49 protein-coding genes (1 of these 49 running past the window's edge) are annotated in these 57,671 nt (G+C 72.3%); 19 read left to right on the top strand and 30 right to left on the bottom strand.

What is annotated here, in order from left to right; translation table 11 throughout:
* The 3 genes from htpX to ACZ7DE_RS05060 form a co-directional block, all read right to left on the bottom strand.
* On the bottom strand, positions 1-918 hold the 5' portion of the coding sequence (gene htpX / locus ACZ7DE_RS05070) for a zinc metalloprotease HtpX (protein ID WP_470758113.1). 3 nt of this gene lie to the left of the window's left edge; the window shows 918 of its 921 coding nt (coding positions 1-918); the start codon lies at positions 916-918; its stop codon lies off the left edge, out of view.
* 191 nt (positions 919-1,109) lie between these two features.
* The gene (locus ACZ7DE_RS05065) at positions 1,110-3,809 is read right to left on the bottom strand and encodes a phosphorylase family protein (protein ID WP_470758111.1); all 2,700 of its coding nucleotides are present in this window, start codon (positions 3,807-3,809) and stop codon (positions 1,110-1,112) included.
* A gap of 145 nt (positions 3,810-3,954) precedes the next feature.
* Positions 3,955-4,212, bottom strand: a complete 258-nt coding sequence (locus tag ACZ7DE_RS05060; protein WP_470758109.1) for an SCO2583/SCO2584 N-terminal domain-containing protein — start codon at positions 4,210-4,212, stop codon at positions 3,955-3,957.
* 537 nt (positions 4,213-4,749) lie between these two features.
* On the opposite strand from ACZ7DE_RS05060, the gene ACZ7DE_RS05055 reads away from it, so the two are divergent.
* Positions 4,750-7,347, top strand: coding sequence for a SpoIIE family protein phosphatase (locus ACZ7DE_RS05055; protein WP_470758107.1), 2,598 nt, complete (start codon positions 4,750-4,752; stop codon positions 7,345-7,347).
* A 138-nt stretch (positions 7,348-7,485) separates the two neighbouring features.
* Here ACZ7DE_RS05055 and glnA read toward each other — a convergent pair whose 3' ends face one another.
* Positions 7,486-8,895: a type I glutamate--ammonia ligase gene (gene glnA / locus ACZ7DE_RS05050; protein ID WP_470758105.1), complete on the bottom strand. Its 1,410-nt coding sequence runs from the start codon at positions 8,893-8,895 to the stop codon at positions 7,486-7,488.
* A 197-nt stretch (positions 8,896-9,092) separates the two neighbouring features.
* Between glnA and ACZ7DE_RS05045 the strand changes: the two genes are divergently transcribed.
* A complete protein-coding gene (locus tag ACZ7DE_RS05045) occupies positions 9,093-9,560 on the top strand; it encodes an RDD family protein (protein WP_470758103.1) in 468 nt (155 codons plus the stop codon).
* A gap of 156 nt (positions 9,561-9,716) precedes the next feature.
* On the opposite strand, the gene ACZ7DE_RS05040 is transcribed toward ACZ7DE_RS05045, so the two are convergent.
* The 4 genes from ACZ7DE_RS05040 to lipB form a co-directional block, all read right to left on the bottom strand.
* Positions 9,717-10,421: a DUF4191 domain-containing protein gene (locus ACZ7DE_RS05040; protein ID WP_470758101.1), complete on the bottom strand. Its 705-nt coding sequence runs from the start codon at positions 10,419-10,421 to the stop codon at positions 9,717-9,719.
* A 66-nt stretch (positions 10,422-10,487) separates the two neighbouring features.
* Positions 10,488-10,688 (bottom strand): SCO2195 family GlnR-regulated protein, encoded by a 201-nt coding sequence (locus ACZ7DE_RS05035; protein ID WP_470758099.1) that lies wholly within the window; start codon positions 10,686-10,688, stop codon positions 10,488-10,490.
* A 271-nt stretch (positions 10,689-10,959) separates the two neighbouring features.
* On the bottom strand, positions 10,960-11,925 hold the full coding sequence (gene lipA / locus ACZ7DE_RS05030; protein ID WP_470758097.1) for a lipoyl synthase: 966 nt from the start codon (positions 11,923-11,925) through the stop codon (positions 10,960-10,962).
* Between the two features lie 84 nt (positions 11,926-12,009).
* Positions 12,010-12,807: a lipoyl(octanoyl) transferase LipB gene (lipB, locus tag ACZ7DE_RS05025; protein WP_470758095.1), complete on the bottom strand. Its 798-nt coding sequence runs from the start codon at positions 12,805-12,807 to the stop codon at positions 12,010-12,012.
* Positions 12,808-13,052: 245 nt separating this feature from the next.
* Between lipB and ACZ7DE_RS05020 the strand changes: the two genes are divergently transcribed.
* Positions 13,053-14,573 carry a regulator gene (locus ACZ7DE_RS05020; RefSeq protein ID WP_470758093.1) on the top strand — a complete coding sequence of 507 codons (1,521 nt, stop codon included), beginning with the start codon at positions 13,053-13,055 and terminating at the stop codon, positions 14,571-14,573.
* A gap of 633 nt (positions 14,574-15,206) precedes the next feature.
* On the opposite strand, the gene ACZ7DE_RS05015 is transcribed toward ACZ7DE_RS05020, so the two are convergent.
* Together ACZ7DE_RS05015 and ACZ7DE_RS05010 are read right to left on the bottom strand one after the other, a co-directional pair.
* Complete coding sequence (locus tag ACZ7DE_RS05015) at positions 15,207-16,625, bottom strand: NAD(P)/FAD-dependent oxidoreductase (RefSeq protein WP_470758091.1); 1,419 nt, start codon at positions 16,623-16,625, stop codon at positions 15,207-15,209.
* A 161-nt stretch (positions 16,626-16,786) separates the two neighbouring features.
* Positions 16,787-17,680, bottom strand: coding sequence for a TIGR01777 family oxidoreductase (locus ACZ7DE_RS05010; protein ID WP_470758089.1), 894 nt, complete (start codon positions 17,678-17,680; stop codon positions 16,787-16,789).
* A 71-nt stretch (positions 17,681-17,751) separates the two neighbouring features.
* Between ACZ7DE_RS05010 and ACZ7DE_RS05005 the strand changes: the two genes are divergently transcribed.
* Positions 17,752-18,249 (top strand): GNAT family N-acetyltransferase, encoded by a 498-nt coding sequence (locus tag ACZ7DE_RS05005; protein ID WP_470758087.1) that lies wholly within the window; start codon positions 17,752-17,754, stop codon positions 18,247-18,249.
* Between the two features lie 10 nt (positions 18,250-18,259).
* Here the strand turns inward: ACZ7DE_RS05005 and ACZ7DE_RS05000 are convergent, their stop codons facing one another.
* Positions 18,260-19,444: a MarP family serine protease gene (locus tag ACZ7DE_RS05000; RefSeq protein ID WP_470758085.1), complete on the bottom strand. Its 1,185-nt coding sequence runs from the start codon at positions 19,442-19,444 to the stop codon at positions 18,260-18,262.
* 198 nt (positions 19,445-19,642) lie between these two features.
* On the opposite strand from ACZ7DE_RS05000, the gene ACZ7DE_RS04995 reads away from it, so the two are divergent.
* Both ACZ7DE_RS04995 and ACZ7DE_RS04990 read left to right on the top strand, forming a co-directional pair.
* Positions 19,643-20,518, top strand: coding sequence for a peptidoglycan recognition protein family protein (locus tag ACZ7DE_RS04995; protein WP_470758083.1), 876 nt, complete (start codon positions 19,643-19,645; stop codon positions 20,516-20,518).
* A 48-nt stretch (positions 20,519-20,566) separates the two neighbouring features.
* Positions 20,567-20,815: a hypothetical protein gene (locus ACZ7DE_RS04990; protein ID WP_470758081.1), complete on the top strand. Its 249-nt coding sequence runs from the start codon at positions 20,567-20,569 to the stop codon at positions 20,813-20,815.
* 70 nt (positions 20,816-20,885) lie between these two features.
* On the opposite strand, the gene ACZ7DE_RS04985 is transcribed toward ACZ7DE_RS04990, so the two are convergent.
* From ACZ7DE_RS04985 to ACZ7DE_RS04955, 7 genes are all read right to left on the bottom strand, one after another.
* Entirely contained in the window at positions 20,886-21,407 is a 522-nt protein-coding gene (locus ACZ7DE_RS04985) for a DUF4240 domain-containing protein (protein ID WP_470758973.1), read from the bottom strand.
* A 57-nt stretch (positions 21,408-21,464) separates the two neighbouring features.
* A complete protein-coding gene (locus tag ACZ7DE_RS04980; RefSeq protein ID WP_470758079.1) occupies positions 21,465-22,484 on the bottom strand; it encodes a helix-turn-helix transcriptional regulator in 1,020 nt (339 codons plus the stop codon).
* A gap of 88 nt (positions 22,485-22,572) precedes the next feature.
* Positions 22,573-25,278, bottom strand: a complete 2,706-nt coding sequence (aceE, locus tag ACZ7DE_RS04975; protein WP_470758077.1) for a pyruvate dehydrogenase (acetyl-transferring), homodimeric type — start codon at positions 25,276-25,278, stop codon at positions 22,573-22,575.
* A 285-nt stretch (positions 25,279-25,563) separates the two neighbouring features.
* Complete coding sequence (locus ACZ7DE_RS04970; RefSeq protein ID WP_470758075.1) at positions 25,564-26,187, bottom strand: GntR family transcriptional regulator; 624 nt, start codon at positions 26,185-26,187, stop codon at positions 25,564-25,566.
* Positions 26,188-26,451: 264 nt separating this feature from the next.
* The gene (gene sucB, locus ACZ7DE_RS04965) at positions 26,452-28,248 is read right to left on the bottom strand and encodes a 2-oxoglutarate dehydrogenase, E2 component, dihydrolipoamide succinyltransferase (protein WP_470758073.1); all 1,797 of its coding nucleotides are present in this window, start codon (positions 28,246-28,248) and stop codon (positions 26,452-26,454) included.
* 59 nt (positions 28,249-28,307) lie between these two features.
* Positions 28,308-29,696, bottom strand: coding sequence for a dihydrolipoyl dehydrogenase (gene lpdA / locus ACZ7DE_RS04960; RefSeq protein WP_470758071.1), 1,389 nt, complete (start codon positions 29,694-29,696; stop codon positions 28,308-28,310).
* A 308-nt stretch (positions 29,697-30,004) separates the two neighbouring features.
* On the bottom strand, positions 30,005-31,543 hold the full coding sequence (locus tag ACZ7DE_RS04955) for a leucyl aminopeptidase (protein ID WP_470758069.1): 1,539 nt from the start codon (positions 31,541-31,543) through the stop codon (positions 30,005-30,007).
* Between the two features lie 375 nt (positions 31,544-31,918).
* Here ACZ7DE_RS04955 and ACZ7DE_RS04950 point away from each other — a divergent pair, with 375 nt between their 5' ends.
* Positions 31,919-32,734, top strand: coding sequence for an endo alpha-1,4 polygalactosaminidase (locus ACZ7DE_RS04950; RefSeq protein WP_470758067.1), 816 nt, complete (start codon positions 31,919-31,921; stop codon positions 32,732-32,734).
* Between the two features lie 7 nt (positions 32,735-32,741).
* Here ACZ7DE_RS04950 and ACZ7DE_RS04945 read toward each other — a convergent pair whose 3' ends face one another.
* A complete protein-coding gene (locus ACZ7DE_RS04945) occupies positions 32,742-33,587 on the bottom strand; it encodes an adenosylcobinamide-GDP ribazoletransferase (protein ID WP_470758972.1) in 846 nt (281 codons plus the stop codon).
* Positions 33,588-33,660: 73 nt separating this feature from the next.
* Between ACZ7DE_RS04945 and ACZ7DE_RS04940 the strand changes: the two genes are divergently transcribed.
* A complete protein-coding gene (locus ACZ7DE_RS04940) occupies positions 33,661-34,425 on the top strand; it encodes a hypothetical protein (protein WP_470758065.1) in 765 nt (254 codons plus the stop codon).
* Here ACZ7DE_RS04940 and ACZ7DE_RS04935 read toward each other — a convergent pair.
* The 3 genes from ACZ7DE_RS04935 to cobT form a co-directional block, all read right to left on the bottom strand.
* Positions 34,329-35,069, bottom strand: coding sequence for a hypothetical protein (locus tag ACZ7DE_RS04935; protein WP_470758063.1), 741 nt, complete (start codon positions 35,067-35,069; stop codon positions 34,329-34,331). The two genes, ACZ7DE_RS04940 and ACZ7DE_RS04935, sit on opposite strands and share 97 nt — an antisense overlap.
* Complete coding sequence (locus ACZ7DE_RS04930; RefSeq protein WP_470758061.1) at positions 35,066-36,793, bottom strand: phosphatidylglycerol lysyltransferase domain-containing protein; 1,728 nt, start codon at positions 36,791-36,793, stop codon at positions 35,066-35,068. The genes ACZ7DE_RS04935 and ACZ7DE_RS04930 overlap by 4 nt, the downstream gene beginning before the upstream one ends.
* Positions 36,794-36,866: 73 nt before the next feature.
* Complete coding sequence (gene cobT, locus ACZ7DE_RS04925; protein ID WP_470758059.1) at positions 36,867-37,964, bottom strand: nicotinate-nucleotide--dimethylbenzimidazole phosphoribosyltransferase; 1,098 nt, start codon at positions 37,962-37,964, stop codon at positions 36,867-36,869.
* A gap of 150 nt (positions 37,965-38,114) precedes the next feature.
* Here cobT and ACZ7DE_RS04920 point away from each other — a divergent pair, with 150 nt between their 5' ends.
* A complete protein-coding gene (locus tag ACZ7DE_RS04920) occupies positions 38,115-39,014 on the top strand; it encodes a class I SAM-dependent methyltransferase (protein ID WP_470758057.1) in 900 nt (299 codons plus the stop codon).
* An 18-nt stretch (positions 39,015-39,032) separates the two neighbouring features.
* Here ACZ7DE_RS04920 and ACZ7DE_RS04915 read toward each other — a convergent pair whose 3' ends face one another.
* Complete coding sequence (locus ACZ7DE_RS04915) at positions 39,033-40,067, bottom strand: bifunctional adenosylcobinamide kinase/adenosylcobinamide-phosphate guanylyltransferase (protein WP_470758971.1); 1,035 nt, start codon at positions 40,065-40,067, stop codon at positions 39,033-39,035.
* Between the two features lie 142 nt (positions 40,068-40,209).
* A complete protein-coding gene (locus ACZ7DE_RS04910; protein WP_470758055.1) occupies positions 40,210-41,415 on the bottom strand; it encodes a bifunctional adenosylcobinamide kinase/adenosylcobinamide-phosphate guanylyltransferase in 1,206 nt (401 codons plus the stop codon).
* A 114-nt stretch (positions 41,416-41,529) separates the two neighbouring features.
* Here ACZ7DE_RS04910 and ACZ7DE_RS04905 point away from each other — a divergent pair, with 114 nt between their 5' ends.
* Positions 41,530-41,742 (top strand): hypothetical protein, encoded by a 213-nt coding sequence (locus ACZ7DE_RS04905; RefSeq protein ID WP_470758053.1) that lies wholly within the window; start codon positions 41,530-41,532, stop codon positions 41,740-41,742.
* 103 nt (positions 41,743-41,845) lie between these two features.
* Here the strand turns inward: ACZ7DE_RS04905 and ACZ7DE_RS04900 are convergent, their stop codons facing one another.
* Entirely contained in the window at positions 41,846-42,547 is a 702-nt protein-coding gene (locus ACZ7DE_RS04900) for a class I SAM-dependent methyltransferase (RefSeq protein WP_470758051.1), read from the bottom strand.
* Positions 42,548-42,630: 83 nt separating this feature from the next.
* On the bottom strand, positions 42,631-43,224 hold the full coding sequence (locus tag ACZ7DE_RS04895) for a DUF3043 domain-containing protein (RefSeq protein ID WP_470758050.1): 594 nt from the start codon (positions 43,222-43,224) through the stop codon (positions 42,631-42,633).
* 300 nt (positions 43,225-43,524) lie between these two features.
* Here ACZ7DE_RS04895 and ACZ7DE_RS04890 point away from each other — a divergent pair, with 300 nt between their 5' ends.
* The 5 genes from ACZ7DE_RS04890 to ACZ7DE_RS04870 all read left to right on the top strand — a co-directional run bounded on the left by ACZ7DE_RS04890 (position 43,525) and on the right by ACZ7DE_RS04870 (position 49,070).
* Positions 43,525-44,322: a PspA/IM30 family protein gene (locus tag ACZ7DE_RS04890; protein ID WP_470758048.1), complete on the top strand. Its 798-nt coding sequence runs from the start codon at positions 43,525-43,527 to the stop codon at positions 44,320-44,322.
* Positions 44,323-44,355: 33 nt separating this feature from the next.
* Positions 44,356-44,634 (top strand): PspA-associated protein PspAA, encoded by a 279-nt coding sequence (gene pspAA, locus ACZ7DE_RS04885; RefSeq protein WP_470758046.1) that lies wholly within the window; start codon positions 44,356-44,358, stop codon positions 44,632-44,634.
* A 111-nt stretch (positions 44,635-44,745) separates the two neighbouring features.
* Positions 44,746-45,984, top strand: coding sequence for a sensor histidine kinase (locus ACZ7DE_RS04880; protein ID WP_470758044.1), 1,239 nt, complete (start codon positions 44,746-44,748; stop codon positions 45,982-45,984).
* A complete protein-coding gene (locus ACZ7DE_RS04875; RefSeq protein ID WP_470758042.1) occupies positions 45,981-46,661 on the top strand; it encodes a response regulator in 681 nt (226 codons plus the stop codon). The genes ACZ7DE_RS04880 and ACZ7DE_RS04875 overlap by 4 nt, the downstream gene beginning before the upstream one ends.
* A gap of 177 nt (positions 46,662-46,838) precedes the next feature.
* Complete coding sequence (locus ACZ7DE_RS04870) at positions 46,839-49,070, top strand: serine/threonine-protein kinase (protein WP_470758040.1); 2,232 nt, start codon at positions 46,839-46,841, stop codon at positions 49,068-49,070.
* Between the two features lie 21 nt (positions 49,071-49,091).
* Here ACZ7DE_RS04870 and nadA read toward each other — a convergent pair whose 3' ends face one another.
* Positions 49,092-50,276 carry a quinolinate synthase NadA gene (nadA, locus tag ACZ7DE_RS04865; protein ID WP_470758039.1) on the bottom strand — a complete coding sequence of 395 codons (1,185 nt, stop codon included), beginning with the start codon at positions 50,274-50,276 and terminating at the stop codon, positions 49,092-49,094.
* A gap of 251 nt (positions 50,277-50,527) precedes the next feature.
* Here nadA and ACZ7DE_RS04860 point away from each other — a divergent pair, with 251 nt between their 5' ends.
* Positions 50,528-50,884, top strand: coding sequence for a HesB/IscA family protein (locus tag ACZ7DE_RS04860; RefSeq protein WP_030794551.1), 357 nt, complete (start codon positions 50,528-50,530; stop codon positions 50,882-50,884).
* A 126-nt stretch (positions 50,885-51,010) separates the two neighbouring features.
* Here ACZ7DE_RS04860 and ACZ7DE_RS04855 read toward each other — a convergent pair whose 3' ends face one another.
* Both ACZ7DE_RS04855 and ACZ7DE_RS04850 read right to left on the bottom strand, forming a co-directional pair.
* The gene (locus ACZ7DE_RS04855) at positions 51,011-52,993 is read right to left on the bottom strand and encodes a hypothetical protein (RefSeq protein WP_470758036.1); all 1,983 of its coding nucleotides are present in this window, start codon (positions 52,991-52,993) and stop codon (positions 51,011-51,013) included.
* Positions 52,994-53,134: 141 nt separating this feature from the next.
* Positions 53,135-53,344, bottom strand: a complete 210-nt coding sequence (locus ACZ7DE_RS04850) for a hypothetical protein (protein ID WP_470758034.1) — start codon at positions 53,342-53,344, stop codon at positions 53,135-53,137.
* 130 nt (positions 53,345-53,474) lie between these two features.
* Between ACZ7DE_RS04850 and ACZ7DE_RS04845 the strand changes: the two genes are divergently transcribed.
* Positions 53,475-54,449, top strand: coding sequence for a carbohydrate kinase family protein (locus tag ACZ7DE_RS04845; protein ID WP_470758032.1), 975 nt, complete (start codon positions 53,475-53,477; stop codon positions 54,447-54,449).
* A 1-nt stretch (position 54,450) separates the two neighbouring features.
* Here ACZ7DE_RS04845 and ACZ7DE_RS04840 read toward each other — a convergent pair whose 3' ends face one another.
* Positions 54,451-55,839 (bottom strand): aminotransferase class V-fold PLP-dependent enzyme, encoded by a 1,389-nt coding sequence (locus ACZ7DE_RS04840; RefSeq protein ID WP_470758030.1) that lies wholly within the window; start codon positions 55,837-55,839, stop codon positions 54,451-54,453.
* Between the two features lie 289 nt (positions 55,840-56,128).
* Between ACZ7DE_RS04840 and ctaC the strand changes: the two genes are divergently transcribed.
* Positions 56,129-57,088: an aa3-type cytochrome oxidase subunit II gene (gene ctaC, locus ACZ7DE_RS04835; protein WP_470758028.1), complete on the top strand. Its 960-nt coding sequence runs from the start codon at positions 56,129-56,131 to the stop codon at positions 57,086-57,088.
* On the top strand, positions 57,085-57,671 hold a 587-nt coding region (locus tag ACZ7DE_RS04830), incomplete at its 3' end, for a cbb3-type cytochrome c oxidase subunit I (protein ID WP_470758026.1). The genes ctaC and ACZ7DE_RS04830, both read left to right, overlap by 4 nt.

The raw sequence follows: 57,671 nt of genomic DNA, 5'->3' as shown, positions 1-57,671 counted from the left end.
GCCCGCCCTTCCGGGCGGGGCCGCCTCGCCCAGCTCGACGGAGATCCGCCCCAACTGGTCGAGCCGCTGCTGCAGGCTCGGGTGGGTCGAGAAGAATCGCTCGATGCCGGGCTCCCTGCCCGTGGCGGGGGTGAAGTAGAACGCGTTGAAGGCCTGCGCGGTGCGCAGGTCCCTGGTCGGGATCCGGGCGATGTCGCCGGACACCTTGGCCAGCGCGGACGCCAGCGCCGAAGGCCGCCCGGTGAGCTGCGCGGCGGCCCGGTCGGCGGCCAGCTCCCGGTACCGCGACAGGGCCCTGATCAGCAGGAAGCTGATCGCGTACACGGCGGCCGCCACCCCCATCACGGCGGCGAGCACCGCTGCGGTGTTCTGGTCCCGGCGCCCGCCGCCGAACACCTGCGAGTAGAACGCGAACCGCACGATCAGTCCCGCGATCACTCCCAGGAACGAGGCGACCGTGATCACGGCGACGTCCTTGTGCGCCACGTGCGACATCTCGTGCGCGAGGACGCCCTCGAGCTCGGCCGGTTCCAGCCGGCGCAGCAGCCCCGTCGTCACGCACACCACCGCCTTGTGGGGATTGCGCCCGGTGGCGAACGCGTTGGGCATGTCCAGGTCCGACACGGCGACGACCGGCTTGGGCATGTCCGACAGGGCGCACAGCCGGTCCACGACGGCGTGCAGCTCGGGATACTCCTCGCGCTCCACGACCCGGCCGCGCATCGCGAACAGGGCGATCCGGTCGGAGAACCAGAACTGCGCCACGAACATGGCCGCGATCAGCACCACGACCAGCACCCACGACTTCAGCAACACGATGAGCGCGACGACGAACGCCACGTACAGCAGTCCGAGCAGAAACAGCGTGACCGTCATCCGCACGGTCAGGCCCCGGTCACTCCGGAAACGGTTCCGCATCTGCACCACCCCGCAGTCAGGCACTCGTCCCACTGCCATTGTGCGCCCGCGCCTCCCATGGGCAGATCCGCACGGGCCCTGCGAAGGGCAAAGGAATCCAGCCGGGCTCAGCCGACGGAGACCGGCGGCCCGGGCTCAGCCGTCGGCGACCGGCGGCCCGGGCTCAGCCGTCGGAGTTCAGCCGTGGGAGATCAGAAGTTGGAGATCACGCTGGTGATGACCTCTCCGATCGTCTCGGCCTTCTTCGCGTCGTAGGCCTTCCCGCCGCCCGCCTTCGCGATGTCCTCCAGCGCGCTCCTGCCCTTCGCGTCGTTCGGGTCGGCCTCGCTGCCGTAGGCGATGGTGAAGACGCGGATCTGGTGCTGGGACGGGTCGCCGATCCGCTTCACCAGCTCCGTGTCGGACAGGCTCCCGCTGTCCGCGTTGTGCCCGTCGGTGAGCAGCACGATCGCGTTGATGGCATGGGGGTCGTAGTCGTCCCGCATGGCCTTGAGCGCGGCGTCGAGAGTGTCGTTCAGACCGGTCGCGCCCTCCGCCACCAGGGTTGCGAGGTTGCTGGTCAACAGGTCCGCACGGGTGCCTCCGGGCAGCTTCGCACGGTACGGGCCGAGCGGCACCAGTTCCTTGTAGTCGTTCTTGCCGCCGAGGGTGAGGGCGTCGGAGAACTTCCACAGACCGACCCGGTCGGTGCCGGTGAACTCCCCGAACAGCCTGGACTCGGCCTGCTTCAGACGCTCCAGCTTGGTGTCGCCGGTTCCGGGGATCACGTCGTTCATCGACTCCGACGTGTCGATGAGGATGCGGACGTTGGCCCGTCTGCGCAGCGTGGGCCAGATCTCCAGCAGATGGTCCAGGACGTCGCCCCTGGGCATCGGCATGCGGGTGAACTGCGCCTTGGGGATGCCGTTGGCCTCGACGAGCAGACCGGACCCCTTGGGGATCACGCCCGTGTGGGTGCGGAAGCCGTAGGGGGCGAACTGCTTGTCGTATACCTGGGGGCTCTGCAGGTATCGGAGGAAGTCGCGGGCGACCGACTTCTTGGCGGAGCTCATCCCGTTCAGCTCGATGTACGGGTGATCGGAGAACGGGACCCCGTCCTTCGGATAGAACGAGACCAGGGGCGTGTCCGGCGGGGCGGCCTTCTTGCAGTCGTCGTCCGCGCTGAGCGCGCCGCACGGGTAGCCCGCGTTGTAAGCGGCCACGCTGCTCTCCTCCAGCGTGACGGCGGTGATGTACGACATGGCCTTCTGGGGGCTGCTCCGGTCCGCCTCCCGGAGGTTCGCGAGGAAGGTCAGCGTCGTGTCGCCGTAGTGGACGGCGGCCTGCTCGATGCTCTTGGCGAACGCGCGGTTGCCGGCCTCGTCGATGTGCCGTACGCCCAGTTCACCGCTGGCGCCCGTCTTGGCGTAGAAGGCGGCGACGGTCGCGTTGAGCCCGGACGTCGAGTACTTCGGGTTGGTCTTGCCGAGCTTGAAGGCTCCCCATTCCGGCTTCCCGTGGCTTGCCCAGAATCCGTCGGCGTTCTTCGCCCACTCGGCCAGCTGGGCCCAGGTGAACCGGGTCTCGGGCCAGTTCAGAGCGTCGGCCATGGGCTTGGGCATGGCGACGGTCAGCGGGCTCTGCACGATCGACTCCGCCCGCGCGGGGAACTGCTTCGCGTTCTCACCGCGTGCGTCGGCCCTCGCCAGCGCGAGCCATGTGCTCCCGGCGGGCGCCCACACGTCGGGCTTCGTCCCGTCGGACTCGCTCCAGCCGTCGACCAGGGCGCGCATCGCGTCGCCCGAGTTCTTCTCCTGGACCTTGACCGCCAGGCACGCCCCGCCCGCGGCCCGGTTGCCGTAGGCCGCGGCCGCCCGGCGCAGCGGCTCCGACTTGTCGGCGGAGGCGGCGATGGCGAGAGGGGACGTGGTGTCCGCCTTCGCGCAGGCCGGCAGGGTGGGGAGGCCGGAACCGGACAACGGCTTGGCGTCCTCGGCGCCGGGGTCGCCCTTCCCGCACGACTGGAGGACGATGCCCAGGGTCACCGCCGCCGCCGTGATGGGCAGCCAGGCGAGCTTCGCCCTGCCCTTCCAGCGGCCGGTGCGCCACCCGGCCCCGGGCGGCCGGCGCCGGGGACGGCCGCCGGCCGATCGCCTGCGCCACACGGGAGGGGCCACCGGGACGGTGTGGGACGCCGATGTCTCGCCGTTGCCGTCGGGCTGGTGCTCCCTGAGCACGGCGACGGCCACCTCGGCCGCGTTCGCGGCCGCCCGCTGCTGGCCGCCGCGGTGGTCGGCGGCGCCCTTCTCACCGTCCGCACGGTCGCTGATCCCGCGGATGACGAGGGCCTCCGTACGGTGGCGCTGCGCCGCCTTGCAGAAGCCGAAGCCCTCCATTTCCACCGCGGCGGCGTCCTGATAGGTGGTGCTGAGCCGGTTGCGGATGTCACCGGACTTGGCGTCCAGCACGACGTCGCCGGAGGCGATCGGTTTGAAGTGGCACCTGCTGCGGACCTTCGCGTACAGCGCCGTCTGCCGTAAGGAGTGCGAGGTGTCCACGGCGTCGGGACGCGCGCCGCGGCCCTCGGCCGACACCTTGGCGCCGTGGATCTCGTACACCTTGGTGGCGACCACGACGTCCCCCGGCGGGATGTCGTCCTTGAGGCTGCCCGCGATCCCCACGAGCAGCGCGACGTCCGGCCGCAGCACGTCCAGGAGGCCGTGCGTCCCCAGCGCCGCGACCACGTTCGTCACACCCACCTGGGCCAGGTGAACCGTCCACGAGGCGTGGGCGCCGTCGAGCTCGAACGTCTGCACCACGGTGGCGTTGACTCTCCGCTGCCCCTTGGACCGGGCCTGCTCGGCCCTGAGACGGTCCTGCAGCGGGGAGAACTCCACGGGAAGCGCTGTCACGACGACGGCTGTACGCGAAGGGCGGGCTGTTGTCACCGGACCAACCGTTCTGGATGCCGACCTGGATACGGACGGTGAGCCAAGAGGCACAACGTAGCACCGCGCAGCCCAACAGCCCTGGCGGTAACGAGCATTGCCCGTTGTTCTAGTAAGGGGCCCGGAACCGCACGTATCCCAGCAGCAGGATCACCGCGACCACGCACCCCAGCACGAGCACCGTCGACAGCCATGACGACCGCTGTCGAGTCGGCGGGCCCGGGTCACCGCGGAACGGCACTGGTCGGGGCGGGTTCTCCTTCCAGCGCGCGGCCAGCATCCTGGCCCGCGCCGAGGGTTCCTTGTGCGTCGCGGAGTCCGCCCATCCGAGGTCGAACTCCCGCTCCGTGTCGTCCTGTTCGGGCATCCCCGTATCTCCCCGTCACCCGTTCTCGAACAGCAGTGCCAGAAACCATACGACGACGCCCCCGCCCCGAGAAACAGCGTCTCCGCACGGGCATTCCCGGCGCGCCTGGTGGAGATGGCCGCCGGTCGTGCGAACCGGTGACGACGTGGGCCCCGGCGGCCGAGTCCGGGCGAGCGAGGTTGGTGGCGGGCCAGTCAGGGGCGGGGGAGTCAGGCGTGGGCGAGGTCCGGGGTGGGCGAGGTCCGGGTGCGAGGTTGAGCCCGGTCCGAGTGGGCAGGCTCGTATCTCGCAGAGGGCCGCGGACGCGATGCCGGTGGGGCTGTTGGTGCTGCTGAGTCGTAGGGCGGCTTCAGTGGCTGCTGTGGCGGCAGAGGCGATCGATCGTCGGCGGGCGCGGGCGGTCTCGCAGGCAGGCCCGTGACTAAGCGGGGTGACCAGTGCTAGAAAGGCCGGATGGAAGACCGGTTTGCCCGAGTTCGGCACATATCGCGGCTGTGGTCACTGGTGCGGAAGAACACGCGAAGCGTCGCGGGGCAGATGTTCCTCATGCAGGTGACCCTGGTGGTGCTGCTCGTGGCATTCGCCGTCTTCGCCCTCGTCCTGCAGTCGCAGCGGCACACCGACGCCGAGGCCAAACGGAGATCCATAGCCGTCGCGCAGACTTTCGCGCATTCGCCGGGCGTGCTGTCCGCACTGCAGGCCCCCGATCCCTCGAAGATCCTGCAGCCGCAGACCGAGGCCGGACGCAAGTCCGCGGGCGTCGACTTCGTCGTGGTGATGGACACGAAGGGGATCCGCTACACCCATCCCCTGCCGGACCGGATCGGAAAGCGGTTCGTGGGAAAGATCGAGCCGTCGCTGGCGGGAAAGGTCTACACCGAGAGCGTGAACGGCCCCCTCGGCCAGGAGGTCCAGGCGACCGTTCCCATCCGGAACACCCGTGGGCAGGTGGTGGCCCTCGTCTCCGCCGGACTGAAGGTCAAGAACGTGACCAGTCTGGTGGAGCGGCAGATACCCATCATCCTGACCGCCGGAGCGGGCGCGCTCGGAGCGGCCACCGCCGCCACGGTGCTGGTGAGCAGGCGGCTGCGACGGCAGACGCACAGCCTGGCCCCGACCGAGATGACCCGCATGTACGAGCACCACGACGCAGTGCTGCACTCCGTGCGCGAAGGGGTGCTCATCGTCAGCGACGAGGGGCGGTTGCTGCTGGCGAACGACGAGGCCAAGCGGCTCCTGGAACTGCCCCCGGAGGCGGAGGGGCAGCATGTGTCCCGGATTCCGACCCTCGAACCCGAGATCATGTCGCTGCTCAGCTCCGGCCGCGAGGCCAATGACGAGGTGCACCTGGCCGGACCGCGGCTGCTGGTGGTCAACCAGAGGCTCACGGATCGCGGCGGAGGCCCCAAGGGCACCGTGGTGACGCTGCGCGACTCCACCGAGCTGCGGGCCGCGTCGGGCAGGGCCGAGATCACGGGTGAGCGGCTGAAGCTGCTCTACGACGCCGGACTGGGCATCGGCACCACCCTGGACGTCATCCAGACGGCCGACGAACTCGCCCGTATCGCCGTCCCCCGCTTCGCCGACTTCGTCACCGTGGACCTGGCCGACGCCGTGCTGCACGGCGAGGAACCGGCGGCCACGGCGAAGGGAATGAGACGGGTCGCCGTGTGCGGTGTCCGCGACGACCAGCCGCTCTACGAGAAGGGCCGGCTGATCGACTTCCTGCCCTCCACGCCCCAGGCGCGCGGCTACGGCAGCGGCCGCTCGGAACTGGTGGCCGACCTGTCCACCGCGACGGGCTGGCGTATGCAGGACCCGGAACGCACCGAACAGATCGTGGACTACGGCATCCGTTCGCTCATAGCGGCCCCGATCCAGGCCCGCGGCGTCGTGCTGGGCATGGTCAACTTCTGGCGCTCCGAGGAGCACGGCCCCTTCGACCAGGAGGAGCTCTCACTGGCGGAGGAACTGGTGGCCCGTGCCGCGGTCAGCATCGACAACGCCCGCCGGTACACGCGCGAGCACGCCCTGGCGGTCACCCTCCAGCGCAGCCTGCTGCCGCGCGGCCTGCCCGAGCAGAGCGCCCTCGACGTCGGCTACCGGTACCTGCCCGCCCAGTCGGGTGTGAGCGGGGACTGGTTCGATGTGATTCCCCTGCCGGGCAGCCGCGTGGCGCTGGTCGTCGGCGACGTGGTCGGCCACGGGCTGCACGCCGCTGCGACCATGGGGCGGCTGCGGACCGCGGTGCACAACTTCTCCACGCTCGATCTGCCGCCCGACGAACTGCTGAGCCATCTGGACGACCTGGTCGGGCGCATCGACCAGGACGAGGCGTGCACGGACAGCCCCGCGGCCGTGGTCGGCGCCACCTGCCTGTACGCGATCTACGACCCCACGACGCGCCGCTGCACCATGGCACGCGCCGGGCACCTGGCTCCCGCGCTGGTCGATCCCGACGGAGACGTCACCTTTCCCGACCTGCCGCCGGGTCCACCACTGGGTCTCGGCGGCATGCCCTTCCAGGCCGCCGAGCTGGACATCGCCGAAGGCTCCCAGCTCGTCCTCTACACCGACGGTCTCATCGAGGACCGGGCCCGCGACCTCGACGAAGGAATGGAACTCCTGCGCAAAGCGCTGGCGGGTCACCCCGAGCGCGCGCCGGAGGAGAGCTGCCGGGCCGTGCTGGGATCGCTGCTGCCCGAACGCCCCGCCGACGACGTGGCTCTGCTCATCGCCCGTACCCACACGCTGCCGCCGGATCGGATCGCCGAGTGGGACGTGCCCCCCGACCCGGCTGCCGTCGCCGGGGTACGCGCCGCGGCGACCGACCAGCTCGACGAGTGGGGGCTGTCCGAACTGGGCTTCAGCACGGAACTGGTGCTGAGCGAGCTCGTCACCAACGCCGTCCGCTACGGCGGCGGGTCGATCCATCTGAGGCTGATCCACGACCGCACGCTGACCTGCGAGGTGACTGACGGCAGCAGTACCTCGCCCCACTTGCGGTATGCCGCGACGACCGACGAAGGCGGCCGGGGCCTGTTCCTGGTGTCGCAGTTGACCGAGCGCTGGGGAACCCGGTACACGCCCCAGGGCAAGGTGATCTGGGCCGAGCAGGCGCTCCCGAAACACTGAGACGCCGTCCGCTCCGCGCGGCTCCGCGGGGCTCGCGCGGGAAAAGGCCGTCGGCCGTGCCCCTCTCAGGAGGAGCACGGCCGACGGCCCACACACGGCCCAGGGGGGAGCGGAATCCCGCTCCCCCCTGGGGTGCTGTCACACGTCGAAGTAGAGCTCGAACTCGTGCGGGTGCGGACGCAGCTGCAGCGGGGCGATCTCGTTCGTGCGCTTGTAGTCGATCCACGTCTCGATCAGGTCGGACGTGAAGACGTCGCCGGCGAGCAGGAACTCGTGGTCCGCCTCGAGGCGGTCGAGGACGGCCGGGAGCGAGGTCGGGACCTGCGCGACGCCCGCGTGCTCCTCGGGGGCCAGCTCGTAGAGGTCCTTGTCGATCGGCTCGGCCGGCTCGATCTTGTTCTTGATGCCGTCCAGGCCCGCGAGCAGCAGCGCCGAGAAGGCGAGGTACGGGTTGCCGGAGGAGTCGGGCGCGCGGAACTCGACGCGCTTGGCCTTCGGGTTCGACCCCGTGATCGGGATGCGCATGGCGGCGGAGCGGTTGCGCTGCGAGTAGACGAGGTTCACCGGGGCCTCGAAGCCCGGGACCAGACGGTGGTAGGAGTTCACCGTCGGGTTGGTGAAGGCCAGCAGCGACGGGGCGTGCTTGAGGATGCCGCCGATGTAGTAGCGGGCCATGTCCGACAGGCCCGCGTAACCGGCCTCGTCGTAGAAGAGCGGGGAGCCGCCCGACCACAGGGACTGGTGGACGTGCATGCCCGAGCCGTTGTCGCCGAAGATCGGCTTCGGCATGAAGGTCGCGGTCTTGCCGTTGCGCCAGGCGACGTTCTTCACGATGTACTTGAAGAGCTGGAGGTCGTCGGCCGCGGCGAGCAGCGTGTTGAACTTGTAGTTGATCTCGGCCTGGCCGGCGGTGCCCACCTCGTGGTGCTGGCGCTCGACCTGGAGGCCGGACGCGGCCAGCTCCAGGGAGATCTCCGCACGCAGGTCGGCGAAGTGGTCGACCGGCGGGGTCGGGAAGTAGCCGCCCTTGTAGCGGACCTTGTAGCCGCGGTTGTTCTCCACCGCACCGGTGTTCCAGGCGCCGGCCTCGGAGTCGATGTGGTAGAAGGACTCGTTCGAGCTGGTCGCGAAGCGCACGCTGTCGAACACGTAGAACTCGGCCTCGGGGCCGAAGTACGCGGTGTCGGCGATACCGGTCGACGCCAGGTACGCCTCCGCCTTCTTCGCCACGTTGCGCGGGTCACGGGAGTACTGCTCGCCCGTGATCGGGTCGTGGATGAAGAAGTTGATGTTCAGCGTCTTGTCGCGGCGGAACGGGTCCACGCGGGCGGTCGACAGGTCGGCGCGCAGCGCCATGTCGGACTCGTGGATGGCCTGGAAGCCGCGGATCGACGAACCGTCGAACGCGAGCTCCTCGTCCGGGTCGAACGCCTCGACGGGCAGCGAGAAGTGCTGCATGACGCCCGGCAGGTCGCAGAAGCGGACGTCGACGAACTTGACGTCCTCGTCCGCGATGAACTTCTTGGCCTCGTCGGCGTTCTGGAACATCCAGCTCCTCCTACTCCCGGCCGTCGAGCCGGGGTGGTAGTTCGTTCGTGCGGCCAGTGCGGTGGCACACGCTGTCGTCGACCCTAGGGACGGGTGATTTCTCGGGCGTGACCCATTTGTTTCGCACAAGTTAACCGGACCTCGTCCGGTCCACCCCACCTGTCCGTATCACGAAACGCGCGCAGTACCGTGGTCGGGTGGACAACAGGCAAGCACTCGGATCGTGGCTCTCGGGACCCCGCGCGGCCATGGAGGACGCCGGTGCCGACTTCGGTTACCGCGGTGAGCAGCTCGGTCTGCCGCAGGAGGGGCCGGGCTCGATCGCCCGCCCCGGGCGGCGGCTCGGCGCCCTCGCCGTGGACTGGGGCCTCAGCGTCTTGATCGCATACAGCTTGATCACGGACGGCTACCGGCCCGCCACCGGCAACTGGGCCCTGCTGCTCTTCCTCGTGATGAGCGTCCTGACGGTCGGCACGATCGGCTTCACCCCCGGCAAGCGCCTCTTCGGCCTGCGCGTGGTCTCCGTGGACACCGGCGCCGTCAGCCCCCTGCGCTCCGTGGCCCGTACGGTCCTGCTCTGCCTGGCCGTCCCCGCCCTGATCTGGGACCGCGACGGCCGCGGTCTGCACGACCGGCTGGCCCGCACGGTGGAAGTACGCGTCTGAGACGTCGCGCACGTCCGGCGGTACGAGGAGCCGTACGACGAGCGGTGCGAGGAGCGGCACGTACGTGGAAGGGGCACCCGGAGTGATCCGGGTGCCCCTTCCACATACTGCTCTTACCGCCGATGTGCCGCCGGGAAGGCCGGCCGGCCGCCGGACTCAGCGGGCCTTGCCGCCGCCGCCCTTCGGCAGGCGCATGCCCTTGGGCATCGGTCCCTTCGGCAGCGGCATGTTGCTCATCAGGTCGCCCAGTGCGCGCAGCCGGTCGTTGGTGGCGGTCACCTGGGGGCCCGCCAGGACGCGCGGGTACTTCAGCAGGGTGGTGCGCAGCTTCTTCAGCTCGACCTGGCCCTCGCCGGTGCCGACGATCACGTCGTACACCGGGACGTCCGCGACGATGCGGTTCATCTTCTTCTTCTCGGCGGCCAGCAGGCTCTTCACCCGGTTCGGGTTGCCCTCGGCGACCAGGACGATGCCGGCCTTGCCGACGGCCCGGTGCACCACGTCCTGGCTGCGGTTCATCGCGACCGCGGGGGTCGTCGTCCAGCCCCGGCCGATGTTGTCGAGGACGGCCGCGGCCGCGCCGGGCTGCCCCTCCATCTGACCGAAGGCGGCCCGCTCGGCCCGGCGTCCGAACACGATCGCCGTCGCCAGGAAGGCGAGCAGGATGCCCAGGATGCCCAGGTAGACCGGGTGGCCGATCAGGAAGCCGATCGCGAGAAAGACGCCGAAGGTGATGAGGAAGACACCCGCGAGCACGAAACCGATCGTCTTGTCGGCCTTGCGGGTCATCTTGAACGTCAGGGCGATCTGCTTCAGTCGCCCGGGGTTAGCGGCGTCCGCCGCGCTGTCACTTCTCGCCATGGCACGAAGTCTACGTGGCCTCGGAAGCGCCTTCGACGGCAGGAGGGAGGTGCCGGGGAGGGTGGCTCAGGGGTGGACGGTGGTGACCGCTTCGAGGACGCGCTGCGCCTCGACCCGGTCCTTGGCGCGACGGCGGTCCTCCAGGACGGAGGTCCAGGCGTTGCGACGGGCGGTGCGCTGGCCGCTGCTCATGAGCAGCGACTCGACGGCACGCAGTGCGTCGGTGAAGGTCGGGATCGCGGTGGCGCGGACGGGCGCGGCCTGCATGGCGGGGGTCCCCCTCGTACGGCTTGGGCACGGGTCTACGTGGTGTGACACCAGGGTCACTGTTTGGTGTTACCAGGGCGTGACCGACCGGTCAAACGCGAATGAAGCCTTGATGCGGGGGGCCGAAACGCTGACGCGGCCCCGGCGTACGTCCTCATCTGCGAGGACGGCCGGGACCGCGTCATATCGGTCACTACTGGCGAGTAGTCACTTGTGCCCGAATTCACACACTCGGCGTGCAGCCGTACGGCGCACGCGAAGTGACGTCGTGTCAGACGGCCTGGGTGGCGATGAAGGAACCGCGCTTCTCGACGGCCATCTGGTAGAGGCGTCCGGCGCGGTAGGAGGACCGTACCAGCGGGCCCGACATCACGCCGGAGAAGCCGATCTGCTCGGCCTCCTCCTTCAGCTCCACGAACTCGTGCGGCTTGACCCAGCGCTCCACCGGGTGGTGGCGCACGGAGGGACGCAGGTACTGCGTGATGGTGACCAGCTCGCAGCCCGCGTCGTGCAGCTGCCGCAGCGCCTCGCTGACCTCCTCGCGGGTCTCGCCCATGCCGAGGATCAGGTTGGATTTGGTGACCAGCCCGAAGTCGCGGGCGGCCGTGATGACGTTCAGCGAACGCTCGTAACGGAAGCCGGGCCGGATCCGCTTGAAGATCCGCGGGACGGTCTCCACGTTGTGCGCGAACACCTCGGGGCGCGCGGAGAAGACCTCCGCGAGCTGCTCCGGAACGGCGTTGAAGTCGGGGGCGAGGAGTTCCACCTTGGTGCGCCCGGCCGCGCGCTCGGCGGTCTGCAGGTGGATCTGCCGGACGGTCTCGGCGTACAGCCACGCCCCGCCGTCCTCCAGGTCGTCGCGGGCCACGCCGGTGATGGTGGCGTAGTTCAGGTCCATCGTGACGACGGACTCGCCCACGCGCCGGGGCTCGTCGCGGTCCAGCGCCTCGGGCTTGCCGGTGTCGATCTGGCAGAAGTCGCATCGCCGGGTGCACTGGTCGCCGCCGATGAGGAACGTGGCCTCACGGTCCTCCCAGCACTCGTAGATGTTGGGGCAGCCGGCTTCCTGGCAGACGGTGTGCAGCCCCTCGCTCTTCACGAGGTTCTGCATCTTCGTGTACTCGGGGCCCATTTTCGCCCGGGTCTTGATCCACTCGGGCTTGCGCTCGATGGGGGTCTGGCTGTTGCGGACCTCCAGGCGCAGCATCTTGCGTCCGTCGGGTGCGACTGCGGACACGACCGGCTCCCTAGCGATTGATTCTTCGGCGTCCTCAAGCGTACGCCCGTGGATTTGAAAGCTCGGCGGCGGTGCCGCCCCCGGTCAGACCGAGGCCCGCTCGATCTCGCGCGGCTTGGGCTCCGCGTTCTCGAGGACGGCCGCCAGATGCCGCTCCACGACGGGCAGCACCTCCTCGATCGTCACGTCCCGGCCCAGCTCGTTCGCCAGCGAGGCCACGCCCGCGTCCCGGATCCCGCACGGGATGATCCGGTCGAACCACTTGTTGTCCGGGTTCACGTTGAGTGCGAAGCCGTGCATCGTGACGCCCTTGGCGACCCGGATGCCGATCGCGGCGATCTTCCGGTCCTCGCGTCGCTGACCGGCGTTGGAGGGGGCGTACTCCGGCCCGTTCAGCCGAGGGTCGAACTCGTCGTCGGTGAGCCGGGGGTCGAAGTCCAGCGAGAGACCGCCGAGCGAGGGGCGGGACTCCACGGGATCGCCCAGCACCCACACCCCGCTGCGGCCCTCGACCCGGGTGGTCTCCAGGCCGAACTCCGCGCACGCCAGGATCAGGGCCTCCTCCAGGCGCCGCACATGGGCGACGACGTCCACCGGACGCGGCAGCTTCAGGATCGGGTAGCCCACCAGCTGGCCGGGACCGTGCCAGGTGATCTTGCCGCCGCGGTCCACGTCGACGACCGGCGTGCCGTCGAGGGGGCGTTCGTCGTCGGCGGTGCGCCGGCCGGCCGTGTAGACGGGCGGATGCTCCAGGAGCAGCACGGTGTCCGGGGCCTCGTCGGCGAAGCGCGCCGCGTGCACCCGGCGCTGCTCGTCCCACGCCTCCTGGTAGTCGACGGCGTCCTCGCCGAACCCCATCCGGACGAACCGCAACTCGCTCACGGCAAGCGCCTCCCTGAAAGTCGTCAGGCGCGTGGCGCGCCCAAGCCACTGTACGTCCGTGTGCTCCGCGTCAGCCCCACGGCCAATCCTCACACGATCGGATGAATGAACGCCGAGAAGTGCGACCGAGTGCTTACTCTCCGCTACATTCGCGCCGTTCACGAGGCCAAACGGGCTGATCACCGCAATCAGCGCACTTCATCCGGGCACGTCACAGGCCCGGGAGGCAGGAGACCGCACCGCAGATGACGGAACGACCCGCGCAGCGCACTCCCAACCGCCAGCTCGCCGCGCTCATCGCCGAAGCGGGCTTCTCCAACGCGGGACTGGCCCGTCGCGTCGATCAGCTCGGCCTCGAACACGGGCTGGACCTCAGATACGACAAGACGTCCGTCACCCGGTGGCTGCGCGGGCAGCAGCCACGGGGCACCACCCCCGCCCTGATCGCCGAGGTCTTCACCCGGCGTCTGGGCCGTCGTCTCACCGCGCAGGACCTCGGCCTGGACGCGTGCGCCCCGGTCTACGCCGGCCTGGAGTTCGCCGGCACCCCCGAGGAGGCCATCGACATCGTCGGCGGACTCTGGCGCAAGGACTCCGGCAGTCACGCCGAGCTCCGCAAGATCGCCTTCACCCCGGCGGGGCTCGTCGTGCCGAGCCGGGACTGGCTGATCGGGCGGGCCGACGAGAAGGTCGCCCGCAGCGAGACGCCGGCCCGGGTGCCCGTGCAGGCCCGCCCGGGCGGCAGGCCCGCCCCGCCCCCGCACCCGCTGTCCGCGAAGACGGCGCCGGCACCGCTCCAGGCGCCGCCCGTACCGGCGGCCGTCCCCCGGCAGCGCGGCCAGGGCAGCGAACGCGGCCCCGGCCAGCGGGTCACCGGCGGCGACATCGCGGCGCTCCGCTCGGTCGGCGAACTCTTCCGCACCCTCGACGACCGGTACGGCGGCGGTCACGCCCGTCAGGCCCTCGTGCGCTACCTGGAGCACGAGTGCGAGCCGATGCTGCGCGGCGCCTACGGCGAGCAGACCGGCCGCCGCCTTTTCGGCGCGGCCGCCGACCTCACCCGGCTCGCGGGCTGGACCTCCTTCGACATCGCCGCGCACGGTCTGGCCCAGCGCTACTTCGTGCAGGCCCTGCGGCTGTCCCAGGCGGCCGCGGACCGGGCGTACGGCTCCTTCGTCCTCGTCACCATGAGCCGCCAGGCCGTCTACCTGGGCCACGGGCGCGAGGCGGTGCAGCTGGCGCGGGTGGCCCAGCAGGGGGTCGGCACGGGCGCCCCGCCCGTCGTGCAGGCGCTGCTGCACTCGGCGGAGGCGCGCGGGCACGGGGTGCTCGGCGAGGTGCGCGCCTCCACCGCGGCCCTCGTCCGCGCCGAGCGCGCGCTGGAGGCGGCCAAGGCCGGGGACGAGGTGCCGTACTGGGCCCGCTTCTTCGACGAGGCACAGCTGGCCGACGAGTTCGGGCACTGCCACCGTGACCTCCAGCAGTTCAGGGCGGCCGCGCAGCACGCCGAACGCTCCCTGCAGTTGCGGCCCGCCGCGCACGCCCGCAGCCGGCTGTTCTGCCGGGTCGTGCTCGCCTCGGCCCGCCTGGGCCTGGGCGAGCTCGACCAGGCCTGCCAGCTCGCCGCCGAGGCGGCGGGGCAGGCCGCGGAGATGCGGTCCGTGCGCGCCCTGGAGTACGTCAGGGACTTCGAACGCCGCCTGGAGCCCTACCGGGACGCCGCACCGGTGCGGACCTACCGCGACAAGGTGGCGGCGCTGGGGTGACCCACCCCTGAGGACTCGACCCCGGCCCCCTTGCCTGCACTACCTGCCGAGACCGGCGGCAGGTGGGCGAGGGCCGGGGGCGGGGGGCCTGCGGGGGTGGTGCGGGTGATGCGGCGGCTTGCTCGTGCCCAGCGGTCGGGCCGGGGTCGGTGGTGGGTGGGCGAGGGCCGGGGTCCGGGGTGGGGCCTGCGGGGGTGGTGCGGGTGATGCGGCGGCTTGCTCGTGCCCAGCGGTCGGGCCGGGGTCGGTGGTGGGTGGGCGAGGGCCGGGGGTCCGGGGTGGGGCCCGCGGGGGCGGTGCCGGTGGTGCCGCGGCTTGCTGGCGCCCGGCGGTCGGGCCGGGGCCGGTGGCAGGTGGGCGAGGGGCCAGGGCCGGGGTGCGGCCTCCGGGGGTGGTGGCGCGGCTTGCTGGCGCCCGGCGGTCGGGCTGGGGTCGGTGGTGGGTGGGCGACGGCCGGGGTGCCGGGGGCCGGGGTGCGGTCCCCCAAGGGGTGGCCCCCCGGGGGCGGGGCCGGTGCGGTGTGCGGAATCACCGGATGCCCCGGCGGCGCGATCCGCTACCTCCGGGTCCTGCTTGACGCAGGACCCGCACAGGGGCGGGGGGCCGGGGCGCGGCCCCCGGGGGCGGTGCCGGTCATGCCGCGGCCTGCTCGCGTCCGGCCGTCGGCAGCGGGTCGGCGGCGTTCAGGGAACCGGCGGTCCCGAGGTCGGAGACGATCGCCGAGGCGGCCCGGTGCGCCGAGTGCAGCGCGCCCTGCACGGTGCTCGTGTCCCGGTGGTCGCCGCACACGTAAAGGCCCGCCAGCAGCCGCACCGGGCGCCGCAGATCGTGCGGCGCCCGCATCGCCGGCACGGCCTCGGCGGTGTGGTGCACGGCCAGGGTCTCCCAACGCGCGGTCGAGACGCCGTACAGCCGTGCCAGGTGCATCCGAACGGCGGTCTCGACGCCCGGCGGCGGCGGGCCCAGGACCGTCGACGAGATCAGCGTGCGGCCCCCGGGAGCCCGGCTCGGGTCGACCCGGCTGACCACCGCCGTGTGCGCCACCGGACCGCCCCGGTCGGCGTCGAGCAGCAGTGACGCGCCGGTCGCGGGCGGCTCGTCCGTCGTGTGGTGGACGACCGTCACCGGGTGGAAGTCGGGCACCCGCAGCCCGGGCAGCAGCTCGGCCGCGGTGCGCGCGTCGGTGGCCACCAGGACGGCGCGGCAGCGGAACTCGCCGTGCTCGGCGGTGGTCACCGAGGTCGTGGAGACCGAGGTGACCCGCACCCCGGTGTGCACGGTGCCCTCCGGCAGCGTCCGGGCGAGCAGCTCCGGCAGCACCTCGGCCCCGCCCTCGGGCAGCGACAGCCGCCCGGCCGCGAAGGCACGCAGCGCGAGATCCGCGCACCGGCTGGAGGTGGTGAGGTCCGGATCGCACAGCAGCGCGGCGAGCAGCGGACGCAGGAAGCCGTCGACGGTGCGGGCGGGCAGACCGCGGGCCGCGAGGGCCTGGGCGGCCGGCGACTCGGGGCGGCGCAGCAGCCGTTCGGCCGGGGTGGCGGCGAGCCGGGTGAGCGCGGCGCCGAGCCGGGCCTGGTCCACGGCGGTGCCCAGCGGCGCACCCGCCCGGACCCTGGGCGGCGCCGCCGGACGGCCCTGCACGGGCAGGGAGCCGCCGGCGCGCGGCCTGGGCAGACCGCCCGGCCGTGGAGCGCCCGCCAGGGCGCGTACGGCGTACAGTGCGCCCCTTGCGCTCCCCGTGCCCGCCTGCGCGCCCGCGCGATGATGACGCCCGTCGCTGTGCAGCAGCACCCCCGGCGCGAACGGACGCAGCACCAGTGCGTCCAGCCCCGGTGTCAGGGCCAGTTCGGGATACGCCGTGGAAAGCAACTGCCCGATGCGGTCGAGCCGGAACCCGTCGACCTTCTCCGTCGACATGCGGCCGCCCACGCAAGGGGCGGCCTCCAGGACTGCGGTCGTTACTCCTGCGCTGGTCAGCCGGTGCGCGGCGGAGAGTCCGGCGATCCCGGCTCCTACCACGACGACGTCTGCCTGGTACGCGGGCTCAAGCACGTGCCCCTCCTCGAGGTTGCGCGGCCGCTGGAGACGTCATGCCCCCAACGGCCGTCCCGGATACCCGAGTTCGGATCGAGGTTAGGGCCGTGATCGGTCAGGAACAGTCGCGCATGGACAGGGCACGGTCGCACAGCGGTCGCATACGGTCACGGAGAGGATCAGGCAGCTCGGATGGCGTCCTCGATCCCGGGGAACGCGAAGGTGAACCCGGACTCCAGCAGCCGCTTCGGCACCACGCGCGCGCTGCCCAGCACGTCCCGGGCCATCTCGCCCAGCACCGTGCGCAGCACCGGGGCCGGCACCGGGAACAGCGTCGGCCGGCGCAGCACCCGCCCCATCGCCTCGGTGATCTCACGGTTGGTCAGAGGCTCGGGCGCGGTCAGGTTGAACGGCCCGAACAGGTCGTCGCGGTCGATGAGATGCCGGATCGCCGCCACCTCGTCGTGCAGGGCGATGTACGACCAGTACTGCCGACCGTCGCCCATCCGCCCCCCGAGCCCGGCACCGAAGAGGGGGAACAGCTTGCCCCAGGCCCCGCCGTCGCGTGAGACCACCAGCCCGGTCCGGGTGAACACCGTCCGCACGCCCGCTTCCTGCGCCGGGGCCGCGGCCGCCTCCCACTCCACGCACAGCTCCGGCAGGAAGCCGCTGCCGGCGGGCGAGCTCTCGTCCACGATCCGGTCGCCGGTCTCGCCGTACCGGCCCATCGCGCTGCCGTTGACGAACACCCGCGGCCGCGTGTCGAGCGAGGCGACGGCCTTCGCCAGCGCCGCCGTGCCGTGCACGCGGCTGTCGTGGATCCGCTGCTTGTACGCGTCGGTCCAGCGGTGGTCGCCGACCCCCGCCCCCGCCAGGTTGACCACGACCTCGCACCCGGCGAGCCCGGCCTGGTCCACCTGCCCCTTCTCCGGGTCCCAGCGGACCTCGTCCGCGCCCCGGGGGGCATGGCGTACCAGACGGCGCACCTCGTGTCCGTCGGCGGTCAGGGACCGCACCAGGGCGCTGCCGATCAGGCCGGACGCGCCGGCCACCGCGATTCGCGTACGTTCCATGCGCTCATCCTGCCCCCGGACCCGATAAAACCCCCGTCTGCACGCGGTCCGGCCGCATTAGGGTGGCGGCCATGTCCGAGCCGTCCGTGCTTCGCATACGCACCGCATCGCCCGCCGACGAGGAGACGCTGGCCCACGTCGACCGCGTGACCTGGTCCCCCCTGCACGCGGTCATGCCGCGGCCGCAGCCGCCGTACGACCCCTTCTTCGACGAGCGCCACCGCCCCGAGGACTACCTGGTCGCCGAGCTCGACGGCCGGGTCGTCGGATACCTGCGCCTGGTCGTCCCCACCCCGCTCGCCTGCAACGCGCACGTCCGGCAGATCCAGGGCCTCGCCGTGCTGGACGAGGCGCGCGGCCGGGGAGTCGGACGGGCGCTGCTCCGCTCCGCCGTCGAGGAGACCCGCCGGCAGGGGGCCCGCCGGATCACCCTGCGCGTCCTCGGCCACAACGCCCCGGCCCGCAAGCTCTACGAGTCCGAGGGGTTCGCGGTGGAGGGGGTCCTTCCGGAGGAGTTCCTGCTGGACGGAACGTACGTGGACGACGTGTTCATGGGCCGGCCGGCGTAGGACGCCCGCCTCACGAGGTCGTCAGTTCCCCCGTGTCCACCGGCTTCGTCGCCGTCGCCGCGCGCTCGGCGTCCCCGGCGACCTCGGCCGCCGTCAGCACGTAGCCCGTCTCGTCGTCGGAGGTGGAGCGGGCGAACACCACGCCGAAGACCCGGCCCGTCGTCGTCAGCAGCGGGCCGCCGGAGTTGCCCGGGCGCACTGTGGAGCGGATCGAGTAGATCTCGCGGGTGACGATCTCGTCGTTGTAGATGTTCCGGCCGGTCGCGTGCACCCGGTTCGCGACCGTGGCCGCCTGCAGGTTCAGGTCGCCGTCCTGCGGATAGCCGGCGACGACCGCCGAGTCCCCGCGCGTCGCGGCGTCGTCGAAGCTCAGCACGGGCACCCTGAGGTCCGGCACGTAGAGCACGGCCACATCCTTGTCCGGGTCGAAGAGCACCACGCGCGCGTCGTAGGACGCCCCCACGCCGCCGATCCGCACGGTCGGGTCGTCGATGCCCGCCACCACGTGCGCGTTGGTCATCACATGCTCGTTCGCGTACACGAAGCCGCTGCCCTCGCGGCCCTGGTCGCCCGAGACGCCCTCGATCTTCACCGTGCTCAGCCTGGCCGCGTTGGTGGCGCTCGCGGTGACGCTGTCGCCGCTGGGCTTGGCGACCTCCGCCGTCGACTCGTTCTCGAACGGGTTGAAGACCTGCGGGAAGCCCGCCTGGGTCAGCGCCGACGTGGCCCGCGAGAACCAGGTCGGCGTGGTGTCCGGCATGGCGTCCTGCACGGCCCCCAGCAGCCGCGACTCCCGTATCGACGACGTGACCACCGGCGACGAGGACGCGCCCAGCACGCTCGCCGCCACCCACGCCACGATCAGCACCGCCACCGTGTTCGCCGCCGCCCCGCCGATCCCGTCCGCCGCTCGGAGCGGCCCCCGGTCCAGTTCCCGCCGCAGCCGCAGCCCCAGCCGTCCCGCCAGCTCGTGCCCCACCACCGCGGGGACCAGGACCGTGAACACCGCCGTCACCGTCGCCGCGGTCGTCCCCGGCGTCACCAGGTCCATCAGCCACGGCAGGACCCACACGCCGATCACCGCGCCGCCCACGAACCCGGCCAGCGAGACACAGCCGGCCACCAGCCCGCGCCGGTAACCGGAACCGGCGTAGGCCAGGATCACCAGCGCCAGCAGGATGTCGAGCAGGTCCACACGGCCCCCTTTCTGTCGGATCCCCTAGTACGTGCGGGAAGGGCCCAGTGATCAGCTACCCGTCGATCACGCGCGCGTGAGGGCGGCAACCCGCCACGCACGCGTGCACCTCGTAAAACGGCGTGGAGCGGGAGGATGGTTCCACCGGGTGGCACACCACACATCGCGGGCGGAGCGGAACCCGCCGAGAGTGGAAGCATGTGTGCCCTCAGACCGGCATCCCGCGCTCCGCGCGGCGGACGCGGACGGCTCCCGGCGCGAATACCGGGCCCGCTCCTCGTGCTCCTGGGCTGTCTGCCCGGGCTCGCCGCCGTCGCCGCCCTGGGGCTGTGCGCGGCCGGCGTCGAGCATGCCGCCGCGACCGCACCGCCCGCGCGCCCGGGGGTCGCCCGCCCCGCCACCGGGCACCGACCGGCCCGGCCGCCCATCGTGCCCCGCGCCGCCTGGCTGGACGCCCGGGCCCGCCGCGCGCAGCCGCCCCCGCGCTACGACGACAAGGTCGTCGCCGTGTTCGTCCACCACACCGACTCGCCCAACGGGTACGACTGCTCCGACGCGCCCCGCATCATCCGCTACCTGTACGCGGGCCAGACCGGCGCCCGGGACTGGGACGACATCGGCTACAACTTCCTCGTCGACCGCTGCGGCACCATCTACGAGGGCCGGGCGGGCGGCGTCGACCGTCCCGTGACCGGCGCCCACACCCAGGGCTTCAACCACCGCACGGCGGGCATCGCCGCGCTGGGCACGTTCACCTCGGGCGTTCCGGTGCCGAAGGCCATGGTCGACTCGATCGCGGCCCTGGTCGCGTGGAAGCTCGGCCTGTCCGGCACCGACCCGCGCGCCCACGTCCGGCTCGTCTCCAGCAACAGCCTCAGCCGGTACGCGGCCGGCGCCACCGCCGTCTTCCCGGCTCTGGCCGGCCACCGGGACGGCTACATGACCAGCTGTCCCGGCGCCGCGCTCACCGCACTCCTGCCGGAGATCCGCGTAAAGGCGGCCCGCCTCCAGGGCAGGACGGCCGCACGACCGCTCACAGGAACGCCTCAGGCGGCCTTCAGGGCTCTCCCATGACCGCGTCCTACGGTCGTGCACGACACGAACCGGCCGGAGGCGGGGAACATGAACAGCAGGCGCGCACAGTCGAAGCAGTCCACGCAGTCCACGCGGTCCACGCAGTCCGCGCGGTCGGAGCAGTCCGAGCAGTCCGTGGAGCGGGGCGACGGCCGGGCCCGGGCGGCCCGCGGCCCCTGGACCGTGCTCTGCGCCGTCGCCGCGGTCCTCCTCGGCCCGGCCGCGGCCACCGCGTCCGCGCTGGAGCAGGCCAACAGGGCGCCGATGCACCACGCGGTGCGCGTCGAGCAGCCGTAGGCCTCCATCCCGACGGACATCACCCGCCGCAGGCTCTCCGTGTGAGCGCCGACCGGGTCCGCCGCCGGGCTCACTCCTTGAAACGCTGCCAGAGCCGGGGATACCGGGCGGCCAGGGCCCCCTCGTTCTCGAAATCGACGGGCGTTCCCTCGGGTTCGGCGGGCGCGGGCGGGATGCCCAGGTCCGGGGCGACCGTCCCGGTGAGCTGCTCGTAGGCCTCGTCGGCCGCGTAGCCGAGTTCCTCGCCGTCCCCGTCGATCTCCTCGTCGAAGTCCTCCAGCAGGTCGGCGAGCGAGTCCGGGTCGCCGTGCAGGGCGCCCTCGAAGACCTCGCGGCCCTGCCCGATCAGCCAGCACCGGAAGTAGTCGAAGGCGTCGTCGCTCGCCCCGTCCAGCAGCAGCCACGCGGCGCCCCACAGATCCCAGCGGTAGGCGCGGTTGTAGCGGGACTCGAAGTGGCGGGCGAAGTCGAGCACGGACTCCGGGTCCAGCCTCACCAGCCGCTCCACGAGCAGGTCGGCCTGCTCCTCGGGATCGCCCTCGGCGGCCTCGCGGGAGGCGTCCACCAGCTCCCAGAACTCCGTCTCGTCCATCACAGCGTCCAGCATCGTGCCTCACCGCGCGGGACGCACCCGGAGTGCCGGGGATTCTCACCCCGGCCGGTACAACTCCGCCAGTCGTGCCGCGTCCTCGGCGAAGCGCTTGCGCAGGGCCTCGGGGGAGACCACCTCGGCCTCCGCCCCCAACGCCGTGAGCTGGCTGTGCGCGACCTCCAGCGACTCCACTCCCAGCGTGACCGTCACCCGCCCCCGCCCGTCCGGCTCCCCGGCCGCGGCCAGCGCGTCCCGGGCGGCCACCGGGTCCACCGCGTGCGGCAGCGCACGCACGCCCGCCTCCGACAGCCGGACGACGACCTCGGCCCGCAGGATCGAGCGCGCGAACCGCTCGGCCTGCTCACGCCAGAAGCCGGGGAGGTCGAACCCCTCATCCCGGCTGAAACGATCCTTCAGGTCATCGACGCCGACGAACCGGTCGATCCGGTAGGTACGGAACACCCCGCCGTCGCCGTCGCCGTCGCCGTCGCCGCCGTCCGCGTCGCCGTCGCCCCGCACCCGTGCGCACAGGTACCAGACGCCTGCCTTGAGCACGAGCCCGTACGGCTCCAGCTCCCGCTCGACCTCCCGGTCCCCGCGCCGGTAACGGGCCCGCACGCACCGGTCGTCCCACACCGCGTCCGCGACCGACGGCAGCAGCGCCGGCGCCTGCGGCTCCCGGAACCACGCGGGCGCGTCCAGATGGAAGCGCTGCGCCGCCGCCCGCGGGGCGTCCCGCAGCGAGGGCAGCAGGGCCGCCGACACCTTCAGCCGCGCGGCCGACGCGACGTCCTGCAGGCCCATCTCCCGCAGCGCCCCCGGCACCCCACTGAGGAAGAGCGCCTCGGCCTCCCCGCGCCCCAGCCCCGTCAGCCGGGTCCGGTACCCCCCGACGAGCCGGTAGCCGCCCGCCCGGCCCCGCTCCGCGTACACCGGCACGCCGGCCTCCGACAGCGCCTGCGCGTCCCGCGTGACCGTACGCTCCGACACCTCCAGCTCCCGCGCCAGCTCGGCGGCGGTCATGGTGGGCCGGGACTGCAGGAGCAGCACCATCTTGATCAGGCGGGCAGCGCGCATGGGCCCATGATGCCGGGACCCACCGACAACGCGGGGGGCACGGCCCTCGAGCCGTACCCCCCGCGTCACACGTCGACCTGCCGACGGCCTACAGGCCGTACCGTTCGCGCGCTTCCTTCACCGCGGCCGCCTTGACCTCGCCGCGCCGGGCGAGCTGGGCCAGGGCCGCGACGACGACCGACTCGGCGTCGACGCCGAAGTGACGGCGGGCCGCCTCACGGGTGTCGGACAGGCCGAAGCCGTCCGCGCCCAGCGAGGACCAGTCCTGCTCGACCCACTGCGCGATCTGGTCCGGCACCTGGCGCATGTAGTCGGAGACCGCCAGCACGGGTCCCTCGGCGCCCTGCAGCGCCCGCCTGACGTACGGCGTGCGCTCCTCGCCGCGCAGCAGGGCCGCGTCGGCCTCCAGCGCGTCACGGCGCAGCTCGGTCCAGGAGGTAGCGGACCACACGTCGGCGGCCACGCCCCACTCCTCGGCGAGCAGCTTCTGCGCCGTCAGGGCCCAGTGGATCGCGGTGCCCGAGGCCAGCAGCTGGATGCGCGGGGCGTTGGCCGCCGCGACCTCCACCCCGGCCGACTCCGCCGTGTTGAAGCGGTACAGGCCCTTGACGATGCCCTCGTCCACGCCGGGGGCGGCCGGCTTGGCCGGCTGCGGCATCGGCTCGTTGTAGACGGTGAGGTAGTAGAAGACGTTCGGGTCCTCGCCCGGGGCCGCCTCGCCGTACATCCGGCGCAGACCGTCCTTGACGATCGTCGCGATCTCGTACGCGAACGCCGGGTCGTAGCTGAGCGCGGCCGGATTGGTCGCGGCGATGACCGGGGAGTGGCCGTCGGCGTGCTGCAGGCCCTCGCCCGTCAGCGTCGTGCGGCCCGCCGTCGCGCCGACGAGGAAGCCGCGGCCGAGCTGGTCGCCGAGCTGCCACATCTGGTCGGCCGTGCGCTGCCAGCCGAACATCGAGTAGAAGATGTAGAACGGGATCATCGCCTCACCGTGCGTGGAGTACGCGGTGGACGCGGCGATGAAGTCGGCCATCGAACCGGCCTCGGTGATCCCCTCGTTGAGGATCTGGCCGTTCTTGGCCTCCTTGTAGTACATCAGCTGGTCGCGGTCGACCGGCTCGTACGTCTGGCCCTTGGGGGAGTAGATCCCGAGCGACGGGAACAGCGACTCCATGCCGAAGGTGCGCGCCTCGTCGGGGACGATCGGCACCCAGCGCTTCCCGGTCTCCTTGTCGCGGACCAGGTCCTTGATCAGGCGGACGAAGGCCATGGTGGTCGCCACGTTCTGCGAGCCGGAGCCCTTGTCGAAGGAGGCGAACGCCTTCTCGGCCGGGGCCGGCAGCGGCGCGAGCGCGTGCGTACGGCGGGCCGGGGCCGGGCCGCCGAGGGCCGCGCGGCGCTCCTGGAGGTAGCGGACCTCGGGCGAGTCGGCGCCGGGGTGGCCGTAGGGGACGACCCCGTCGACGAACTGCGCGTCGGAGATCGGCAGCTCCAGCAGGTCGCGCATCGCCTTGAACTCGTCCACCGTCAGCTTCTTCATCTGGTGGTTGGCGTTCTTCGACGCGAAGCCCTCGCCGAGGGTGTGGCCCTTGACCGTCTGGGCCAGGATGACCGTCGGAGCGCCCTTGAACTCCACGGCCGCCTTGTACGCCGCGTAGACCTTGCCGGCCTCGTGGCCGCCGCGGGAGAGGTGGAAGCACTCCAGGATCTTGTCGTCGCTCAGCAGCTTCGCCATCTCGACGAGCGCGGGGTCCTTGCCGAAGAAGTCCTGGCGGATGTAGGCCGCGTCGCGCGTCTGGTACGTCTGCACCTGGGCGTCCGGCACCTCGCGCAGCCGTCGTACCAGCGCGCCCTTGGTGTCGAGCTGGAACAGCTCGTCCCACGCGGTGCCCCACAGCGTCTTGATGACGTTCCAGCCGGCGCCGCGGAACTGGGCCTCCAGCTCCTGCACGATCTTGAAGTTCGCGCGGACCGGGCCGTCGAGGCGCTGCAGGTTGCAGTTGATGACGAAGGTCAGGTTGTCCAGGCCCTCGCGGGAGGCGAGTGCGAGCGCCGCCGTGGACTCGGGCTCGTCCATCTCGCCGTCGCCGAGGAACGCCCACACGTGGGAGGCGGAGACGTCCTTGATGTCGCGGTTGGTGAGATAGCGGTTGAAGCGCGCCTGGTAGATGGCGGAGAGCGGACCGAGACCCATGGAGACGGTCGGGAACTCCCACAGCCAGGGCAGCCGCCGCGGGTGAGGGTAGGACGGGAGGCCGTTGCCGCCCGACTCCTGGCGGAAGTTGTCCAGGTGCTGCTCGGTCAGCCGGCCGTCGAGGAAGGCGCGGGCGTAGATGCCGGGGGAGGCGTGGCCCTGGATGTAGAGCTGGTCGCCCGAGCCGTCGGCCTCCTTGCCCCGGAAGAAGTGGTTGAAGCCGGTCTCGTAGAGCCAGGCGGCCGAGGCGAAGGTGGCGATGTGGCCGCCGACCCCGTGTTTGCTGCCCCGGGTCACCATCGCGGCCGCGTTCCAGCGGTTCCACGCGGTGATCTTCCGCTCCATCTCCGGGTCACCGGGCGCGGAGGGCTCGGCGGCGGTCGGGATGGTGTTGACGTAGTCGGTCTCGAGCAGCTTGGGCAGCGCGATGCCGTTGCCCTCGGCACGCTCCAGCGTGCGGCGCATCAGGTAGGCCGCGCGGTGCGGCCCGGCCGCCTTGGCGACCGCGTCCAGGGAGGCCTGCCATTCGGCGGTCTCCTCCGGGTCCCGGTCGGGGAGCTGGTCGAGCGCGCTCGGCTGGATGGCGTGGGGGTCGGTCATGTCGCCGCCTTCCTCAGTCGAAGGGGGTTCCCTCATCGGTAAGGGTTCGGGGGTGCCCTTGGTCTTTGGCAGGACAGGGCGTGAGGGCTTCGTGCGGCGCCGTGGTACGGCACCGCCGCGCGGCCCGTCGGCGACTGTAACTCCCTGATCGATGATCGATCAAAGGGTTGAAGGGAAAAAACTCTCGATTACGAGAAAGTAGGCACGGGGTGCCTTTCGGTCAGGCACCCCGTGCCGCGTCTTTTCGGGTGTTTCCGCAGGTGAGCGCAGGGGCGCTCGGCTGCTTCACGCCCTCGGCGCGCAGCCCAGGACGTGCGCCTTCACCAGCTCGGCGATCCGGGGGTCGCGCCGCTTGAACGCGGCCACCAACTCCTCGTGCTCCTCCGCGTACGACTGCTGCACCGTGCCCAGCCAGCGGATGGACAGCGCCGTGAACACCTCGATGCCCAGGCCCTCCCAGGTGTGCAGCAGCACGGAGTTGCCGGCCGCGCGCACCAGCTCCCGGTGGAAGCCGACGGTGTGCCGCACCTGGGCGGTGCCGTCGGACGCGCGGTCCGCCTCGTAGAGGGCGGCGACATGCGGTTCGAGCGCCGAGCAGTCCTCGGCCAGCTTCCGGGCCGCCAGCTCCGCGGCGATCGCCTCCAGGCCGGCCCGCACCGGATAGCTCTCCTCCAGGTCGGCCGCCGTCAGATTGCGCACCCGCACGCCCTTGTTCGGCGCGGACTCGATCAACCGCAGCGACTCCAGCTCGCGCAGCGCCTCCCGCACCGGGGTCTGGCTGACCTCCAGCTCGGTGGCGATCCGCCGCTCCACGATCCGCTCGCCCGGCTGCCAGCGCCCGCTCACGATCCCCTCCACGATGTGCTCGCGGATCTGTTCGCGCAGCGAGTGGACGACGGGCGCGGTCATGAGAGCTCCTTCGAGCAGGGGCCGCCCATCGGCCCCGGGGGCGTTTGACGTTTAGACAATACGGCCGCGGGCTCGCGGAGGAGAGGCGCACGGTCGCGCTTTCACGCAGGTGAGACGAGACTTACATGGTTCCGGGGCCGAGCGCGGCGGGCGGCGTGACGGCAAGGCAGGCCCTCGCCCGCGTCGGCCGACGGACGCGAGAAAGCCAGGACCCCCGCCCGGAAAGCTCCGGACGGGGGCCGCTGGCTGCTGGACCTGCGCGCGTCAGAGGCCGAGCTCGACCTCGAACTCGCCGGCCTCCAGGATCGCCTTGACCGCGGTCAGGTAACGGGCCGCGTCGGCGCCGTCGACCAGACGGTGGTCGTAGGACAGGGTCAGGTACGTCATGTCGCGGACGCCGATGACCGTGCCCTCCTCCGTCTCGATGACGGCCGGCCGCTTGACCGTGGCACCGATGCCGAGGATCGCGACCTGGTTCGGCGGCACGATGATCGTGTCGAACAGCGCGCCGCGCGAGCCGGTGTTGCTGATGGTGAAGGTCGCTCCGGACAGCTCGTCCGGGGTGATCTTGTTGGCGCGGACCTTGCCCGCCAGGTCGGCCGTGGCCTTGGCGATGCCGGCGATGTTCAGGTCGCCCGCGCCCTTGATGACCGGGGTCATCAGGCCCTTCTCCGAGTCCACCGCGATACCGACGTTCTCGGTGTCGAAGTAGGTGATGGTGCCCTCGGCCTCGTTGATCCGGGAGTTGATGACCGGGTGGGCCTTCAGCGCCTGGGCCGCCGCCTTCACGAAGAACGGCATCGGGGAGAGCTTGACGCCCTCGCGGGCCGCGAAGGAGTCCTTCGCCTGCGCGCGGAGCTTCATCAGCCGGGTGATGTCGACCTCGACGACCGACGACAGCTGGGCCTGCTCGCGCAGCGCCTTCACCATGTTGTCGCCGATGACCTTGCGGATGCGGGTCATCTTGACGGTCTGGCCGCGCAGCGGGGAGGCCTCGAGCTTCGGGGCCTGCTTCGCCGCGCCGGCGGCGGGCGCGGCGGCCGGCGCCGGCGCGGTGGCGGCCTTCGCGGCCTCGGCGGCGGCGAGGACGTCCTGCTTGCGGATGCGACCGCCGACGCCGGTGCCCTTGACGGAGCCCAGGTCGACGCCGTTCTCGGAGGCGAGCTTGCGCACCAGCGGGGTCACGTACGCGCCCTCGTCGGTCGCCTGAGCGGCCGGGGCCGGGGCGGCCGCGGGAGCCTGAGCGGCCGGAGCCGGAGCCGGAGCCGGAGCCGGAGCCGCCGGGGCGGCGGCGGCCGGGGCGGGAGCCGGAGCAGCCGGAGCCGGAGCCGGAGCCGGGGCTGCCGGAGCCGGGGCGGCCGGCGCGGGGGCCGGGGCAGCGGCGGCGGGAGCCGGGGCCGGAGCGGCGGGCGCCGGAGCGGCGGCCGGAGCCGCGCCCGGGGCGCCGATGACGGCGAGCTTGGCGCCGACCTCGGCGGTCTCGTCCTCGCCGACCGTGATCTCCAGCAGCACACCGGAGGTGGGCGCCGGGATCTCGGTGTCGACCTTGTCGGTCGACACCTCGAGCAGCGGCTCGTCGGCCTCGACGCTGTCGCCGACCGACTTCAGCCAGCGGGTGACGGTGCCCTCGGTGACGGACTCGCCGAGCGCGGGCAGGACGACGTCCGTGCCCTCGGCGGAGCCGCCGCCGGAGGCGGCCTCGGCGCTGGGAGCCGGGGCGGGAGCCGCCTGCTCGGTGGAGGGCTCGGCGGCCGGGGTCGGCTCGGGGGCCGGCGGGGCGACCTCCTCGGCGGCCGGGGCCGGGGCGGCCGCGGGGGCGCCGGTGCCGTCGTCGATCACGGCCAGCTCGGCGCCGACCTCGACGGTCTCGTCCTCGGCGACCTTGATGGAGGCCAGGACGCCGGCGGCGGGGGAGGGGATCTCGGTGTCGACCTTGTCGGTCGACACCTCGAGCAGCGGCTCGTCGGCCTCTACGCGCTCACCCTCGGCCTTCAGCCAGCGGGTGACAGTGCCCTCGGTGACGCTCTCGCCGAGCGCCGGAAGGGTTACGGAAACCGCCATGGTTTCGGTTGCTCCTTACGAGTTGCGGAAGTCTGTGTCGTCGCTTCGTCGACCGAGGGTCAGTCGTGCGAGTGCAGCGGCTTGCCCGCCAGGGCCAGGTGGGCCTCGCCGAGCGCCTCGTTCTGCGTCGGGTGGGCGTGGACGAGCTGCGCGACCTCGGCGGGCAGCGCCTCCCAGTTGTAGATCAGCTGGGCTTCGCCGACCTGCTCGCCCATGCGGTCGCCGACCATGTGGACGCCGACCACGGCGCCGTCCTTGACCTGGACGAGCTTGATCTCGCCCGCGGTGTTGAGGATCTTGCTCTTGCCGTTGCCCGCGAGGTTGTACTTCAGAGCGACGACCTTGTCCGCACCGTAGAGCTCCTTGGCCTTGGCCTCGGTGATGCCCACGGAGGCGACCTCGGGGTGGCAGTAGGTCACCCGGGGGACGCCGTCGTAGTCGATCGGAACGACCTTCAGACCGGCCAGACGCTCCGCCACCAGCATGCCCTCGGCGAAGCCGACGTGCGCGAGCTGGAGCGTCGGGACCAGGTCGCCGACGGCGGAGACGGTCGGGACGTTGGTGCGCATGTACTCGTCGACCAGGACGTAGCCGCGGTCCATCGCGACGCCCTGCTCCTCGTAGCCGAGACCGGCGGAGACGGGCCCGCGGCCCACCGCGACGAGCAGGACCTCGGCCTCGAACTCCTTGCCGTCGGCCAGGGTGACCTTGACGCCGTCGGCGGTGTACTCGGCCTTCGAGAAGAAGGTGCCCAGGTTGAACTTGATGCCGCGCTTGCGGAACGCGCGCTCGAGGAGCTTGGAGGAGTTCTCGTCCTCGACCGGGACGAGGTGCTTGAGGCCCTCGATGACCGTCACGTCGGCGCCGAAGGACTTCCACGCCGAGGCGAACTCGACGCCGATGACGCCGCCGCCCAGGATGATCGCGGACTTCGGCACGCGGTCCAGGACGAGGGCGTGGTCGGAGGAGATGATCCGGTCGCCGTCGATCTCCAGGCCCGGCAGCGACTTCGGCACGGAGCCGGTCGCGAGCAGGACGTGGCGGCCCTGGACGCGCTGTCCGCCCACGTCGACGGAGGTCGGGGAGGACAGACGGCCCTCACCCTCGATGTACGTCACCTTGCGGGAGGCGATGAGTCCCTGCAGGCCCTTGTACAGGCCGGAGATGACGCCGTCCTTGTACTTGTGGACGGCGGGGACGTCGATGCCCTCGAAGGTGGCCTTGACGCCGAACTGCTCGCTCTCGCGGGCCTGGTCGGCGATCTCGCCCGCGTGCAGCAGGGCCTTGGTGGGGATGCAACCCCGGTGCAGGCAGGTGCCGCCGACCTTGTCCTTCTCGATCAGGGCGACGTCCAGGCCCAGCTGCGCCCCGCGCAGGGCCGCGGCGTAACCGCCACTACCACCGCCGAGGATCACTAGGTCGAAAACGGTGCTGGCGTCGTTCGCCACGTCACGTCCTCCATGCATGTGCGCCGTGCGCCGGTCGTCGCTGACCGCCGGCGGCTGGTGTCCGGCCGCTCTTTCTTCGGCCCTGTGGTGGGGGCCCTGTCCTGCCGAGGCCCATCTTCGCACCTGTGGGAGACGAACGAGACGCGGGGCCGGGGTGTGAGACACCCCACGCTCACATGTGACGGACGTGACGGGCGTACTTCGGGGGCGCGGGAACTGCGCGACCAGCCACATACGGTCGGCACCCGTCGCAGACGGGTGGAACCGAGTGATCAGGCGCACAGTCCCCGCTCACCGGAAAAGAAACGTCAGCCCAGGTCGCCGGAGGCGGTCAGCTCCGCGAGCCGCACCAGCGTGCGCACGGCGGTGCCGGTGCCGCCCTTCGGCGTGTACCCGAAGGGGCCGCCCTCGTTGAACGCCGGACCGGCGATGTCCAGGTGCGCCCAGGTGATCCCCTCGCCCACGAACTCGCGCAGGAAGAGACCGGCCACCAGCCCGCCGCCCATCCGCTCGCCCATGTTCGCGATGTCGGCGACCGTGGAGTCCATGCCCTTGCGCAGGTGCTCCGGCAGCGGCATCGGCCACGCCGGCTCGCCCACCTCCTCGGCGGCCTCGTGCACCGCGGAGCGGAACGCGTCGTCGTTGGCCATGATCCCGAACGTCCGGCTGCCCAGCGCCAGCATCATCGCGCCGGTCAGGGTGGCGACGTCGACGATCGCGTCCGGCTTGTCCGCGGAGGCCGCCCACAGCGCGTCCGCCAGGACCAGCCGGCCCTCGGCGTCGGTGTTGAGGACCTCGACGGTCTTGCCGCTGTACATGCGCAGCACGTCACCCGGGCGGGTGGCGGAGCCGGACGGCATGTTCTCGGCGAGCGCCAGCCATCCGGTGACGTTCACCTCCAGGCCGAGCCGGGCGGCCGCGACGACCGCGGCGAAGACCGCCGCCGCGCCGCTCATGTCGCACTTCATCGTCTCGTTGTGCCCGGCGGGCTTCAGCGAGATGCCGCCCGAGTCGTAGGTGATGCCCTTGCCGACGAAGGCGAGGTGCTTCTTCGCCTTGGAGGAGGTGTACGACAGCTTCACCAGGCGCGGGGTCGCCGCCGAGCCGGAGCCGACGCCCAGGATGCCGCCGTAGCCGCCCTTGGCGAGCGCCTTCTCGTCGAGCACCTGCACCTTGATGCCGTGCTCCTTGGCGGCCGCCTGCGCGATGGCCGCGAACGCCTCCGGGTCGAGGTCGTTCGGCGGCATGTTGATCAGGTCGCGGGCGCGGTTGAGCTCCTCGCCCACGGCGGCGGCGCGGGCGAGCGCGGCCTTGTGGGCGGCGTCGCGCGGCTTGCCGCCGAGCAGCACGGCCTCGGCGAGCGGCGCCTTGCCGTTCTTGGCCTTGGCGTCCTTGGCGCTCTGCTTGTAGGCGTCGAAGGAGTACGCGCCGAGCACCACGCCCTCGGCGACGGCGCCGATGTCGGCGGCGTCGGTCACCGGCAGGGCGAAGGCGGCCTTCTTGGCGCCGGTGAGGGTGCGGGCGGCCACGCCGGCCGCCCTGCGCAGCGCCTCGGCGTCGAAGGCGGCGTCCTTCTCGGGCTGGGAGCCGAGTCCCACCGCGAGCACGAGCGGCGTCTTGAAGCCGGCCGGGGCGGGCAGCTTCGTCACCTCGCCCTCGGCCCCGGAGGCGCCGAGGGTGTCCAGAACGCCCGCGAGCCGGCCGTCGTAGGCCTTGTCGAGGGCTTCGGCGCCCGGAGCGACGAGCAGGCCGCCGGACCCGGTTGCGGTGCCCTTGGCGACACCGATCACGATCGCGTCGGCCCGCAGGCCGGGCGCCGCGGCGGTGCTGAGAGTGAGAGCAGTCACGGTGGTGAAATCTCGCTTCCGATGTGGAGTTGCTGTGGCCGGAGTGTGTGGGTCGACCGGGCCCAGGGCCGACCCTAGATCCGGGTCGTGGGTGCGGTCGCATCCGGGGTGCGTCTCACCGGCGCGGCGGACCGGCGTGGCGAACCCGGGACGAGCGTACGCGTGCAGGCGCGTTCGCTCATGCACGCGAGTGTTCACCCGTCAGTGGCGTCATGGCCACTTCCCGGTCCTCGCACTCCATGAACCGCGTCACAGGCGTCGGGATTGGCCGGATTCGTTGGAGTGCGGCGCAGCGCACCGGGGGCGGCGGGTGCCCGCGGCCCGGGCATGGGCGATCATCGTCCGTACGTTGCCGCCCACCCTGGAGTCCGTCCGGTGAGACGCCCGATCGTCCTGCTGTCCCTCCTCGCCCTGCTCCTGGCGGGCTGCTCCTCCGGACCGGCCGGTGAGCGGCCGGACGGCGGGCCTTCGCACGGCGGGCCCGCGCGGGACGGGCTGTGGCGGCCGGCCCCCGGCGTCGACTGGCAGTGGCAGCTCAGCGGCCGTCTGGACACCTCCGTCGACGTGCCCGTCTACGACATCGACGGCTTCGACCACACCGGGGCCACGGTCGCCGGCCTGCACGACGACGGCCGCAAGGTCGTCTGCTACCTCTCCACCGGCGCCTGGGAGGACTGGCGGCCCGACGCGAAGAAGTTCCCCGCGTCCGTGGTGGGCAGGGGCAACGGGTGGAAGGGCGAACGCTGGCTCGACATCCGCCGGGTCGACGTCCTGGAGCCGCTGATGGCGGCCCGCCTCGACATGTGCCGCGACAAGGGCTTCGACGCGGTCGAGCCGGACAACATGGACGGCTACAGGAACACCACCGGCTTCCCCCTGAAGGCCGCCGACCAGCTTCGCTACAACCGCCTCGTCGCCCGACTCGCCCACGAGCGCGGCCTGTCCGTCGGCCTGAAGAACGACCTCGACCAGATTCCCGCCCTCGTCGAAGACTTCGACTTCGCGGTCGACGAACAGTGCGCCCAGTACGACGAGTGCGAGAAGCTGACCCCCTTCATCGAGGCGGGCAAGGCCGTCTTCCACGTCGAGTACGAACTCCCCAGGAGCGCCTTCTGCGCCGACTCCCGCCGGCTGAAGTTGAGTTCGCTGCTGAAGAAGTACGAGCTGGGAGCGTGGCGGGAGGCGTGCTGAGGGGCGTCTAACGTCCCAGGCAGAGCACGACCAGGGCGGTGGTCGCCGCCGTCTCCGCCAGGCCGCCGAACACGTCCCCGGTGACTCCTCCGAAACGTCGCGTGCAGTGCCGCAGGAGGAGTTCGGCCGCGGCGAGGGCGGCGAGGACCGCCAGCGCGGGTCCGACGGCGTCGTACGGCTCGAAGCGGGCCCCCTGCCCGACGTGCCCGATCAGGACGACGACGTCGCCGCCGCCTTCGTACCGTGCGGACCATGCTCCGGCGCCCGCCGCGGCCAGCGTGACGACCGCGGCGAGCAGGACCGCGCCCCGCACCGGGACCACCCCGGCCACCGCTGCCCCCAGCCCTTCCGGCCGCGCGGCCGGCACCCCGTCGCGGGCCGCCCAGGTCAGCGCGAGGCGGGCGGCGACGGCCGAGACGACGGCGGCGAGCGCGCCCAGGGCCCACGACCTGCCGTAGAGCTGCGTCAGCGCGGCCACCTGGGCGAGCAGCACGAGGACGAGCGTGAGCACGCCGAACGGGCCGATGTCCGACTGCTTCATGATCCGTAGCGCGTCCTCGGCGGGCTTGCCGCTGCCCAGGCCGTCCGCCGTGTCCGCCAGCCCGTCGAGGTGCAGACCGCGGGTGAGGACGGCGGGCACCGCGGCGGAGGCGACGGCGGCGAGCAGCGGGCTCGCGCCGAGCCGGAGCAGCAGCAGCCCGAGCCCCGCCGCGCAGCCGCCCACCGCCAGCCCGACCGCGGGCGCGCTCAGCATGCCCCCGCGCGCCGCCGCACGGTCCCAGCGGGGCACCCCGACCGGGAACACGGACAGGGTGCCGAAGGCGAAGCGGAGGCCGTCGAAGGGCGAGGTCATGGACACGGCGGCAGACTAGCCCGGACGCCGCACCCACGAGGCAGCGCACCCCGCTCCCCGGAAGACTGACGCCATGGGCCACTGGCTGCAGCGCAACGTCGTCGAACCGGGCAAACTCCCCCTGCTGTTCGCCCTGACCGCGTTCGTGCTCACCTTCCTGATCACCCGGGTGATCACGCGGCTCATCCGGGCCGGGAAGGGCCCCTTCGGCAACATCAGCTCCGGCGGTGTGCACGTCCACCACGTGGTCCCGGGCGTCGTGCTGACCGTCGCCGGCGGCTTCGGCGCGGTGGCGAGCGGCCGGCACGGCTTCGGGGCGCTCGCCTTCGCGGTGGTCTTCGGGATCGGGACGGGCCTCGTCCTCGACGAGTTCGCGCTGATCCTGCACCTGGACGACGTGTACTGGACGGAGGCGGGCCGCAAGAGCGTGGAGGCCGTGGTCCTGACGGCGGCGCTGGTCGGGCTGCTGCTGGTGGGCTTCGCGCCGTTCGGCGTCAACGACATGAGCGACGAGGAGCTGCAGGACCGCGGGAGCGTGCTCGCGACCGTCGCGGCCAACTTCCTCTTCTCGCTGGCCGTGCTGTCCAAGGGCAAGATCAAGATGGCCGTCTTCAGCGTGTTCGTGCCGTTCGTGGGTCTCATCGGCCTCGTCCGGCTGGCCCGCCCCGGATCGCCGTGGGCGCGCCGGTTCTACGGGCGGCGCCCGCGGGCACGGGCCAAGGCGGTGCTGCGCGCCTACCATCACGACCGCCGCTGGGCCCGCCCGCGCCGGCTGGTGGGCGACTGGCTCGGCGGCAAGACGGACGCCGAACTCACCGGATCCGCCGACCGGAGCTGACGCCGGCGCGCCTGCGCCGCCCCGCACAGCGCCACCACGGCCGCGATCGCCGCCAGGTGCTCCTTGCCCGCCAGGTTGTCCTTCAGCGCTGCCTCGACGGCCATCGCGACGATCACCGCGGCCGCCGTCGCGTGGGCGCGGTGGCGCCAGCCCAGGAACACCGCGAGGCCCACCACGGCCGCCGACGGCCCGGTGTCCACCACCCGGGCGTCGGAGGCGGGCAGGCCGAGCGGACCGTCGGGGCCCAGGGCGATGCCCACGCGCGCGTACAGGGTGCCGGCGAGGGTGGCGGCATAGGCGATGACGAGGGTCCGCCACCAGCCCAGGCAGAGTTCCGCGATCCCGAACACCAGCAGGACCTGCGCGAGGGCGCCCCAGACCGGCAGGTCCAACGCCGGGACGAACAGCGACAGCGGGGTGCGCAGCAGGGCGAGCGACAGGGGGTCCTCGGCCCGGACCGCCCCGAGGCCCTGGACCGGCCGGTAGCCCCACGACTGGTTCTGCACGACCTGGGCCGCCGCCGTCAGGCAGACCGCCCCCAGCGTCATGGGGGCCGCCCGCCACCGCCGTCGCACCAGCGGATCGCGCACGGCCGTGTACAAGGGCCCCCACTCGGCGCGGGCCCAGCGGGCGAGGCGCGTCACCGGTGGGTCTCCAGCTGCCGCCGGTGCAGCCACTTCGGCAGCCCCGGAGCCTCCAGGAACCCCTCGGCCCGCGCCGCCGCGACGGCGATGCGGGGCAGGTCCGCGCTCTTCTCGAAGAGGAGGAACCTCGGCTCCCAGATGGGCCGGTACTTGGCGTTGGCGCGGTACAGGGACTCGATCTGCCACCAGCGCGAGAAGAACCCGAGCAGCGACCGCCACAGCCTCAGCACCGGCCCGGCGCCCAGTCGCGCGCCCCTCTCGAAGACCGAGCGGAACACCGCGAAGTTCAGCGAGACCTGGGAGACCCGCAGCTCCCCGGGCTCCCGGGCACGCCGGAGCAGCTCGATGACCATGAACTCGATCAGGCCGTTGTCGCAGCCGCGGTCCCGGCGCATCAGGTCGAGGGACAGCCCGTGCGGTCCCCACGGCACGAAGGAGAGCAGCGCCCGCAGCTCACCCCGGCCGTCGGCGCACTCCAGCATCACGCAGCGGCCGTCCCGCGGGTCCCCGAGCCGGCCCAGCGCCATGCTGAACCCGCGCTCGGTGGCCCCGTCGCGCCAGTCGTCGGCGCGTCGCACGAGGTGCGCCATCTCGTCGGCCGGGATGTCCTCGTGCCGTCGTACGCGCACCGTGTACCCGGCGCGCCGCACCCGGTTGCAGGCCTGGCGGACGGTCCGCATCGCGCGTCCCTCCAGGGTGAACCCGGCGACCTCGACGATCGCCTCGTCCCCGAGTTCCAGCGCGTCCAGCCCGTGCCGGGCGTACACGGTCCCGGCCTCCTCGCTCGCGCCCATCACCGCCGGGATCCAGCCGTGCGCCCGCGCCTCGGCGAGCCACGGCTCGATCGCTCCCGGCCACGCCTCCGGATCCCCGAGCGGATCCCCGGACGCCAGCGACACCCCGCCGAGGACGCGGTAGGCGACGGCCGCCTTCCCGGTCGGCGACCAGCGCACGCTCTTCTCCCGCCGCAGCGCGAAGTAGCCGAGCGAGTCCCGCTCGCCGTGCCGGTCGAGGAGCTCCCGCAGCCGTTTCTCGTCGTCCTCGGTGAGCGGGTCGACGGCCCGCCGGGAGCGGAAGGCCGCGTACAGGACGGCGAGGACGAGCACCGTGCTCAGCACGTTGACGGCGACGTCGACCCAGGTGGGCGTGGTGATGCCGGCGCTGCGGTGGTCGTCGGCGGCGACGGAGACCAGCCGCAGCGCGCCGTAGCGCCAGCGTTCGAGGAAGGTCGAGGGGGCGGACGCCCGGTCGGTGACCGTCACCAGCAGCGCGGCCAGCAGCGACGCGGCCAGCAGCCCGCCGGCCCCGACGGCCGCGGCGAGTCCGGGGTTGGACCGGTCGCCCTTCGCGTAGAACTCCCGCCGCCCGGCGAGCAGCGCGGCGACGAAGGCGGCGGTCAGCGCGAGCGAGACCCAGTTCTGGGGGTGGCGCCGGATCTCCGGGAACGCCATGGCCAGCGCGAACAGCCCGAGGAACGCGCCGCTCAGACAGAGGTTCAGGATCCAGGCGGCCCGTTTGCGCCGCCCCATGGTCACGGCCAGGAACGCGGTGAAGGCCCCCGACGCGAAACCGGCCGTCAGCAGGTACGGCGTGAAGAGGTTCTCCTGGTTGTGCCGCCGCACGTCCTGCCCCAGGGAGACCCACACCGCACTGAGGAAGTTGACGAACGCGACGGCCCGCAGGTACCAGACGGCGAAGGCGGCGGCGCCCCGGGTGTTGCCCATGATCGGTGATCATATGGGTGCACTTCCGAAAAACCGCTCTTTTGGAGCCGCCTGTCCCTTTTGCTCCGGCGGCCTAGTCCGCCGCGGGCTCCGCCACGGAACCCGCGTCCTTCTCGTCGGACGCCTCCGGCTTCTCGGGAAGTTCCGCGGCCAGCGCGGCCGCGGCCCGCACCAACGGCAGCGCGAGCAGCGCCCCGGCGCCCTCCCCGACCTTCACGCCCTGGTCGAGCAGCGGTTCCAGCGCCATCCGGTCGAGTGCCTTGGCCTGTCCCGGTTCACCGCTCTTGTGGCCGGCCAGCCACCAGTCGGGCGCCCGGAACGCGATCCGCTGTCCGACGAGCGCGCAGGCGGCCGCCACGACGCCGTCCAGGACGACCGGCAACTTCCGTACCGCGCACTGGAGCAGAAAGCCCGTCATGGCCGCGAGGTCGGCCCCGCCCACCGTCGCCAGCAGCTGCAGCTGCTCCCCGAGCACCGGCCGCGCCCGCCTGAGCGCGTCCCTGATGGCGGCGCACTTGCGCATCCACGCCAGGTCGTCGATGGCCTCGCCGCCGCGTCCGGTCACCACGGACGCGTCGGTCCCGCACAGTGCGGCCACCAGCACCCCCGCGGCCGTCGTGCCGCCCACGCTGACGTCGCCGAGCACGACCAGATCCGTGCCGGAGTCGGCCTCCTCGTCGGCCACGGCCACGCCCGCGAGGAAGGCCGCCTCGGCCTCCTGGAGCGTCAGCGCGTCCTCGATGTCGATGCGGCCGCTGCCGCGGCGCACCCGGTGGCGCACGACGTCCTGCGGGAACGTCTCCGGGTCGCAGTCCAGGGCCATGTCCACGATCCGCACCGGCACGTCGAGCCGACGCGCGAGCACGGACACCGGACGGCCCCCCTGCAGGACCTCCCGCACCAACTCCGCCGCGCTGCCCGCGGGTCGGGCGGAGACGTCGAGCTCGGCGACGCCGTGGTCGCCCGCGAACAGCACCACCCGCGGCCGCTCGATCGGTCGCACGGGCGACGAACCCTGCGCCGCCGCAAGCCACTCGCCCAGGTCGTCCAGGCGCCCCAGCGATCCGGGCGGCACGATCTGACGCTCCCTGCGCGCCTCCGCGTCACGGCGCGTCCCGCCGTCGGGGCGCTCGATCAGATCGGTGAAGTCGTCGAGATTAAGCGAGCTCATTCGCCGAACAGTACCGGCACCGATCGAACGGTTCCGCGTCACATCGCCACCACGCCCGCACGACGTCATTGCACCGAGGATCGCGATCCCATACGTTCCGATTTGTCGCATATCGTCGTTCGCTCTCCCTGCCATCGAACGGAGCCGCTCATGCCGCTCAGGCCCGTCCACGAGCCGCGCCGCGACGACTGCCCCTGGTGCGGCTCGAGGAGCCTGCGCACCCTGCTGCGCGCACCGGATCTGCGCCACCGCAGGCCGGGCACCTTCGTCCTCGACGAGTGCGAGGACTGCGAGCACGCCTTCCAGAACCCGCGCCTGACCGTGGAGGGACTGCAGCTCTACACCGCCGACGAGGACCGGCGCGCCGGCCGCAGACGCCTGGAGGCCACGGCCCGGGCGATGCTGCCCTTCCCCGAACCGGAGAGCTGGCTGGACGTCGGGACGGGCGACGCGCGCTTCCCCGTGGCGGCCAGGCGACTGTTCGCCTACACGGCGTTCGACGGGGTGGACCCGACCCGGCGGGCGGAGCGGGCCAGGGCCGCGGGCCGGCTCGACGAAGCCCACGTGGGCCAGTTGACGGCCCCTCAGGTGCTGTCCCGGCTGCGCGGCCGCTACGACGTCGTCAGCATGCTCAACCACCTGGAACACACCCGGGACCCGAGACGGGAGCTCGCGGCGGCGCTGACGGCCCTGCGCCCGGGCGGCCATCTCCTGCTGGAACTCCCTGACCCCGCCAGCGCGTCGGCCCGTGTCCTGGGCAAGTGGTGGCACTCCTACGACCAGCCCCGCCACCTCCACTTCTTCCCGCTGGCCAACCTCCTGACCGAACTGGAGGCGCAGGGCTGCGAGATCGTCGTGGCGGACCGCAGGGCCGCCCACACCCCCCACGACCTGGCGGCGGCCGCCGCGCTCTGTGCGAACCGCACCCCTCTGCCGCGGGCGGCCGCGCCGCTGGTCGCCCTGGCCGCGGCCCTCGACCACCTCCTGGCCCCGGTCCTGCGCCGCACCCGCTTCTCCAACGCGTACCGGATCGTCGCGCGACGCCGCTGAACGGGCGGCGCCGGCCGCTCACCCGCGCAGCACCAGCGCCTGCCCCGCGACCACCAGCACGACCTGCTCGCACTCGTCGGCGACCGCCGCGTTCAGCCGCCCCAGCTCGTCCCGGTAGCGCCGCCCCGACGCCGTGGCCGGCACGATCCCCGAGCCCACCTCGTTCGACACCAGCACCACGGTCCGCCGGGCCGAGCGCACGGCCTGCGCCAACTCCGCCACCCGCGAGCGCAGCGCCCGCTCACCGCCGTCCGCCCATACCGCGTCGTCCCACGCCCCGACGGAGTCCATGACGTCCGTCAGCCACAGCGACAGACAGTCGATCAGCAGCGGCGCGCCGTCCCGGGTCAGCAGCGGCAGCAGGTCGCAGGTCTCCTCGGTCCGCCACGACCCCGGCCGTCGCTCCCGGTGGGCGAAGACCCGCGACGCCCACTCGGTGTCGCCGCCCCGGGTGCCGCCGGTGGCGACGTACAGCACGTCGGGGAAGGACTCCAGCCGCCGTTCCGCCTCGACCGACTTCCCGGACCTGGCCCCGCCCAGCACCAGCGTCCGCCTCGGCACGTCCGGCACGTCCTCGTACACCCCCACCGTCAGCGTCGAGCCGTCCGGCACCGCCCGCGCCCCGGCCGCCGCGAGCCGACGCCGCAGTTCCGCGCCCGGCGGCACCTCGTGGTCCAGATGGACGGCGACCACGTCGGTCGTCGGCCCCACCGCGCCGACCGCCCGCAGCTTCGCCAGCGCGTCCGGCCGCCCCACGAGATCCGCGAGGACCATGTCGTACCGCTCCGCCGGCTCCGAGCCCTCCAGACCCGCCGGCGCGCCCCGGGGCGGCAGGTACAGCAGCCGCTGCCCGTCCGGGCCGGTCACCTCGTACCCGGTGCCCGGCGCGTCCATCGGCACCGCCCGCACCCGATGCCCCGTCAGCAACGACAACTCCTGGTTGTCCGGCACCCGGGCGGACTGCGGCAGCCCGGCCGGCACCTCCACCGGAGGGCCGTCGTGCGGGTGCGTCAGCAGGACCTGGCCCACCCCGCCCAGCTGTGCGAACCGCACCCCTCTGCCGCGGGCGGCCGCGCCGCTGGTCGCCCTGGCCGCGGCCCTCGACCACCTCCTGGCCCCGGTCCTGCGCCGCACCCGCTTCTCCAACGCGTACCGGATCGTCGCGCGACGCCGCTGAACGGGCGGCGCCGGCCGCTCACCCGCGCAGCACCAGCGCCTGCCCCGCGACCACCAGCACGACCTGCTCGCACTCGTCGGCGACCGCCGCGTTCAGCCGCCCCAGCTCGTCCCGGTAGCGCCGCCCCGACGCCGTGGCCGGCACGATCCCCGAGCCCACCTCGTTCGACACCAGCACCACGGTCCGCCGGGCCGAGCGCACGGCCTGCGCCAACTCCGCCACCCGCGAGCGCAGCGCCCGCTCACCGCCGTCCGCCCATACCGCGTCGTCCCACGCCCCGACGGAGTCCATGACGTCCGTCAGCCACAGCGACAGACAGTCGATCAGCAGCGGCGCGCCGTCCCGGGTCAGCAGCGGCAGCAGGTCGCAGGTCTCCTCGGTCCGCCACGACCCCGGCCGTCGCTCCCGGTGGGCGAAGACCCGCGACGCCCACTCGGTGTCGCCGCCCCGGGTGCCGCCGGTGGCGACGTACAGCACGTCGGGGAAGGACTCCAGCCGCCGTTCCGCCTCGACCGACTTCCCGGACCTGGCCCCGCCCAGCACCAGCGTCCGCCTCGGCACGTCCGGCACGTCCTCGTACACCCCCACCGTCAGCGTCGAGCCGTCCGGCACCGCCCGCGCCCCGGCCGCCGCGAGCCGACGCCGCAGTTCCGCGCCCGGCGGCACCTCGTGGTCCAGATGGACGGCGACCACGTCGGTCGTCGGCCCCACCGCGCCGACCGCCCGCAGCTTCGCCAGCGCGTCCGGCCGCCCCACGAGATCCGCGAGGACCATGTCGTACCGCTCCGCCGGCTCCGAGCCCTCCAGACCCGCCGGCGCGCCCCGGGGCGGCAGGTACAGCAGCCGCTGCCCGTCCGGGCCGGTCACCTCGTACCCGGTGCCCGGCGCGTCCATCGGCACCGCCCGCACCCGATGCCCCGTCAGCAACGACAACTCCTGGTTGTCCGGCACCCGGGCGGGCTGCGGCAGCCCGGCCGGCACCTCCACCGGAGGGCCGTCGTGCGGGTGCGTCAGCAGGACCTGGCCCACCCCGCCCAGCGAGTGCCCCGCCCGCGCGGCCGCGAACGCCGCACCCGGAGTCAGGTCGAGGAGCAGGGCCCCGTCGATGAGCAACGCGGTCGCGGCCCGCGCGTGCGCGCCGAGCGAGGTCGCGCACACGGCGCAGGAACAGTCGGGGCGGGGCAGGCCCGCCGGGGCGCCGGTACCGAGCAGAGTGACTTCCACGGAGCTGATTTTCGCCTGTCCGACCGGGTCTTGCGCATCCGGCTAGGCTGCAGAGCAGAAGCCGGATCGCGATCCGGCTTCTGCTCTGCACGTGGTCACAGCTGGGAGGCGTACATGGCGGCATGGACGTGGCGGTTCGAGAAGGCCGACGGGACGGAGGTCCAACCCGCGGTGCAGCCCGAGGAGTTCACCACGCAGGGGGACGCCGAGTCCTGGATCGGGGAAGTGTGGAAGGACCTTCTCGAGGGCGGGGCCGAACAGGTTCGGCTCTTCGAGGACTCCACCGAGATCTACGGTCCGATGAGCCTGCAGGCCAACGAGGTCTAGTCGCTCGGCGGGGTGGCCGGTCCACGGCCACCCCGTCCGCCGTTCACCCGAACGAGCGGAAGCCTCCCGCGCGCTTCCGCGGAACGCCCGCCCGCGCGTCCGCTCAGCCGCGGACGCCGCACAGGTGCAGCAGGGCCGCCACCTGGCGGTAGGGGTCGGTCCGTCCGGCCCGCTCCTCGGCGGTCAGCAGGGTCTCGACGTCGTCGGGGATCTCCGCCCCGTCCACGGCCGTGTCGGTGAAGACCCGCACGCCGTACCAGGCCTGCAGCGGCGCCCCGATCCCGGCGAGCGTGTCGGTCAGCGTCGTCAGCCGGTCCGCCCGGACGTCCAGCCCCAGCCGGTTGCGGTAGGAGACGGTGTCGAAGGCGCCCAGCGCGCCCGCCCAGTCCCCGGACATGCCCGGCCGCATCGCCAGCGCGTCCGCGTTGCGCACGAGCAGCGACAGCAGGCCGCCCTGGGCCAGCATCCGGGCGAGCCCCGCGAGCAGGGCGTCCGGCTCCTCCACGTACATGAGTACGCCGTGGCACAGCACCACGTCGAAGCTGCCGGGCAGGAAGTGCACCCCGGTGTCCCGGCCGTCGCCCTCGATGATCCGCATCCGCTCGCGGATGCCCTCGGGCTCGCCGGACAGGGCCGCACGGGCCGCGGCGACCATCGTCGCGTCCTGCTCGAGACCGGTCACCTGATGCCCGAGCCGGGCCAGCCGCAGTGCCTGCGTGCCCTGGCCCATGCCCACGTCGAGCACCCGCAGCCGCTGCCCGACCGGATAACGCCCGGCTATCTGCTCGTCGAGCTGCCGGGCCACCAGCTCCTGACGTACGACGTCACGCAGCCCGCCCAGCCTGCTCAGCCAGGCCTCGGCCGCCCCCCCGGAGAAAGCCTCAGTGCTCAGGGCCGTGCTCCACGCTTGACCTGCGGCTTGGGCAGCCGGAGCCGGCGCATCTGCAGCGAGCGCATGAGCGCGTAGGCCACCGCGCCGCGGCGGTTCTGCTCGGGGAAGCGCTCGGCCAGCTGCTTGCGCAGCCGGAACGCGGTGACGAACGAGTCCAGCACGATCAGCACGATCACGACCAGCCACAGCAGCAGCGCGATGGTCTGCAGCGAGCCCACCCGCACCATGCTCAGCACGAGGATGACCACCGCCATGGGCAGGAAGAACTCCGCCACGTTGAACCGCGAGTCGATGAAGTCGCGCGCGAACTTGCGCACGGGCCCCTTGTCGCGGACCGGCAGATAGCGCTCGTCCCCGCCGGCCAGCGCCTGGCGCTGACGGTCCAGCTGGGCGCGGCGCTCGTCGCGCTGGCGCTTGGCCGCGTCCTTGCGCGACATCGACGTGTTGGCGACGCTGCGACGCTGGGACTGGGCCTCACTGCGCTTGGGCGTGGGCCGACCCTTCTTCGCCTGCGGGTCGCGGGTCTGCTTGGAGTCGGTCACCACCGCGTCGGCGGGGGCCTTCTCTTCCTTGGCACGGCTACGGAACACAAAACCCAAGGGTAAGCGCTCCCGGGCATGGACCCCAGCCCGGACGGGAACGATCCGGCAACACCGGTCGTCTGTAGAAGGGACAGACCGGGCAAGACAAGAGGAAGGGGGGCGCAGGGTGACCTACCGCTCACCCTGAGGGTCACCTACTCCTCACGCCGGAGCGGGGGCCCGGTCAGTCGTCCTTGGGGAGGAGCGCATCCGTCCCCGAACAGTGCGTCAATGGATGCAGGGCCCGTACTGTGGGTTCTGTCGCAGACCTGAGAGCCGGAGTCCGTCAGAAGGGGGCGCGCGAAGCCCATGAGCGGTGTCATGAAGCGTATGGGGATGATCTTCCGCGCGAAGGCGAACAAGGCCCTTGACCGGGCCGAGGACCCGCGCGAAACCCTCGACTACTCGTACCAGAAGCAGCTGGAACTCCTGCAGAAGGTCCGCCGCGGCGTCGCCGACGTCGCGACCTCGCGCAAGCGCCTGGAGCTCCAGCTGAACCAGCTGCAGTCGCAGTCCACCAAGCTGGAGGACCAGGGCCGCAAGGCGCTCGCGCTCGGCCGTGAGGACCTCGCCCGCGAGGCGCTCTCCCGCCGTGCCGCGCTCCAGCAGCAGGTCACCGACCTGGAGACACAGCACGCCACGCTCCAGGGCGAGGAGGAGAAGCTCACCCTCGCGGCGCAGCGCCTCCAGGCCAAGGTGGACGCCTTCCGCACGAAGAAGGAGACCATCAAGGCCACCTACACCGCCGCCCAGGCCCAGACCCGCATCGGCGAGGCCTTCTCCGGCATCTCCGAGGAGATGGGCGACGTCGGCCTGGCCATCCAGCGGGCCGAGGACAAGACCGCCCAGCTCCAGGCCCGTGCCGGCGCCCTCGACGAGCTCATGGCCTCCGGCGCGCTGGACGACCCCACCGGCATCGCCAAGGACGACCTCCAGGCCGAGCTGGACCGGCTGTCCGGTGGTACGGATGTAGAGCTGGAACTGCAGCGCATGAAGGCGGAACTCGCCGGAGGCCCGTCCTCGGGGCAGCAGGCCATCGAGGGCGGCACCGGCCGGCCTCAGTCCCAGCAGCAGCCGCAGGACACCCCGCGCTTCGACAAGCAGTAGCCGGCGCCGGGGACCGGAGCCGAGGAGAGCGACATGATCGTGCGGATCATGGGGGAGGGCCAGTGGAAGCTGGCCGACTCCCACTTCGTCGAACTGAACAAGCTGGACGACGAGCTGCTCGCGGACATGGAGAGCGGCGACGAGGAAGGCTTCCACCGCACCCTCGGCGCCCTCCTGGACGCCGTCCGACGTCTGGGCGACCCCCTCGCGGACGACGCCCTGGAACCCTCCGAGCTCATCCTCCCGGCCCCGGACGCGAGCCTGGAGGAGGTCCGGGAGATGCTGAGCGACGACGGCCTGATCCCGGGCTGAATTCCCGGGTACGAGCGGGTACGAGGCCCCCACGGGCCGAAGGGGGTCCGGGCACCGCCGCGCCCCCAGCCACGGCACGGAAAGCGACGGTACTCGAGAAGTGACCCGGACGTGACCTCCCTCGCTGAAGCCCGGCGCCGGCTGAAGGCCCACCCCCTCGCCTGCGACGCGGGCCTCGCGGCAGGCGTGCTGCTCTGCATGCTCGCGGGCTCCTTCGTCGGCCCGCACGGAGAGCACAGGGTCACCTGGAGCATCCACAGCCCGGACCCGCTCAGCCTGCTGCTGATGACCTTCAGCGCCGTCGCCCTCGTCTTCCGCCGCAGCGCCCCCATGACGGTCCTCGCCCTCACCGGCGCCGCCTCCGTGATCGAGTCGGTCACCGGCGACCCCCGCGCGCCCGTCGCCATGTCCGCCGTCATCGCCCTGTTCACCGTCGCCGCCACCACCGACCGCCCCACCACCCTGCGCGCCGGACTGATCACCATGACGGTCCTCACCGGCGCGGCCATGCTCGCCGGACCGATGCCCTGGTACGCCCAGGAAAACCTCGGCATCCTCGCCTGGACCGGCATCGGCGCCACCGCAGGGGACGCGGTCCGCAGCCGACGGGCCGTCGTCCAGGCCATCCGGGACCGGGCCGAGCGCGCCGAACGCACCCGCGAGGAGGAGGCCCGCCGCCGGGTCGCCGAGGAACGCCTGCGCATCGCCCGCGACCTGCACGACGTCGTCGCCCACCACATCGCCCTGGTCAACGTCCAGGCCGGAGTCGCCGCGCACGTCATGGACAAGCGGCCCGACCAGGCCAAGGAGGCCCTCGCGCACGTCCGCGAGGCCAGCCGCTCCGCGCTCAACGAACTGCGCGCCACCGTCGGACTGCTGCGCCAGTCCGGCGACCCCGAGGCCCCCACCGAGCCCGCCCCCGGCCTGGACCGTCTCGACGAACTCGCCGGCACCTTCCGCAACGCCGGACTCCAGGTCGAGGTGGCCCGCACCGACCACGAGACCGAGCTGCCCGCCGCCGTCGGCCTGGCCGCCTACCGGGTCATCCAGGAAGCCCTGACCAACGTCCAAAAGCACGCCGGAGCCGAGGCGAAGGCCGAGGTCAGCGTCGTGCGCGTAGGACCGAACATCGAGGTCACCGTCCTCGACGACGGGCGTCCGGCGGACGAGGAGACCCCGCCCGCCGGCGGCGGCCACGGTCTGCTCGGCATGCGCGAACGCGTCACCGCCCTGCGCGGCACCCTCACCACCGGTCCGCGCTACGGGGGCGGCTTCCGCGTCCACGCGGTCCTGCCGGTCAAGACCCGCACCCGGACCGCAGCGCCCGGCACCGCAGAGGATCTCGTATGACCATCCGCGTCCTGCTCGCCGACGACCAGGCCCTGTTGCGCAGCGCGTTCCGCGTGCTCGTCGACTCCGAGCCCGACATGGAGGTGGTCGGCGAGGCGTCCGACGGCGCGGAGGCGGTCGCGCTGGCCCAGCGGGAGCGCGCCGACGTCGTCCTGATGGACATCCGCATGCCCGGTACGGACGGACTGGCCGCGACCCGCCTGATCAGCGCCGATCCCTCCCTCGCACACGTCCGCGTGGTCATCCTGACGACCTTCGAGGTCGACGACTACGTCGTGCAGTCGCTGCGGGCCGGCGCCTCCGGCTTCCTCGGCAAGGGCAGCGAGCCGGAGGAACTGCTCAGCGCGATCAGGATCGCCGCCGGCGGGGATGCGCTGCTCTCGCCGACCGCGACCAAGGGCCTGATCGCCCGCTTCCTCGCCCAGGGAGGCGCGGACGACGACCACGACCCCACCCGCTCCCACCGGCTGGACGCTCTCACCGTGCGCGAGCGCGAGGTCCTCGTGCAGGTCGCCGGGGGCCACTCCAACGACGAGATCGCCGAGCGCCTCGAGGTCAGCCCGCTCACCGTGAAGACGCACGTCAACCGGGCCATGGCCAAGCTGGGGGCGCGCGACCGGGCCCAGCTCGTGGTGATCGCCTACGAGTCGGGGCTGGTGCGTCCGAGGGTCGAGTGAGGACATCCGCGCCGGCCGGTGGCGGGGGCGTCCGCACCGGCCGGTGGCGAGGGGCTCCCCCCTTCTGTCCCCGTCCTGTCCCCATCGCGTCCTGTCGCCTTCCCGGGTCCCTCCTCCCCCTCCGCTTTCCATATGCTGGGTACCTGAACTGCTCTGCGCGGGAGGGGGATCGGAGCGGTGCCGCTGCACAAGGACGACCCGAAGGCACTCGGCGGATACCGGATCGTCGACCGGCTCGGGGCCGGAGGCATGGGCGTCGTCTACCGCGGCCGGTCGCGCTCGGGGCGTGAGGTCGCCGTCAAGGTGGTGCATGCCCAGTACGCCGAGGACGCGGTCTTCCGCGCCCGCTTCCGCCAGGAGATCGAGGCCGTCCGCAGGGTGAGCGGGGCCTTCACCGCCCCGGTCGTGGACGCCGACCCGGACGCCGACCGGCCCTGGATGGCCACCCAGTACGTGCCCGGCCCCGCGCTCTCCGCCCGCATCCGCGAGCACGGCCCGCTGCGCGGCGCGGAACTGCGCCGGCTCGCCCTCGGGCTGGTGGAGGCCCTGCGGGAGATCCACCGGGCCGGGGTCGTCCACCGCGACCTCAAGCCCGGGAACGTCCTGATGGCCCACGACGGGCCCCGCGTCATCGACTTCGGGATCTCCCGGGCGGCGGAGAACCAGACGCTCACCGAGACCGGCAAGGCGATCGGCACCCCGCCGTTCATGTCGCCCGAGCAGTTCACCGACGCCCGCTCGGTCGGCCCCGCCTCGGACGTGTTCTCCCTCGGCGCGCTGCTGGTGTTCGCCGCCACCGGACGCGGCCCCTTCGACGCGGACAGTCCGTATCTCACGGCGTGGCGGGTGCTGCACGAGGAGCCCGCGGTGGACGCGGTCGCCGAGCCGCTGCGCTCGGTCCTCACCCGCTGCCTGGCCAAGGAGCCCGGCGACCGGCCCGAACTGGGCACGCTGGCTCAGCAGTTCGCGGAGGCGCTGCCCGAACCAGCCGAGGGCGACGCGCAGACGGTGACCTTGCGGCTGCCGCCCGCGCCCGCGCCGAGCGAGGAACCCGGCCCGGTCTACGCCCCGTCCCGCCCGGGCCGCCGCTCCCGGCTGCGCCGGTGGCCGGTCCTGGCCGGGGTGGCGGGCGTCCTGGCCATGGCGCTCACCGGCTGGTTCCTGTTCGACCCGTTCGCGAGGAGCGAGAAGTCGGAGGCGTCGAACAGCACCGCCGACGAGTCCTCCCGCTGGGACCCCCTGCCGAACGGCTGGCAGCCCTGGCGGACCTCGGTGTTCGGGACGGCCGCGAGCGGGGTGGCGAAGCCGCTGGGCGGCGGCGTCCGGACCGACAGCGTTTCCGTGTCCTGCATGGCGGGTGCGGGTGCCCTGTACTGCGGCGGCAACAGCACCCTCCCGGTCCGGGTCGACGGCTCGACGGGCCGGCTCGCCTGGCGCGCCGACTCCGTGCCGTCGCGTACGGCGCCGTCGGATTACGACAGCTTCGTCCTCGGGGTGTACGAAGACGTCGTGCTGATCAGCCAGTCGGTCATGGACAGCGCGCGCAACGACTCGGTCACCGCCGTCGCGCTGGACTCCGCCACCGGCGCGCGGCGCTGGTCGTCCCCGATGCACCCGACGGGCAGGGTCGAGAGCGCCGTCGTCGGCGATCTGCTGCTGGCCCCTGACGGGAACCGAGTGATCGCGCGCGAGATGCGCGGCGGCGCCGTCCGCTGGAAGGCGACCCTGCCCGCCGGTGACGGCTACAGCTGCCAGTTCCACGGCTTCGAGGGCCTTCTGTACGCCGGCTGCGTGGACGGGGGAGAGACCACCCGCAACGTGTTCTACGCCATCGACCCGGCCGACGGCGCCGTCCGGAAGGTGAAGGTGCCGGACGGAGAGGTCAGCCCGCTCGGAGTCGTGGGCGGCGAGCTGGTCTTCGGGGTGATACCCCCGCGGGATCTGCAGAGCTCCGAGGAGAGGGCGTACGGCGAGGTCCTGCTGATCGACCCGGACACCGGCGCCGTGCGCAGGAAGACGCTGCCGGGCAGCCCCCGAGGCCGGGCCGCGCTGGTGGGCGGGGTGCTCTGCTTCGCCAACTCGAGGGGACAGATGGTCGCCCACTCGCCGGCGACGGGCGCACGGCTGTGGCAGACCTCCACGACCCTTCAGCAGCCCGGCACGCCCGTCGCCGACGGGCGGGGCCGAGCGGTGTTCGCGGCCAGCGCCTCCGGGCGGGTCGCCGCCGTCGACGTCCGGACGGGCGCCCTGCTGTGGGAGTCCTCGGCGAGGGCCGAGCAGGTCGCCGCGTTCGGCTTCTCCATGGCGAAGGTGTTCCTCGACGAGGGCTCGCTGATCGTGCTCACTCCCGACGGCACCGTCTTCACCGTGGACCCGGGTCACCCCGACCGGCTGTCGCCGACGGAGTGACCCGGGTCCCCGCGGGTCCGGCTACGGAAGCGCCAGCATCCGCTCCAGCGCCAGTTTCGCGAACTTCTCGGTCTCCTGGTCGACCTCGATGCGGTTGACCAGCTTGCCCTCGGCGAGGGACTCCAGGGTCCACACCAGGTGGGGGAGGTCGATGCGGTTCATGGTCGAGCAGAAGCAGACCGTCTTGTCCAGGAAGACGATCTCCTTGCCCTCGGACGCGAAACGGTTCGCCAGCCGGCGCACCAGGTTCAGCTCGGTGCCGATGGCCCACTTGGAGCCGGCCGGGGCCGCCTCCAGCGCCTTGATGATGTACTCGGTCGAGCCGACGTAGTCGGCCGCGGCCACGACCTCGTGCCGGCACTCCGGGTGCACGAGCACGTTCACGCCGGGGATGCGGGCGCGCACGTCCTCGACCGACTCCATGCTGAAGCGGCCGTGCACCGAGCAGTGGCCGCGCCACAGGATCATCTTCGCGTCGCGCAGCTGCTCGGCGGTCAGCCCGCCGTTCGGCTTGTGCGGGTTGTAGACGACGCAGTCCTCCAGGGACATGCCCATGTCCCGCACGGCGGTGTTGCGGCCGAGGTGCTGGTCGGGCAGGAACAGGACCTTCTCGCCCTGCTGGAAGGCCCACTCCAGGGCCCGCTCGGCGTTGGAGGAGGTGCAGATCGTGCCGCCGTGCCTGCCCGTGAACGCCTTGATGTCCGCGGACGAGTTCATGTACGAGACGGGCACGACCTGGTCCGCTATGCCGGCCTCGGTCAGCACGTCCCAGCACTCGGCGACCTGCTCGGCGGTGGCCATGTCGGCCATCGAGCAGCCGGCGGCGAGGTCGGGCAGGACCACCTTCTGGTCGTCCGAGGTCAGGATGTCGGCGGACTCGGCCATGAAGTGCACACCGCAGAAGACGATGTACTCGGCCTCCGGGCGGGCGGCCGCGTCCCGGGCCAGCTTGAAGGAGTCGCCCGTGACGTCGGCGAACTGGATGACCTCGTCGCGCTGGTAGTGGTGGCCGAGCACGAAGACCTTGTCACCGAGCTTCTCCTTGGCGGCACGGGCGCGCTCGACCAGGTCCGGGTCGGAGGGCGAGGGCAGATCGCCGGGGCACTCGACGCCCCGCTCGCTCTTCGGGTCGGCCTCACGGCCGAGCAGCAACAGGGCGAGCGGAGTCGGCTGTACGTCGAGCTCCGTGGTCTGGGCGGTGGTCACGACACGCACCCTTTCTACTTTTCGTCGAATTGACGTTATCTATCATAACCCGCTTCACGTCACTTTGACGATGGTCATTGCGTCGATGTGACGTGAATCCCGGTGAGGCGTTTTCCGTCCGCAATCGCGTGTGCGAGCATGAGAAGGGAACGAAAAGACAAGAGCTCGGCCCGGAATGAATCCGCGGCCCCGTCGGTTGCAACCGTCGGCAAGCAGTCCAGCAGTCTCCGTACAACCCGGGAGAGATGTAGATGTCCGTATCGGACGAGACCAGCACCGTCACCGACGGCATCATCCTGTCCGACGCCGCCGCGGCGAAGGTCAAGGCCCTGCTCGACCAGGAAGGCCGTGACGACCTGGCCCTGCGCGTCGCCGTTCAGCCCGGCGGCTGCTCCGGCCTGCGCTACCAGCTCTTCTTCGACGAGCGTTCCCTCGACGGCGACGTGGTCAAGGACTTCGACGGCGTCAAGGTCGTCACCGACCGCATGAGCGCCCCGTACCTGGGCGGCGCGTCGATCGACTTCGTCGACACGATCGAGAAGCAGGGCTTCACGATCGACAACCCCAACGCTACGGGCTCCTGCGCCTGCGGCGACTCCTTCAGCTAGCCGATCCGGCCCTTCGGCCTGGACGACGCCGAGGCGGCGGCCCCCTTCGTGGGGACCGCCGCCTTCGTGTTCACCGCCACAGCCGTCGCCGCTGCGGCCTGCCGTGGCCGCTGCAGTCCGCCGCCGCTACTGCACCTCCGGCAGTCGGGCCCCCGGCTTCTCCAGCGGGATCGCCCCGCCGTCCGAGCCGACCACCTTCCGACTGCCCAGGGGCTCGTCCAGCCGCACGGTCTGGTGGTACTCCTTGGCGATCATGATGCAGACCTTGTCCCGCCACGGGGTCTCGGTCACGGTGACCTTCACCTCGGACCCGCTCTCCGTCGCCGTCGCCTTGTAGTCGGAGCACACCCCGCCGGTGAAGCTCACGGTCAGCTCCCTGCCCTCGGCGGTGTAGCCGCCCACCCGCACGTCGCGCTTCTCGGAGGTACCGCTCGGCGTCGGCGTCGGCGCGGGCGTCGTCGCGGACTTCAGATACGCCGGCTCGACGGCCGGCTGCGTCACCGTGTAGGCGTCCGCGGTTCCCGCCGCCTTGACCTCGAACAGCCAGGACGGCACGAGCACCTGCTGCCCGCCCGAGGTGTGCGGGGCGAGTCCGAGCACCGCGTCCTCGACCGTCGCCGTCTGTCCCTGCGCGGCCGTCGCCGTGCCGCACGGACTCTCCAGTCGGTCCTTCAGCGGCACCGGGGAGGCGCAGCCGCCGATGCCCATCCGGTGGCCGGACCCGGGCGCCGCGTTCAGCGCGTCCAGCGCTTCCTGCGCACTCAGCAGGGGGTACGTGGCGCCCTTCAGCGGCGCTTCCAGCTGTCCGTTCCCGCCGACGACCTCGCCCTGCGCGTTGACGCTGATGCCGGTCGTCCAGCCGTAGGAGGGCAGACCGCCGATCACCGGGTCGGCGTTCACCACCCGCTGGGCGCCCATGACCTGGCTCGCGTCCACCTTGGCGTCGTCCTGGCCCACGGCCTTGAGGACCGGCGCCGCCGCCTTCTTCGCCGCCGCCTCGCTCACCGGGTCGCCCGACGCGGTCACGTGACCCGGCGTGCACTTGACGGTGCCGCCCGTGCAGTCGTCGGTGCCGGGCGCGTACCGGGTGAACGTCCACATGCCCGGCGCCCGCCGGTACACCCGCAGCACCGGACTGGAGCCGTCGCTCCCGGCGCCGACCTTCCAGGTCTCCCCCTCGGGCACCGGCGTCCCCTCGACGCCCAGCGCCTCGGCCAGCCCGGCCACCTCGGCCTTCGTGACCTCGCCGCGCGCCCAGTACACCGGCGCGGAGCCGGGCCCGGCGGGCAGCTTGCCGTCGGCCCTGTACGTCACCCCGTAGGGGTTCGGCTCGCCGGGCGCGATACCGCTGGTGCCGCCCTCGGGGGTACCCGGACCCGCGGAGTAGTCGTCCAGCGCGAGGGCGGCGGGAGTGCCGTCGCCGGCGGGCGCTCCGGAGCCGGGGCCGGCGTCCGAACCGCCCAGAGCGCCGGAGGTGAGGTAGGCCGCACCGCCCGCCACCAGCAGAACGGCGGCCGCGACGGAGGCGATGAGCACGGGGGAGCGACGCCGGGAGTTCCCGGAGGCCCCGCCGTCTGCCGCCTGCGCGACGACGGGCTCGTCGGCATCGGCGTCGGGATGGGCGTCGGCATCGGCCGCGGCGTCCGTGCGGGTGACCGAGGTGGAGGCGGAGGCGGATGCGGGTGCGGGAGTGATGTGCGGCTCGTCGGCGTTCCCGGGACGCCCGGCCTCCGCCGGAGCTTCGGCGTCGCCTTCGGCCGCGGCCTCGAACTCGGTCTCCGCCGAACCGGCGTCCTCCGCCGAGCCGGCGTCCTCGGCCGAGCCGGCGTCCTCGGCCGAGCCGGCGGCCCCGGCCTCATCCGGAGTCCCGGCCCCGGCCTCCTCCGGCGCGTCGCCCTTCTCCGGAACCGCGGCGCCCTGAGCCTTCGCCCCTTCCGCCGTGGCCTCGTCGGCCGCGCCGGCCGCGGCCTCGGCGGCGGAAGCCTCGCCCGCCGACGTCTCCTCGGGCGTCGCCTCCTCGGCCCTCGCCTTGTCGGCCGTCGACTCCTCGGAACCCGTCTTCTCCGGCTCGCGCGCGGCGTCGTCGTCATCGGGTCGCTCGGTGTTCACCGCATCGCTCCTTCGGCTGCCCTGCTGTCGTACCCCACATCCCCTTTACGGGGGACGCCGATGGGACGCGACGGGGGAGCGCGCGGTTCCCTCCCGAGCGCCGTACCGAAGAAAAGCGTTGGCAGGTTCCCTGCCCGGCCCCTACTGGCCGTGGTCGAGCATGGCGTCCAGCAGTCGTGCGGACGTCGCGGGGACGGTCACGCCGTGGATGAGTGACGGGGAGACCGGGCGGGAAGCGATCTTCTCCGGGGCGGCCCAGTGCGGAGCCATCCGGGCGCAGTCGCCGCGCAGCGACGCCAGGCCGCCGTCGAGGTCGGCCGGGACGGGGGCGTGGACCTTGAGGTTCGTCATAGCCGAACCGTACGCACGCTTGAGCCCGCGAAGAAAGATCTACTATCGGGTAGTTTCGGCTGCTTCAGTGGCGCGGGTGGACCGGGTAGCGTGAACTGTCAATCCACCTCCCCACAGGAGAGTCCACGCCGTGCGCATCGCAGTCACCGGCTCCATCGCTACCGACCACCTCATGACCTTCCCCGGCCGTTTCGCCGACCAGCTCGTCGCGGACCAGTTGCACACGGTCTCGCTCTCCTTCCTGGTCGACAACCTGGACGTACGCCGGGGCGGGGTGGGAGCGAACATCGCCTTCGGCATGGGACAGCTGGGGACCGGCCCGGTCCTGGTCGGCGCCGCGGGCGCGGACTTCGACGAGTACCGTGCCTGGCTGGACCGGCACGGCGTCGACACCGGGTCCGTCCGCATCTCCGAGACCCTGCACACGGCCCGCTTCGTGTGCACCACCGACGCCGACCACAACCAGATCGGCTCCTTCTACACCGGTGCGATGAGCGAGGCCCGCCTCATCGAGCTGAAGACCGTCGCCGACCGCGTCGGCGGCCTCGACCTGGTCCTGATCGGCGCCGACGACCCGGAGGCGATGCTCCGCCACACCGAGGAGTGCCGCTCCCGCTCGATCGCCTTCGCCGCCGACTTCTCGCAGCAGATCGCCCGCATGGGCGGCGAGGAGATCCGGATACTGCTGGACGGCGCGACGTACCTGTTCTCCAACGAGTACGAGAAGGGCCTCATCGAGTCCAAGACGGGCTGGTCGGACTCCGAGATCCTCGCCAAGGTCGGCCACCGCGTCACCACCCTCGGCGCGCGCGGCGTCCGCATCGAGCGGGCCGGCGAGGACCCGATCGAGGTCGGCTGCCCGCAGGAGGACCGCAAGGCCGACCCCACCGGCGTCGGCGACGCCTTCCGCGCGGGCTTCCTCTCCGGCCTGGCCTGGGGCGTCTCCCTGGAGCGCGCGGCCCAGGTCGGCTGCATGCTCGCCACCCTCGTCATCGAGACCGTCGGCACCCAGGAGTACCAGCTGCGGCGCGCCCACTTCATGGACCGCTTCACCAAGGCGTACGGCGACGAGGCCGCCGCCGAGGTCCGCAAGCACCTGGCCTGACTCAGGACGTCCGGCGGACCACGTAGGCCGCACCGCGGTCCGCCGGCTCCTCACCGACGTACTCCTGTCCCCGCATCTCGCACCACGCGGGGATGTCGAGCCGGGCCGCCTCGTCGTCGGACAGCACCCGGACCGTGCCGCCGACCGGCACGTCCGCGATGACCTTCGCCAGCTCGATGACCGGAACCGGGCACCGCCTGCCCAGCGCGTCCACGACGAGCGCCTCGCCCGGCGCGTCGGCCGCCGGCGCGGACGCCGACCCGGGCGCCCCGAGCTTCTCCCGCACCCCCGCCACCGCGGTCGGCAACACGGCGAGGAATCTCTCCACTTCCTCCTCGGCCGCTCCCCACGGCAACGAAACCCGCACGTTCCCCTCACTGAGCACCCCCATCGCCCTCAGCACATGGCTGGGCGTCAGCGTGCTGCTGGTGCAGGAGGAGCCGGACGACACGGAGAAGCCCTCCCGGTCCAACTCGTGCAGCAGCGCCTCCCCGTCGACGTACAGGCAGGAGAAGGTGACGATTCCGGGCAGCCGCCGCCGCGGATCCCCGACGACCTCCACGTCCGGGACGACGTCCGCGACCCGCGCGCGGATCCGCGCCGTCAGCTCCCGCAGCCGCGCCGCCTCGGCCGCCGCCTCCGCCCGCACCGCCCGCAACGAGGCCGCCGCGGCCACGATCGCAGGAAGGTTCTCGAACCCGGCCGCCCGCCCCGACTCCCGCTCGTCCACGGGCCCCTGGGCGGCGAACCGCACCCCCTTGCGCACCACGAGCACGCCCACCCCGGGCGGCCCGCCCCACTTGTGCGCGCTGCCGGTCAGCAGCGACCAGGGCCCCTCCACCGCACCCCAGCCCAACGACTGGGCGGCGTCCACCAGCAGCGGAACGCCCGCCTCCCGGCACAGCTCGGCCACGGCCGCCACCGGCTGCTCGGTCCCGACCTCGTGGTTGGCCGACTGCAGACAGGCGAGGGCGGTGTCGGACCGCAGGGCGTCGGCGTACGACTCGGTGGTGACCGCGCCGGTCCGGGTCACCGGCACCCGGGTCGCCGTCCCGCCCTCCGCCTCGAACACCTCGGCCGAATGCAGTACCGAGGAGTGTTCGACGGATGACACGATCAGGTGACGTCCGACCCGCCGACGCCCGGCCAGCGCGCCCCCGACCCCGGAGTGCACGGCCCGCGTTCCGGACGAGGTGAAGACCAGCTCGTCCGGCCGGCAGCCCACCGCCTCGGCGGTCGCCTCCCGGGCGGCGTCCAGCAGCATCCGCGCCCGCCGTCCCTCCCGGTACAGCCGGGCCGGATCCGCCCACCCCTCGTCGAGCGAGGCCAACAGGGCCTGACGGGCGACGGGATGCAGGGGTGCGGCCGAAGCGGCGTCGAAGTAGGACACACGACCAACGGTAGAACGCGGGCCGGCCGTCCAGGGAACCGCGCGAACGGCTCCCACCGGCCCGGAGTCGCCACACAACCCGCATTGACGACCTATTAGGCACCCCTCCCCACCCCTTCGGGGTGACAGGCGGCGCGTATGGCACCCTCCCCGCGACCCCCCGGAGGGCGTCGGCTAGGGTTTGGTCCGCATAAACATCCAAACCCCTGCCCGACGCAGGGCGGCGACCGACCAGCGAGAAGGCAGGCCGCAGCCAACCGCGCGGGCGAGACTCTCGGGAAGGCGCTACGTGAGTCCCAACGGCTCCGACCGCTCGCCGCGGCGCCCGATGCGGCGGAAGCTGCTGCAGGCAATGACCGCGGGCCTGGTCCTGGCGACCGCCACCGGTTGCACATACAAGGACTTCCCCCGCCTTGGTATGCCCACCCCGGTCACAGAAGAGGCTCCGCGGATCCTCTCCCTGTGGCAGGGCTCGTGGGCAGCCGCGCTGGCCACCGGCGTGCTGGTGTGGGGCCTGATCCTGTGGAGTGCTTTCTTCCACCGGCGCAGCCGCACAAAGGTCGAAGTTCCTCCGCAGACCCGGTACAACATGCCCATCGAGGCGCTGTACACGGTCGTGCCGATCATCATCGTCTCGGTGCTGTTCTACTTCACCGCCCGCGACGAGTCGAAGCTGCTGAGCCTCGAGAAGAAGCCCGACGTCACGGTCAACGTGGTCGGCTTCCAGTGGAGCTGGTGCTTCAACTACATCGCGAAGGTCGACGGTTCCGAGGGGAACGCGAAGACCGACGAGAACCTGGCCGCGATCCCGGACCGGTACAAGAAGGACTTCCCGTCCGACGCGGGCGGCGTCTACACCTGCGGCACCCCCGGTGAGCGGAACCCGCAGACCAACAACCCGGGCCCGACCCTCTGGCTCCCCGAGGGGAAGACGGTCCGCTTCGTCCTCACCTCGCGTGACGTCATCCACTCCTTCTGGGTGGTGCCGTTCCTGATGAAGCAGGACGTCATCCCGGGCCACACCAACTCGTTCCAGGTGACCCCCAACAAGGAGGGCACCTTCCTGGGCAAGTGCGCCGAGCTCTGCGGCGTCGACCACTCCAGGATGCTGTTCAACGTGAAGGTCGTCTCTCAGGAGCGCTACGAGCAGCACCTGAAGGACCTGGCCAAGAACGGGCAGACCGGTTACGTTCCGGCCGGCATCGAGCAAACGAGCCCCGAGAAGAACCGGGAGTCGAACGTCCTGTGAGCATCCTCAACGAACCCCAGGGTGCCTCCGCAGCTGAGGACTCGTACGAGAACGAGCTGCCGGTCAGGCGCAAGCAGCCCGGCAACGTCGTGGTGAAGTGGCTGACGACCACCGACCACAAGACCATCGGTACGTTGTACCTGGTCACGTCGTTCGCGTTCTTCTGCATCGGCGGCGTCATGGCGCTCCTCATGCGCGCCGAGCTGGCCCGGCCGGGCCTGCAGATCATGTCGAACGAGCAGTTCAACCAGGCGTTCACGATGCACGGCACGATCATGCTGCTGATGTTCGCGACGCCGTTGTTCGCCGGCTTCACGAACTGGATCATGCCGCTGCAGATCGGCGCTCCGGACGTGGCCTTCCCCCGGCTGAACATGTTCGCCTACTGGCTGTACCTGTTCGGCTCGACCATCGCGGTGGGCGGGTTCCTCACCCCCCAGGGCGCGGCCGACTTCGGCTGGTTCGCCTACTCCCCGCTGTCGGACGCCGTCCGCTCGCCGGGCATCGGCGCCGACCTGTGGATCATGGGTCTGGCCTTCTCCGGCTTCGGCACCATCCTCGGCGCGGTCAACTTCATCACCAC

The organism is Streptomyces sp. NPDC037083 (genome assembly GCF_055606485.1).
This window is presented reverse-complemented; position numbering and strand designations above follow the sequence as displayed.

Coding starts and splice junctions, on each gene's coding strand:
- ACZ7DE_RS05060 (WP_470758109.1), bottom strand. CDS start 4,212: ATGCCCGAACAGGACGACACGGAGCGGGAGTTCGACCTCGGATGGGCG.
- ACZ7DE_RS05055 (WP_470758107.1), top strand. CDS start 4,750: ATGTTCCTCATGCAGGTGACCCTGGTGGTGCTGCTCGTGGCATTCGCC.
- glnA (WP_470758105.1), bottom strand. CDS start 8,895: ATGTTCCAGAACGCCGACGAGGCCAAGAAGTTCATCGCGGACGAGGAC.
- ACZ7DE_RS05040 (WP_470758101.1), bottom strand. CDS start 10,421: ATGGCGAGAAGTGACAGCGCGGCGGACGCCGCTAACCCCGGGCGACTG.
- ACZ7DE_RS05035 (WP_470758099.1), bottom strand. CDS start 10,688: ATGCAGGCCGCGCCCGTCCGCGCCACCGCGATCCCGACCTTCACCGAC.
- ACZ7DE_RS05020 (WP_470758093.1), top strand. CDS start 13,053: ATGACGGAACGACCCGCGCAGCGCACTCCCAACCGCCAGCTCGCCGCG.
- ACZ7DE_RS05010 (WP_470758089.1), bottom strand. CDS start 17,680: ATGGAACGTACGCGAATCGCGGTGGCCGGCGCGTCCGGCCTGATCGGC.
- ACZ7DE_RS05005 (WP_470758087.1), top strand. CDS start 17,752: ATGTCCGAGCCGTCCGTGCTTCGCATACGCACCGCATCGCCCGCCGAC.
- ACZ7DE_RS04995 (WP_470758083.1), top strand. CDS start 19,643: ATGTGTGCCCTCAGACCGGCATCCCGCGCTCCGCGCGGCGGACGCGGA.
- ACZ7DE_RS04990 (WP_470758081.1), top strand. CDS start 20,567: ATGAACAGCAGGCGCGCACAGTCGAAGCAGTCCACGCAGTCCACGCGG.
- ACZ7DE_RS04985 (WP_470758973.1), bottom strand. CDS start 21,407: ATGGACGAGACGGAGTTCTGGGAGCTGGTGGACGCCTCCCGCGAGGCC.
- ACZ7DE_RS04980 (WP_470758079.1), bottom strand. CDS start 22,484: ATGCGCGCTGCCCGCCTGATCAAGATGGTGCTGCTCCTGCAGTCCCGG.
- aceE (WP_470758077.1), bottom strand. CDS start 25,278: ATGACCGACCCCCACGCCATCCAGCCGAGCGCGCTCGACCAGCTCCCC.
- ACZ7DE_RS04970 (WP_470758075.1), bottom strand. CDS start 26,187: ATGACCGCGCCCGTCGTCCACTCGCTGCGCGAACAGATCCGCGAGCAC.
- sucB (WP_470758073.1), bottom strand. CDS start 28,248: ATGGCGGTTTCCGTAACCCTTCCGGCGCTCGGCGAGAGCGTCACCGAG.
- ACZ7DE_RS04945 (WP_470758972.1), bottom strand. CDS start 33,587: ATGACCTCGCCCTTCGACGGCCTCCGCTTCGCCTTCGGCACCCTGTCC.
- ACZ7DE_RS04940 (WP_470758065.1), top strand. CDS start 33,661: ATGGGCCACTGGCTGCAGCGCAACGTCGTCGAACCGGGCAAACTCCCC.
- ACZ7DE_RS04930 (WP_470758061.1), bottom strand. CDS start 36,793: ATGGGCAACACCCGGGGCGCCGCCGCCTTCGCCGTCTGGTACCTGCGG.
- cobT (WP_470758059.1), bottom strand. CDS start 37,964: ATGAGCTCGCTTAATCTCGACGACTTCACCGATCTGATCGAGCGCCCC.
- ACZ7DE_RS04920 (WP_470758057.1), top strand. CDS start 38,115: ATGCCGCTCAGGCCCGTCCACGAGCCGCGCCGCGACGACTGCCCCTGG.
- ACZ7DE_RS04905 (WP_470758053.1), top strand. CDS start 41,530: ATGGCGGCATGGACGTGGCGGTTCGAGAAGGCCGACGGGACGGAGGTC.
- ACZ7DE_RS04890 (WP_470758048.1), top strand. CDS start 43,525: ATGAGCGGTGTCATGAAGCGTATGGGGATGATCTTCCGCGCGAAGGCG.
- pspAA (WP_470758046.1), top strand. CDS start 44,356: ATGATCGTGCGGATCATGGGGGAGGGCCAGTGGAAGCTGGCCGACTCC.
- ACZ7DE_RS04875 (WP_470758042.1), top strand. CDS start 45,981: ATGACCATCCGCGTCCTGCTCGCCGACGACCAGGCCCTGTTGCGCAGC.
- ACZ7DE_RS04860 (WP_030794551.1), top strand. CDS start 50,528: ATGTCCGTATCGGACGAGACCAGCACCGTCACCGACGGCATCATCCTG.
- ACZ7DE_RS04850 (WP_470758034.1), bottom strand. CDS start 53,344: ATGACGAACCTCAAGGTCCACGCCCCCGTCCCGGCCGACCTCGACGGC.